This is a genomic window from Lactococcus sp., from assembly GCF_036648155.1.
GTDB lineage: Bacteria > Bacillota > Bacilli > Lactobacillales > Streptococcaceae > Lactococcus > Lactococcus cremoris.
The window spans coordinates 57,672-115,342 of the sequence record NZ_JAVXIY010000007.1; the positions used below are offsets into that span (position 1 = coordinate 57,672).

At 35.2% G+C, this 57,671-nt stretch carries 58 protein-coding genes, 1 tRNA gene and 1 pseudogene (2 of these 60 cut by a window edge); 49 read left to right on the forward strand and 11 right to left on the reverse strand.

What is annotated here, in order from left to right; translation table 11 throughout:
- From RSC39_RS08100 to radA, 9 genes are all read left to right on the forward strand, one after another.
- Positions 1–48, forward strand: partial view of an adenylate kinase gene (locus RSC39_RS08100; protein ID WP_011677149.1) — the 3' end only. 600 nt of this gene lie to the left of the window's left edge; 48 of the gene's 648 nt are visible here — the last part of the coding sequence; its start codon lies off the left edge, out of view; it ends in the stop codon at positions 46–48.
- Between the two features lie 297 nt (positions 49–345).
- Positions 346–564, forward strand: coding sequence for a translation initiation factor IF-1 (infA, locus tag RSC39_RS08105; protein WP_003130554.1), 219 nt, complete (start codon positions 346–348; stop codon positions 562–564).
- A gap of 53 nt (positions 565–617) precedes the next feature.
- Positions 618–734 carry a 50S ribosomal protein L36 gene (rpmJ, locus tag RSC39_RS08110; protein WP_001808836.1) on the forward strand — a complete coding sequence of 39 codons (117 nt, stop codon included), beginning with the start codon at positions 618–620 and terminating at the stop codon, positions 732–734.
- 17 nt (positions 735–751) lie between these two features.
- Positions 752–1,117 (forward strand): 30S ribosomal protein S13, encoded by a 366-nt coding sequence (gene rpsM / locus RSC39_RS08115; RefSeq protein WP_003130555.1) that lies wholly within the window; start codon positions 752–754, stop codon positions 1,115–1,117.
- A 20-nt stretch (positions 1,118–1,137) separates the two neighbouring features.
- Entirely contained in the window at positions 1,138–1,521 is a 384-nt protein-coding gene (gene rpsK, locus RSC39_RS08120) for a 30S ribosomal protein S11 (RefSeq protein ID WP_010906297.1), read from the forward strand.
- Positions 1,522–1,569: 48 nt separating this feature from the next.
- A complete protein-coding gene (locus RSC39_RS08125) occupies positions 1,570–2,508 on the forward strand; it encodes a DNA-directed RNA polymerase subunit alpha (protein ID WP_003130557.1) in 939 nt (312 codons plus the stop codon).
- An 18-nt stretch (positions 2,509–2,526) separates the two neighbouring features.
- Positions 2,527–2,907 (forward strand): 50S ribosomal protein L17, encoded by a 381-nt coding sequence (gene rplQ, locus RSC39_RS08130; protein ID WP_003130558.1) that lies wholly within the window; start codon positions 2,527–2,529, stop codon positions 2,905–2,907.
- Between the two features lie 183 nt (positions 2,908–3,090).
- Positions 3,091–3,163: transfer RNA gene (locus tag RSC39_RS08135), tRNA-Thr, on the forward strand.
- 217 nt (positions 3,164–3,380) lie between these two features.
- Positions 3,381–4,742 (forward strand): DNA repair protein RadA, encoded by a 1,362-nt coding sequence (radA, locus tag RSC39_RS08140; protein ID WP_011677138.1) that lies wholly within the window; start codon positions 3,381–3,383, stop codon positions 4,740–4,742.
- A gap of 45 nt (positions 4,743–4,787) precedes the next feature.
- Here the strand turns inward: radA and RSC39_RS08145 are convergent, their stop codons facing one another.
- Positions 4,788–5,465 (reverse strand): YoaK family protein, encoded by a 678-nt coding sequence (locus RSC39_RS08145; RefSeq protein WP_332536402.1) that lies wholly within the window; start codon positions 5,463–5,465, stop codon positions 4,788–4,790.
- A gap of 266 nt (positions 5,466–5,731) precedes the next feature.
- Between RSC39_RS08145 and RSC39_RS08150 the strand changes: the two genes are divergently transcribed.
- The 5 genes from RSC39_RS08150 (at position 5,732) to RSC39_RS08170 (ending at position 8,632) form a co-directional block, all read left to right on the forward strand.
- Positions 5,732–6,817, forward strand: coding sequence for a PIN/TRAM domain-containing protein (locus RSC39_RS08150; protein WP_332536404.1), 1,086 nt, complete (start codon positions 5,732–5,734; stop codon positions 6,815–6,817).
- 57 nt (positions 6,818–6,874) lie between these two features.
- The gene (locus RSC39_RS08155) at positions 6,875–7,504 is read left to right on the forward strand and encodes a pyridoxamine 5'-phosphate oxidase family protein (RefSeq protein WP_332536569.1); all 630 of its coding nucleotides are present in this window, start codon (positions 6,875–6,877) and stop codon (positions 7,502–7,504) included.
- A 120-nt stretch (positions 7,505–7,624) separates the two neighbouring features.
- Positions 7,625–7,981, forward strand: coding sequence for a PadR family transcriptional regulator (locus RSC39_RS08160; protein ID WP_043736209.1), 357 nt, complete (start codon positions 7,625–7,627; stop codon positions 7,979–7,981).
- Complete coding sequence (locus tag RSC39_RS08165) at positions 7,974–8,312, forward strand: DUF1048 domain-containing protein (protein ID WP_063281236.1); 339 nt, start codon at positions 7,974–7,976, stop codon at positions 8,310–8,312. Before RSC39_RS08160 ends, RSC39_RS08165 begins: the two co-directional genes overlap by 8 nt.
- Positions 8,309–8,632: a DUF1048 domain-containing protein gene (locus tag RSC39_RS08170; RefSeq protein WP_332536407.1), complete on the forward strand. Its 324-nt coding sequence runs from the start codon at positions 8,309–8,311 to the stop codon at positions 8,630–8,632. Before RSC39_RS08165 ends, RSC39_RS08170 begins: the two co-directional genes overlap by 4 nt.
- 90 nt (positions 8,633–8,722) lie before the next feature.
- Here the strand turns inward: RSC39_RS08170 and RSC39_RS08175 are convergent, their stop codons facing one another.
- Positions 8,723–9,217, reverse strand: coding sequence for a GNAT family N-acetyltransferase (locus tag RSC39_RS08175; protein ID WP_041168746.1), 495 nt, complete (start codon positions 9,215–9,217; stop codon positions 8,723–8,725).
- A 196-nt stretch (positions 9,218–9,413) separates the two neighbouring features.
- Here RSC39_RS08175 and RSC39_RS08180 point away from each other — a divergent pair, with 196 nt between their 5' ends.
- The 3 genes from RSC39_RS08180 to gltX all read left to right on the forward strand — a co-directional run bounded on the left by RSC39_RS08180 (position 9,414) and on the right by gltX (position 12,566).
- Positions 9,414–10,337, forward strand: coding sequence for a phosphatase PAP2 family protein (locus RSC39_RS08180; protein ID WP_332536410.1), 924 nt, complete (start codon positions 9,414–9,416; stop codon positions 10,335–10,337).
- A 141-nt stretch (positions 10,338–10,478) separates the two neighbouring features.
- Positions 10,479–10,973 carry a cysteine hydrolase family protein gene (locus tag RSC39_RS08185; RefSeq protein ID WP_332536412.1) on the forward strand — a complete coding sequence of 165 codons (495 nt, stop codon included), beginning with the start codon at positions 10,479–10,481 and terminating at the stop codon, positions 10,971–10,973.
- 141 nt (positions 10,974–11,114) lie between these two features.
- Complete coding sequence (gltX, locus tag RSC39_RS08190; RefSeq protein ID WP_332536414.1) at positions 11,115–12,566, forward strand: glutamate--tRNA ligase; 1,452 nt, start codon at positions 11,115–11,117, stop codon at positions 12,564–12,566.
- 110 nt (positions 12,567–12,676) lie between these two features.
- Here gltX and RSC39_RS08195 read toward each other — a convergent pair whose 3' ends face one another.
- From RSC39_RS08195 to RSC39_RS08205, 3 genes are all read right to left on the reverse strand, one after another.
- Entirely contained in the window at positions 12,677–13,519 is an 843-nt protein-coding gene (locus RSC39_RS08195; RefSeq protein WP_043736223.1) for an amino acid ABC transporter substrate-binding protein, read from the reverse strand.
- A 149-nt stretch (positions 13,520–13,668) separates the two neighbouring features.
- Entirely contained in the window at positions 13,669–14,379 is a 711-nt protein-coding gene (locus tag RSC39_RS08200) for a gamma-glutamyl-gamma-aminobutyrate hydrolase family protein (RefSeq protein ID WP_332536417.1), read from the reverse strand.
- Between the two features lies 1 nt (position 14,380).
- Entirely contained in the window at positions 14,381–16,672 is a 2,292-nt protein-coding gene (locus tag RSC39_RS08205; protein WP_332536419.1) for a Xaa-Pro dipeptidyl-peptidase, read from the reverse strand.
- Positions 16,673–16,843: 171 nt separating this feature from the next.
- Here RSC39_RS08205 and gla point away from each other — a divergent pair, with 171 nt between their 5' ends.
- Positions 16,844–17,713 carry an aquaglyceroporin Gla gene (gla, locus tag RSC39_RS08210; protein WP_011677122.1) on the forward strand — a complete coding sequence of 290 codons (870 nt, stop codon included), beginning with the start codon at positions 16,844–16,846 and terminating at the stop codon, positions 17,711–17,713.
- 35 nt (positions 17,714–17,748) lie between these two features.
- Here the strand turns inward: gla and RSC39_RS08215 are convergent, their stop codons facing one another.
- Complete coding sequence (locus RSC39_RS08215) at positions 17,749–18,531, reverse strand: CPBP family intramembrane glutamic endopeptidase (RefSeq protein WP_332536421.1); 783 nt, start codon at positions 18,529–18,531, stop codon at positions 17,749–17,751.
- A gap of 370 nt (positions 18,532–18,901) precedes the next feature.
- On the opposite strand from RSC39_RS08215, the gene RSC39_RS08220 reads away from it, so the two are divergent.
- The 9 genes from RSC39_RS08220 (at position 18,902) to murC (ending at position 30,605) form a co-directional block, all read left to right on the forward strand.
- Positions 18,902–19,408: a pyridoxamine 5'-phosphate oxidase family protein gene (locus tag RSC39_RS08220; RefSeq protein ID WP_063281228.1), complete on the forward strand. Its 507-nt coding sequence runs from the start codon at positions 18,902–18,904 to the stop codon at positions 19,406–19,408.
- A 34-nt stretch (positions 19,409–19,442) separates the two neighbouring features.
- A complete protein-coding gene (locus RSC39_RS08225) occupies positions 19,443–19,772 on the forward strand; it encodes a DUF1801 domain-containing protein (RefSeq protein ID WP_063281227.1) in 330 nt (109 codons plus the stop codon).
- 398 nt (positions 19,773–20,170) lie between these two features.
- Positions 20,171–20,950, forward strand: coding sequence for a CppA C-terminal domain-containing protein (locus tag RSC39_RS08230; protein ID WP_332536424.1), 780 nt, complete (start codon positions 20,171–20,173; stop codon positions 20,948–20,950).
- A 72-nt stretch (positions 20,951–21,022) separates the two neighbouring features.
- On the forward strand, positions 21,023–21,979 hold the full coding sequence (locus RSC39_RS08235; protein ID WP_332536426.1) for a serine hydrolase domain-containing protein: 957 nt from the start codon (positions 21,023–21,025) through the stop codon (positions 21,977–21,979).
- A gap of 249 nt (positions 21,980–22,228) precedes the next feature.
- Positions 22,229–23,956, forward strand: coding sequence for a pyruvate oxidase (spxB, locus tag RSC39_RS08240; RefSeq protein WP_332536428.1), 1,728 nt, complete (start codon positions 22,229–22,231; stop codon positions 23,954–23,956).
- A gap of 545 nt (positions 23,957–24,501) precedes the next feature.
- Entirely contained in the window at positions 24,502–24,855 is a 354-nt protein-coding gene (locus RSC39_RS08245; RefSeq protein ID WP_063281223.1) for a hypothetical protein, read from the forward strand.
- 323 nt (positions 24,856–25,178) lie between these two features.
- Positions 25,179–28,283, forward strand: a complete 3,105-nt coding sequence (locus tag RSC39_RS08250; RefSeq protein WP_063281222.1) for a DEAD/DEAH box helicase — start codon at positions 25,179–25,181, stop codon at positions 28,281–28,283.
- Positions 28,284–28,477: 194 nt separating this feature from the next.
- Positions 28,478–29,077: a hypothetical protein gene (locus RSC39_RS08255; protein ID WP_063281221.1), complete on the forward strand. Its 600-nt coding sequence runs from the start codon at positions 28,478–28,480 to the stop codon at positions 29,075–29,077.
- Positions 29,078–29,273: 196 nt separating this feature from the next.
- The gene (murC, locus tag RSC39_RS08260; protein ID WP_011835988.1) at positions 29,274–30,605 is read left to right on the forward strand and encodes a UDP-N-acetylmuramate--L-alanine ligase; all 1,332 of its coding nucleotides are present in this window, start codon (positions 29,274–29,276) and stop codon (positions 30,603–30,605) included.
- 160 nt (positions 30,606–30,765) lie between these two features.
- Here the strand turns inward: murC and argR are convergent, their stop codons facing one another.
- Complete coding sequence (argR, locus tag RSC39_RS08265) at positions 30,766–31,224, reverse strand: arginine repressor (protein WP_004254487.1); 459 nt, start codon at positions 31,222–31,224, stop codon at positions 30,766–30,768.
- A gap of 67 nt (positions 31,225–31,291) precedes the next feature.
- Between argR and argS the strand changes: the two genes are divergently transcribed.
- From argS to dinB, 10 genes are all read left to right on the forward strand, one after another.
- Positions 31,292–32,986 (forward strand): arginine--tRNA ligase, encoded by a 1,695-nt coding sequence (argS, locus tag RSC39_RS08270; protein ID WP_332536431.1) that lies wholly within the window; start codon positions 31,292–31,294, stop codon positions 32,984–32,986.
- Positions 32,987–33,287: 301 nt separating this feature from the next.
- Positions 33,288–34,520: an arginine deiminase gene (gene arcA / locus RSC39_RS08275; RefSeq protein WP_011835985.1), complete on the forward strand. Its 1,233-nt coding sequence runs from the start codon at positions 33,288–33,290 to the stop codon at positions 34,518–34,520.
- Positions 34,521–34,685: 165 nt separating this feature from the next.
- The gene (gene argF / locus RSC39_RS08280; protein WP_011677108.1) at positions 34,686–35,750 is read left to right on the forward strand and encodes an ornithine carbamoyltransferase; all 1,065 of its coding nucleotides are present in this window, start codon (positions 34,686–34,688) and stop codon (positions 35,748–35,750) included.
- A gap of 131 nt (positions 35,751–35,881) precedes the next feature.
- Positions 35,882–37,462: a basic amino acid/polyamine antiporter gene (locus RSC39_RS08285; protein ID WP_021037906.1), complete on the forward strand. Its 1,581-nt coding sequence runs from the start codon at positions 35,882–35,884 to the stop codon at positions 37,460–37,462.
- Positions 37,463–37,479: 17 nt separating this feature from the next.
- Positions 37,480–38,424, forward strand: a complete 945-nt coding sequence (gene arcC / locus RSC39_RS08290) for a carbamate kinase (RefSeq protein ID WP_332536435.1) — start codon at positions 37,480–37,482, stop codon at positions 38,422–38,424.
- A gap of 32 nt (positions 38,425–38,456) precedes the next feature.
- Entirely contained in the window at positions 38,457–39,401 is a 945-nt protein-coding gene (gene arcC, locus RSC39_RS08295) for a carbamate kinase (RefSeq protein ID WP_021037905.1), read from the forward strand.
- 263 nt (positions 39,402–39,664) lie between these two features.
- Entirely contained in the window at positions 39,665–40,795 is a 1,131-nt protein-coding gene (locus RSC39_RS08300; protein ID WP_063281217.1) for an aminotransferase, read from the forward strand.
- 189 nt (positions 40,796–40,984) lie between these two features.
- Positions 40,985–42,478 carry a basic amino acid/polyamine antiporter gene (locus tag RSC39_RS08305; RefSeq protein ID WP_063281216.1) on the forward strand — a complete coding sequence of 498 codons (1,494 nt, stop codon included), beginning with the start codon at positions 40,985–40,987 and terminating at the stop codon, positions 42,476–42,478.
- A 75-nt stretch (positions 42,479–42,553) separates the two neighbouring features.
- Positions 42,554–43,045 carry a YbaK/EbsC family protein gene (locus RSC39_RS08310; protein WP_332536438.1) on the forward strand — a complete coding sequence of 164 codons (492 nt, stop codon included), beginning with the start codon at positions 42,554–42,556 and terminating at the stop codon, positions 43,043–43,045.
- Between the two features lie 75 nt (positions 43,046–43,120).
- On the forward strand, positions 43,121–44,215 hold the full coding sequence (dinB, locus tag RSC39_RS08315) for a DNA polymerase IV (protein ID WP_332536441.1): 1,095 nt from the start codon (positions 43,121–43,123) through the stop codon (positions 44,213–44,215).
- Here the strand turns inward: dinB and RSC39_RS08320 are convergent.
- Positions 44,166–44,831, reverse strand: coding sequence for an A24 family peptidase (locus RSC39_RS08320; RefSeq protein WP_042747660.1), 666 nt, complete (start codon positions 44,829–44,831; stop codon positions 44,166–44,168). The genes dinB and RSC39_RS08320 overlap by 50 nt on opposite strands.
- Before the next feature lie 166 nt (positions 44,832–44,997).
- On the opposite strand from RSC39_RS08320, the gene RSC39_RS08325 reads away from it, so the two are divergent.
- On the forward strand, positions 44,998–45,444 hold the full coding sequence (locus RSC39_RS08325; protein WP_063281213.1) for a Dps family protein: 447 nt from the start codon (positions 44,998–45,000) through the stop codon (positions 45,442–45,444).
- 115 nt (positions 45,445–45,559) lie between these two features.
- On the opposite strand, the gene RSC39_RS08330 is transcribed toward RSC39_RS08325, so the two are convergent.
- The 3 genes from RSC39_RS08330 to RSC39_RS08340 are packed head-to-tail and all read right to left on the reverse strand — an operon-like array spanning position 45,560 to position 47,176.
- Positions 45,560–45,946: a rhodanese-like domain-containing protein gene (locus RSC39_RS08330; protein WP_332536443.1), complete on the reverse strand. Its 387-nt coding sequence runs from the start codon at positions 45,944–45,946 to the stop codon at positions 45,560–45,562.
- 2 nt (positions 45,947–45,948) lie between these two features.
- Entirely contained in the window at positions 45,949–46,920 is a 972-nt protein-coding gene (locus RSC39_RS08335) for an ROK family glucokinase (RefSeq protein ID WP_231722351.1), read from the reverse strand.
- A gap of 34 nt (positions 46,921–46,954) precedes the next feature.
- On the reverse strand, positions 46,955–47,176 hold the full coding sequence (locus RSC39_RS08340) for a YqgQ family protein (protein WP_011677095.1): 222 nt from the start codon (positions 47,174–47,176) through the stop codon (positions 46,955–46,957).
- Between the two features lie 191 nt (positions 47,177–47,367).
- On the opposite strand from RSC39_RS08340, the gene RSC39_RS08345 reads away from it, so the two are divergent.
- From RSC39_RS08345 to RSC39_RS08395, 11 genes and pseudogenes are all read left to right on the forward strand, one after another.
- On the forward strand, positions 47,368–48,096 hold the full coding sequence (locus RSC39_RS08345) for a LytTR family DNA-binding domain-containing protein (RefSeq protein WP_332536448.1): 729 nt from the start codon (positions 47,368–47,370) through the stop codon (positions 48,094–48,096).
- A 298-nt stretch (positions 48,097–48,394) separates the two neighbouring features.
- Complete coding sequence (locus RSC39_RS08350) at positions 48,395–48,724, forward strand: lactococcin 972 family bacteriocin (protein WP_332536450.1); 330 nt, start codon at positions 48,395–48,397, stop codon at positions 48,722–48,724.
- Between the two features lie 5 nt (positions 48,725–48,729).
- Positions 48,730–50,709, forward strand: a complete 1,980-nt coding sequence (locus tag RSC39_RS08355; protein WP_332536452.1) for a bacteriocin-associated integral membrane family protein — start codon at positions 48,730–48,732, stop codon at positions 50,707–50,709.
- Positions 50,710–51,336 (forward strand): ABC transporter ATP-binding protein, encoded by a 627-nt coding sequence (locus RSC39_RS08360; protein WP_332536454.1) that lies wholly within the window; start codon positions 50,710–50,712, stop codon positions 51,334–51,336.
- 14 nt (positions 51,337–51,350) lie between these two features.
- The gene (locus RSC39_RS08365; RefSeq protein WP_332536456.1) at positions 51,351–51,755 is read left to right on the forward strand and encodes a hypothetical protein; all 405 of its coding nucleotides are present in this window, start codon (positions 51,351–51,353) and stop codon (positions 51,753–51,755) included.
- Between the two features lie 28 nt (positions 51,756–51,783).
- A pseudogene (locus RSC39_RS08370) lies at positions 51,784–52,256 on the forward strand (hypothetical protein).
- Between the two features lie 176 nt (positions 52,257–52,432).
- Entirely contained in the window at positions 52,433–54,265 is a 1,833-nt protein-coding gene (gene typA, locus RSC39_RS08375; RefSeq protein WP_031286284.1) for a translational GTPase TypA, read from the forward strand.
- A gap of 100 nt (positions 54,266–54,365) precedes the next feature.
- The gene (locus RSC39_RS08380; RefSeq protein ID WP_011677086.1) at positions 54,366–54,617 is read left to right on the forward strand and encodes a DUF3165 family protein; all 252 of its coding nucleotides are present in this window, start codon (positions 54,366–54,368) and stop codon (positions 54,615–54,617) included.
- 87 nt (positions 54,618–54,704) lie between these two features.
- Positions 54,705–55,643, forward strand: a complete 939-nt coding sequence (locus RSC39_RS08385; protein WP_063281207.1) for a class I SAM-dependent methyltransferase — start codon at positions 54,705–54,707, stop codon at positions 55,641–55,643.
- Between the two features lie 191 nt (positions 55,644–55,834).
- The gene (locus RSC39_RS08390; protein WP_011835968.1) at positions 55,835–57,022 is read left to right on the forward strand and encodes an acetate kinase; all 1,188 of its coding nucleotides are present in this window, start codon (positions 55,835–55,837) and stop codon (positions 57,020–57,022) included.
- Between the two features lie 158 nt (positions 57,023–57,180).
- A protein-coding gene (locus tag RSC39_RS08395; RefSeq protein WP_021037892.1) for an acetate kinase crosses the window boundary here: on the forward strand, positions 57,181–57,671 show its beginning. The gene runs 697 nt beyond the window's last position; the window shows 491 of its 1,188 coding nt (coding positions 1–491); the start codon lies at positions 57,181–57,183; its stop codon lies off the right edge, out of view.

Below are 57,671 nucleotides of genomic sequence, written 5' to 3' on the forward strand. Positions count from 1 at the left end.
CAAGAAATTAGTCAAGTGACAGATGATATTAAAAAAGTTTTAGGCTAATAAATCATAAAACCTCTGTCAGAGGTTTTTTTAATTATGAAAATAAAAGGTAAAATTTACTGACAGAAAAGTCAACAAGCCTAAAAATAAAAAGAAACACCCGAAAGCATTGCCATAAGCACTCTTGTCAGATAATCTGAAAATAAAAATGGACTCAGGCTAGAAAAATAAAGGCTTTTATGAAAGAAAGACTTGCATTTGCTGTTGAAAAATGCTAAAATACATAAGTCCGACTTTTTAGATATATTTAAATTTGTATTTATATCTTTCGGGAAATTTCTAAGGAGGTACTTTTGCTTGGCAAAAGATGATGTAATTGAAGTAGACGGCAAAGTCGTTGACACCATGCCGAATGCGATGTTCACTGTTGAACTCGAAAATGGTCACCAAGTCTTGGCGACGATTTCAGGAAAAATTCGTAAGAATTATATCCGTATCTTGCCTGGAGACAAGGTTCAAGTTGAACTCTCACCATACGATTTGACACGCGGACGAATTACTTACCGATTTAAGTAATCCGGACATTCATTGAGTGCATGATGCACAGTAACCATAGAAAGGAAGACACAATGAAAGTAAGACCATCAGTTAAACCAATCTGCGAATACTGTAAAGTGATTCGTCGTAACGGTCGTGTAATGGTAATTTGCCCTGCCAATCCAAAACACAAACAACGTCAGGGATAGAAAGGAAATAGAAAAATATGGCTCGTTTTGCTGGAGTTGATATTCCAAACGAAAAACGCATTGTTATTTCATTAACATACGTATTCGGTGTTGGACTTCAAACATCTAAAAAAGTACTTGCAGCTGCAGGTGTCTCAGAAGATATCCGTACAAAAGATTTGACATCAGATCAAGAAGATGCAATCCGTCGTGAACTCGATGGCTTGAAACTCGAAGGAGACCTTCGTCGTGAAGTGTCACTTAACATCAAACGTTTGATGGAAATCGGTTCTTACCGTGGTATGCGTCACCGTCGTGGACTTCCTACACGTGGACAAAACACTAAGAACAACGCTCGTACACGTAAAGGTCCTGCTAAATCAATCGCAGGTAAGAAAAAATAATTAAATAGAAAGGAGTTAAAATGGCAAAAATTACACGTAAACGTCGTGTTAAAAAGAATATTGAATCTGGGATTGTTCATATCCAATCAACATTCAACAACACAATCGTTATGATCACAGACGTTCATGGTAACGCCCTTGCATGGTCTTCAGCTGGTGCACTTGGTTTCAAAGGTTCTAAAAAATCTACACCTTTCGCCGCTCAAATGGCTTCAGAAGCTGCTGCTAAAGCTGCTCAAGAGCAAGGTTTGAAAACTGTATCTGTTACAGTTAAAGGTCCTGGTTCAGGTCGCGAATCAGCTATCCGCGCACTCGCTGCAGCTGGTCTTAATGTAACATCTATCAGTGATGTGACTCCTGTACCTCACAATGGTGCACGTCCTCCAAAACGTCGTCGTGTATAATTAGTCACTCTTGTCACTAATCACTTTTCGCTTTAGAGGAGAACATACATGATTGAGTTTGAAAAACCAAAAATTACTAAATTTGACGAATCAGAAAATTACGGTAAATTCGTTGTTGAACCACTTGAACGTGGTTATGGTACAACTTTAGGTAACTCTCTGCGTCGCGTCCTTTTGTCATCACTTCCTGGTGCTGCTGTGACTTCAATTCAAATTGAAGGTGTTCAACATGAATTCGCAACAATCCCTGGCGTACGTGAAGATGTCATCCAAATCGTTCTTGCGGTTAAAGGAATTGCCATCAAATCATACGTTGAATCTGAAAAACAAATCGAACTTGACGTTACTGGTCCTATGGATGTTACTGCTGGTGATATCTTAACTGATAGCGACATTGAAATTGTCAACAAAGACCATTACTTGTTCTCTATTGCTGAAGGTCACTCAATGCGTGCTGTAATGACTGTTAAAAAAGGATACGGCTATGTTCCGGCTGACGAAAATAAAGTCGATGGAGCGCCAATTGGCACAATTGCTGTAGACTCAATTTACACACCAGTAAGTAAAGTAAATTATCAAGTTGAACCTGCCCGTGTTGGTGGAGATTCTAGCTACGATAAATTAACACTTGAAATTACTACAAACGGTACTATCGTTTCTGACGAGGCTTTATCACTCTCAGCTAAAATCTTGACAGACCACTTGAACTTGTTCGTTGATCTTTCAGAAGTTGCAGCTGAAGCTGAAACACTTGTTGTTAAAGATGAAGTTAAAACAGAACGTGTGCTCGATAAAATTATTGAAGAAATGGACTTCTCAGTTCGTGCTTACAATGGTTTGAAACGCGCAGGTATCAACACTGTTGCTGATATTGTTGAAATGAGCGAAGCTGACATGATTAAAGTCAAAAACCTCGGTCACAAATCAGTAGAAGAAGTCAAAGTTAAATTGACTGAATTGGGACTTTCCCTTAAAAAAAGAAAATAATAATATAGGAGGAAACAAATGAGCAATCGTAAACTCGGACGTACATCTTCACAACGTAAAGCTATGCTTCGTGATTTGACTACAGATTTGATCATCAACGAAACTATCGTTACAACTGAAGCTCGCGCTAAAGAAGTTCGTCGTACAGTAGAAAAAATGATTACGCTTGGTAAAAAAGGTGACCTTTCAGCTCGTCGTGCAGCAGCTGCTTACGTACGTAATGAAATCGCAATTAAAGATTTCAACGAAGAAACTGAAACTTTCCCAACTGCCCTTCAAAAATTATTCAACGACCTTGCTAAACGCTACGAAGGACGTAACGGTGGTTACACTCGTATCCTTAAAGTTGAACCACGTCGTGGTGATGCTGCGCCTATGGCAATCATTGAATTGGTTTAATTTTATTAAATCTTGAAGAAATAAAAATACTAAATTGAGTGTTATGATGTTGGCGGGGGTTTCTGTGGGTGCATGTGTTGAGTTGTGATTGACTCTCTTTCGCATCAGCCTTGCTTATAGTCTAGCTCTGTCTGATTAGATTAAATTTCTAATCTGGTCAGACCACTCAATTTATTTATTTTAGCCGTTGTAGCTCAGTCGGTAGAGCAGCACCATGGTAAGGTGAAGGTCGACAGTTCGATTCTGTTCAATGGCATATTTTGTATAATCAAAATGAAAAGTCAATTATTGACTTGTTTATTTTTAAGAAGCCTTGTATTGTGCTAATATAAAATTAATGGTATCTGTCCATTTTTTTATCTAAAATATGATAAAATGGTAGAATGATAATATTCTTTATAAAATAAAACAGCGGATTGTCCGCTTTTTTGTTACATCTGAATAAATTTTACGTATAAATAAGTGGAGGGAAAATGGCGAAGAAAAAATCATCTTTTGTTTGTCAAAATTGTGGTTATAAGTCTGCAAAGTATCTTGGGCGATGCCCAAATTGTGGAGAGTGGTCCTCTTTTGTTGAAGAAGTTGAAGTACAGGAAGTCAAAAATCAGCGAGTGTCGATGTCTGGTGAACGTTCAAAACCAATGAAATTAGATGAAGTTGAGCTTTTTGATACACCACGTATTGAAACAGATCTTGACGAATTTAATCGTGTTTTAGGTGGTGGTGTTGTTCCTGGTTCACTCGTTTTGATTGGTGGAGACCCAGGAATAGGAAAATCTACGTTGCTTTTGCAAGTATCGACTCAGCTTGCATCAAGAGGACGGGTTCTCTATGTGAGTGGTGAAGAATCTGCTCAACAAATTAAGCTTAGAGCGGAACGTTTGGGCGATATTGATCGAGATTTTTATCTTTACGCCGAGACTAACATGCAGTCAATTCGTGCTGAAGTTGAACGTTTGAAGCCAAATTTTTTGATTATTGATTCGATCCAAACGATTATGACACCTGAAATTCAATCAACTCAAGGCTCTGTGAGTCAAGTTCGAGAAGTGACAGGTGAACTCATGCAAATTGCCAAAACGAATGATATTGCTACTTTTATCGTTGGTCATGTGACGAAAGAAGGTCAATTGGCAGGACCAAGAATGCTAGAGCACATGGTTGATACCGTTCTTTATTTTGAAGGAGAAAGAAATAATACTTTTAGAATTCTTCGAGCAGTAAAAAACCGGTTTGGGTCAACCAATGAAATTGGTATATTTGAAATGCAAGGGCATGGTTTAGTTGAAGTAACTAATCCTTCTGAGGTTTTCTTGGAAGAGCGATTAGAGGGTTCAACTGGTTCTGCTATTGTTTGTGCACTCGAAGGGACACGTCCGATATTAGTTGAAATACAGGCTTTAACTACACCAACAATGTTTGGAAATGCTAAGAGAACAACTTCTGGTTTAGATTTTAATCGAGTGAGCCTGATTATGGCAGTTCTTGAAAAACGGACAGGCTTATTGATGCAAAATCAAGATGCTTACCTTAAATCAGCTGGGGGAGTAAAATTAGATGAGCCAGCCATTGACCTTGCGGTTGCTGTCGCTGTAGCCTCAAGTTATAAAGAACTTCCGACGGATGCGCGTGAATGTTTTATTGGTGAAATTGGCTTAACAGGAGAGATTCGCCGTGTGACGCGAATTGAACAAAGACTGAATGAAGCTGCGAAATTAGGATTCAAAAAAGTCTATGCTCCTAAAAATTCAATTGTGGGAATTGATATTCCTGAACAAATAAAAGTAATTGGGGTAACAACCCTAACTGAATGTCTAAAATTAGTATTTGGCTAAAATAAAAAACAAAAGCTATTTGGATAGATAAATAGCTTTTGTTTTTTATGAAAATTTCAGACTATAAGAATACAGTATATAGGCAAATAATATTAGAACACTAGAACCCACTAAGGTAAAATTACCCAACCAGAAGCCGGTCAAAGAAGAAACAAAGGCACCAATAACAAAAGATAGAGCAAGGGATAAAAACATGAACGAATTTCTTAAATATTTTGATTCTTTAGAAACAAGATATTCGCCTAGATTGGTTCCGAAAGCTTTAATATTCCCGGTTGACATGATATTGGCATAAGGAAGTCCTCTCACTTTTGTAAAAGTATCCCCTTGTATTACCATGAAAAAAGAAAGAATTCCAACAAAAAGTGAGGCCGATAAGTGTAAAAAAGTAGCAAATGAAAGAGAAAAGATAAGGATTCCAGTCATTTGAATGAATAGGAGTGGACCAATTTCACTGTGGTTATTCTTGTTCTTATATTTGGTAAATAATGTTTTAAAAAGGGCTCCTAGGGCAAAAAAAAGGATGGGAATGATAAATTGAGAAGCTTTTTCAAAGTTTCCATGTGCTAAATTAATTCCGGTTTGTATTAGATTTCCTGTTTGCAAGCTAGCAAAACGGCCATCAAAATGGAAAAAAGTAAAGGCATCAACAAAGCCAGTGTTCATTGCAAGCAATAAAGCGACGAGCAGACTTTCTTTAGAGTTAGTAGTGGATTTAATCATATTTATTTCCTTCATAATCTATAGAAGATAAAGTCATTATAGCACAATGCTTTTTCAATGTTATTTATTTAAAATGATAAAATTTATTATCAAAAATAAAAATTAAATTGTCGCTATTAAAGTAATTAAGTTATAAAATAATAAATATAGCATGAGAAATCAACTAGATTTCTTGTGTTTGGATAAGCAATATTAAAGGAGCGTGTGGTATAATTGACACAGGGCTTTATTGTAAGCCTATCCATTTTCTAAAAGGAGGAAAAGATATGCGTCGTTGGATTATTCATCTCGTTATGACTGTCATCGGAGCATCGCTAGGTGTTGCTGTTGTACCGTCCATTTTAAAGGTATTTGGTTGGGACAAAGGAATTTTACAAAACGAAGCTGTTGACGGTGTGATTGGTGCAATTATTTTTATTATTCTTTCATTTATATTTGCCGGTTCAATGCTTAATGGGTTGAAAAAAATAGATTCTAGAATTTCAAAAATGAATATGTCAAAAATGGTCTTTAATATTATTGGGATTGTTCTTGGGCTTCTAGTTGGAGTGATTGGAAGTATTCCATTAAGATTTTTAAATGTTCCTATTTTGAGTAATATCATTTCATTTATACTTGTATTGGTCATGATTTACTTAGGTTATGTTTTATTCGACCGTCGTGGAGATGAAATTGCTAAAGTGCTCTTTCGTAAGCGTCGGGAGGTCATGGCAACAGAAGCTGTAGAAGTTGCTGATGAAACGGTTAATGAAGCAAGAGTTGACCACAGTATTTTGTTGGATACAAGTTCAATTATTGATGGTCGAATTTTGGATGTGATAAAAACGGGATTTATTTCAGATAAGATTATTGTTCCTAATTTTGTGATTTTAGAATTACAGTTAATTTCAGATAGTTCAGATCCTTTGAAGAGAGCTAAAGGACGTCGGGGATTAGATTTGGTCAATGAATTGACTAAATTTGATCAAGTTGAAATTTCTCAAGTTGATTTTTCAGATGTTCGAGAAGTTGATACTAAATTACTTAAATATGCAAGTTCTACCGGCTCAAAATTAGTGACAAATGATTTTAATCTTAATAAAGTTGCTGAAATTCAAGGGGTTCAAGTTCTTAATATTAATGATCTTGCTAATGCTGTGAAAACACAACTTGTTGTAGGAGAACATATTAATGTTCAAATTATTCGTGCAGGTTCTGAACGTCAACAAGGAGTAGCCTATCTGCCAGACGGTACGATGATTGTTATTGAAGATACTGCAAAATTGATTGATAAAACAGTGACTGTAGAAGTTGCTAAGGTTTTACAAACAAGTGCTGGTCGAATGATTTTTGCTGATTTGGTTAAAAAATAAAAAGGAAAGCCGATAATTTATCGGCTTTTATCTTAATTGTGTGTTTAGGAGTTAATGATGTATTTAAAAAGGTTTGTTCAGTTATTCGTGATATTTTTTGTTTCTCTTGTGATTTTTGCTTTGATATTAGAAAGGAATTTTGGTAATTTTTGGTTAAGGTTTGCTTTGGGGCTTTTGGTTGCTTATATCTTTCTAACTTTGCCTCTTGTTCTGTTGACTATTTTTAAAAGTAATCGAAAAGCTAAAGTTGTTGGTACAAATGCATCGAAAAATGAATTGGCTTATCTTCTGAAAGATTTTCCAGGTTATCTTGCATTGAGTGTTACTGACGAGAGCTTAAAAAGTTCAACTACCATTATGAGTTTTATTCAAGCCCAAAAAAATGAGAATGTTTTATATATGGTTTCAGATAAAAAAGCATCAAAGATTTATGACTTAAAAAAGAACCCATTAGTAAGTTTTACAACTTGGTTTGACTCCTTAGAAAATGGAGGACGTTTATCTTCGAATCGAGTGAAGTCTGAAGTTCTTGAGGGAGAGGCAGCTCAGAAGCTTATTAAGGAAGAACCTCTAATTGTGTCTCTTCATGAGAACGCTGAGAAGATGTCCATTATTCGTTTGACCATTGAATCGGTGCTCTATGAAAATTTTAAGGGGCAGATGAAAGTAATTGAGTTTGAAAAATAAGAATAGAAAAGCTGCTTTTATGCAGTTTTTTTATTGCCAAAATATTGAAGTGCTTGACAATTTTGCTATGTAGTAGTACTATATAGCTGTAATAAGTAATACAATATAGCTGGAGATAAAATGAAAGAAATAACAGAATTGCTGAAAGGAGTTCTTGAAGGGTGTGTTTTAGAAATCATTGGTCAAGGAGAAACTTATGGTTATGAAATTACTCAAAAATTACGGGAGCTTGGCTTTGAGGATGTTGTAGAAGGAACTGTTTATACAATTACCATGCGTTTAGAAAAAAGAGAATGGCTTGAGGTCACTAAAAAACCCTCAACAATAGGACCACCACGTAAATGGTATCGGTTGAATGAGGCTGGTCAAACCGAACGCCAAAATTTTTGGGAAAAATGGATGTTTATCTCAGAAAAATTAGAGATTTTAAGAGATAAAACAAAATTTACGACAGAGCAAGGAGAAAATGATGACTAAACAAAGAAATATTGTTGATAGAATGATTGGCCTTGAGGAAAAACGAGAATTTCGTGAATTTGAAGAGCGAGCTAAAAATCTTGGCCCAGATTACTATAAGGATTATTGTGAATTAAAGAAATATGTTTGGATTTCTGGAGCAAGCAAATGGAGCGATTTTAAATTTATTTTTAATCAACTTTTGGATTTGCTTGAAGAGGCAAAGGGGCAAAAAAGAAAGCTGACAGATTTAATTGGGACAGATGTTGCGGCCTTTATTGATGAGATGATTGATGATAAGGGTTGGGAAAAGAAGCAAAAAGTGAAACTTAATAGGGCGGTGAAAAAATGATTTTAGAGAAAATTAGTGACGTCTTAAAGGAAAAACGAGAATGGCAAGCGATGGAAAATCGGGCAAAAAATTTACCTAAGGATTTTTATCAAGCTTATAAGGCCATTCAAAAGTATATGTTTAATATGGGGGAAACAGATTGGCATATTTTTACCGATATTATCGAATTGTTTGAGTTGGCTGTCATTGACGGACGGACCCCAGCAGAAGTTTTAGGTGAAGATAGTTCGGCTTTTGCTGATGAATTATTAAGTGAAAATAAACAAGATTGGCGAGAAAAATATCGGCAAGAATTGAATGATTATTTTGCTCGAAAGTAATAAAAAAACTTACTAACAAAACTGTCAGTAAGTTTGAAAGATGCTTATAAAAAAAGTTACTGACAAAATCCTATCAGTAACTTTTTTATTTTAAAATTCCATGACCATGTTGTACCAGGTTTCGCCACCGAATGTTGACTCTGAAAGTCCTTCATCAGTAAAACCATGTTTTTCATAGTAGGGAACTAAGTAATCATGACAAGTTAAGCTAATTCCTAAACGTTTTTTAGCTCTCGCTTCTTTTTCAAGTAAAAGAAGTAAATTTGTTGCAATTCCCAAGCCTTGATAATCGGGGTCAACGGTCAAACTGATGATTTTTTGAAAACCACCTTGTTCAGGGTTGGCGTCAGTCCGTTCAAAAGATTCATCGTCTAAATAGCGGCCTTCTGTAACTGGGCCAGAAACGTAACCGACGACAGTTCCTTCACTATTTCTTGCAGCGATAAAGGTGTCAGGAATTAAGTTAATTCTTTCAAGCATTGACTCAACTGACAGAGCTTCATTTTCTGAGAAAGTGAGTCTTTCAATACGGATGACATCATCTATATCATTTGGCATAATTTGATTATAAGTAATTTCATTCATATATTTAATTCTAACATAGACTATCCAGAAAGAAAATCCAAAACTACCATTTGTCATTAAAAGATTATATAGTTTGGCCTTATAAATAAAAAGAAGTGATTAACAAAGGGTTTACGGAAAATTTACCAAAGATTTACATTGGGAGTTTGAGAATGGGATAAAATAAAAGGGTAGTAATCAACTTATTGGAGGTTTTATGAACACAAGCGGGAAAAAATTCCTAAGCATTTTAATTGGAATTTCAGCTCTTTTATTAATTATTGCATCTTTTGGGGATTTGCAAATTTCAAAAGCGGTCCTGAATCAAAATTCAATTTTTGGTAATATTTTTCAGATTTTTGGAATGTTTCCGTCAGCACTTATCCCTTTTATTTCAGCGGAAATTATCTTTATTTACGGTTTGCGTCAAAAAAATCAAATTAGCAAATGGATTTTGTCATTATCGGCTCTGGGTTTTGCCTATTGGTCAGCTTGGGGTTGGGTTGATGGCTGGATGTTTTATGGTGTGACGACACTCAATAATATCAAAACTCATCAAGCGCTCGGTGCGGCAAATAATAGTATCGGCGCCACAGCGACTTATTCTTTCGGTCTTGAAGCACTTTTTACATTTATTATCTTGGTCATTGGGACGTTTTTAATTTATAGATGGCTAAGCAAAAAAACTTATGAGGAGTTGAGTCAATTGATTATTGTGGCGATTGCTGGAATTGCGGTCGTTTATGTCAGTAACTCGATTGTCAATACCATGAAAGTTAACTGGGGTCGTTTTCGTCCTTACGAGATCAAAGAAATTGTGTCTTCTACTAAAGGAACATTCACTAATTGGTGGCATTTAAATGGTGCAACAGGACATCAGTCATTCCCGTCAGGACATACGATTGCAGCGGCAGCAGCACTCTTTTTACCATTTTTTGCTGACAGAAAAAATCTTAAAGGCCAAAAGATTTTGGCTTATAGTGGCTTGATTTTCACTCTTTTAATGATGGCTGCTCGTGTCCGAATTGGGGCACATTTCTTGTCAGATACAACGATGTCCCTAATAATTGCTGCTTTAGTTACCTTTTTGGCGACAAAAGCCATTGGTTACTCATTTATTGAAGAGGATTCTCTCAACTAGAGAAATAAAAAGATTACTACAAGGATAACATTCTATTGAGTGTTATTTTTTCTTCATAAAGGTTTCACTATGATTTTTCTTTTTAGGAGATTAGAGTTATACTATTCTTGAGAACAAGACCAATTCTTGAAAGGATAAACAATGAAAACAAGTGATGTCTTAATTGTGATTGATATGCAAAAAGGGGTATGTGACGGCATTTATCGGCGAAATGAATTCATTGAGCAAATTAATCAACGCATTCTTACTTATCGAAAGGAGAAAAAGCCAATTATCTTTATCCAACATCATGATGATGAACTGATAAAAGAAAGCGAGGGTTGGCAACTTCTTCCAGAATTACTGACAGAATCTACTGACAGCTATGTGGAAAAAACACATGCTAATGGATTCTATCAAACTGAACTGCAAATGCTTTTGGAAAAGCTGTCAGTAAAAGCGATTGAATTTTGCGGGGCACAAACTGAATTTTGTGTGAATACAACGGTCGTTTTTGCTCATGGTTTGGGCTATCGAAATTTTATGCAAAAAGGGGCAAGTTCAACTTTTGATAATCATTGGCTGACAGCAAGAGCAATGATTGATTATTACGAAAATCATCTTTGGCAGGGACGTTTTCTTCAAATTAAAGATTAGATAAATTTCACTGACGCAAGCTTCTTTAATTTGTGGTAAAATAGATGTGATTGTTAGAGTAGTAATTACTATTTAAAACCAATAAAGATTCATTTCTGATAAAAAAGAAGTGAAGAAATCAATGAGGAGAATTGGATTAAAATGAACAAAAAAATCCGCGTCCGTTACGCACCATCACCAACAGGACTTTTGCATATCGGGAACGCCCGTACAGCCCTTTTTAACTATCTTTTTGCCCGTCATCACGGGGGAGATTTCATCATCCGTATTGAAGATACAGACCGTGAACGCCATGTTGAAGATGGTGAACGTTCACAACTTGAAAACCTTCGTTGGTTGGGAATGGATTGGGATGAAAGCCCTGAAACACACGAAAATTATCGTCAATCAGAACGCTTGCCTTTGTATCAAAAATATATTGACCAATTGTTAGCTGAGGGTAAAGCTTATTATTCTTACAAAACTCCTGAAGAACTAGAAGCTGACCATGCTAAACAAGAAGCAGCAGGAATTCCCCCACATTATATCAATGAATATGCTGGCATGAGCGATGACGAAAAAGCAGCTTATATTGCTGAACGTAAAGCACAAAATATTGAACCTGTCGTTCGTATCTCTGTTGACGAAAAAGCCATTTACAAATGGAATGACATCGTTAAAGGCGAAATTGAATTTGAAGGTGGCAATATCGGTGGTGATTGGGTGATCCAAAAACGTGATGGTTACCCAACTTACAACTTTGCTGTTGTTGTTGATGACCACGATATGCAAATTTCACATGTCATTCGCGGAGACGACCATATTGCCAATACGCCAAAACAATTGGTTGTTTATAATGCTTTAGGTTGGGAAGCTCCACAATTTGGTCACATGACTTTGATTATTAATTCTGAAACAGGGAAAAAATTGTCAAAACGTGACACAAACACACTCCAATTTATCGAAGACTACCGTAAAAAAGGCTATATGTCTGATGCCATTTTCAACTTTATTGCACTTTTGGGTTGGAATCCTGGTGGAGAAAAAGAAATTTTCTCTCGTGAAGAATTGATTGAACTTTTTGACGAAAATCGTTTGTCTAAATCACCAGCAGCCTTTGACCAAAAGAAATTGGACTGGATGGACAATGAATACATTAAAAATGCCGATTTTGCGAAAGTTTTTGAATTGACAAAACCATTCCTCGTTGCCGCTAATCGTTTTGATGAACGTGCTAGAGAATTGGTTAAACTTTATCAACCACAAATGAAATCAGCGGATGAGATTGTTGAATTAACAGACCTTTTCTACGGAGATTTCCCAGAATTGACTGATGAAGCACGCGAAATGTTAGCTGCTGAAACAACACCACTTGCATTGAGCACTTTCCGTGCAAAATTGGCTGAACTTCCTGAAAGTGACTTTACGGTTGAGAATATTTTCCCACTCTTTAAAGCCACTCAAAAAGAAACAGGCGTGAAAGGTAAAATGCTCTGGATGCCAATCCGTATTGCAGCTTCAGGCTCAATGCACGGTCCAGAATTACCAGAAACGATTGCGCTTCTTGGAAAAGAAAAGGTATTGGCTCACTTGGATGCCGCTTTATATAAATAAAAAATTACTGACAGAAAATAGAGCGCCGCTCCGAGATTCTGTCAGTGATTTTTATTTGTGAAAAAGATTTTGTCAGTAAAATAAAAAACTCGTCAATGACGAGTTTTTGTTTATTTGAATTGGTCAGCAGCTGGAATATGGCTGTCATGGAAATATTTTTCTGAGAGTTCTTTCAGCGTTCCGTTTTCATAAAGTTTTTTGAGCTCTGCATTCAAATCTTTTTGTAATTTGGTTTGACTGTTATCAAGGATAAAGTAATCATAAGTTTTAAACTCAGATTGTTTGTTCAAGTCTGTGGGAACAGTATCAACCAAACCTGTAATTGCATGTTGTCTGATTAAATTTTCTGCTGGTGCTTTAGAGGCAAATAAAAAATCAATTTGTCCACTAGCTATTGCAGATAAACGGTCAGCTAAAGGACGTTGGCTATATTTAACATCAATTTTTTTGTCGGGATGGTTTTTATTCCAACTTTCAAACATATCACCATAGTTTGTTCCAGCAGGAATTTCTGTTGTTTTGCCAGCAAGTTGGGAAATTTTAGTGATGTTTTCTTTAGAAGTTGAGAAAATAGCATCAATTCCTTGACGAACAGGATAACTAAAGAGATATTTTTCAGAACGAGCTTTAGTTTTACCAAAATTATTTGCCGCAATTTGTGCGCGACCACCATCTAAAGCAGCCAAAATCGCACTATCTTCGTAGACTTTGAACTCGAATTTATAATCTTTCATGTCCTTATCAGCCGCTTTTAAAATATCATATTCAAAACCAGTCATTTTACCATTTTCGCTGTATTCATAAGGCACAGAAGCGGCAGAAGTTGCAACGGTTACTGTTGTCACTTTATCTGTTGATTTAGAAGATGAACTATCTTTTGACGAGCAAGCAGCAAGTAAGCCAATTGAGGCAATTCCAAGTGTTGCAAGAGTCAATAATTTTATTTTTTTCATATCAATTTCTCCTCAGAAATTTTGTCAGCTGACCTTTATTATTAAATTAGAAATTTGGTTGTTGGTCAGCTGATTTTTAATATAGACATAATATTAACATAAACTTAAAAAAACCACCATAAAAAAGATTTATGATGGTTTTATATCTTTTAGATGTCTCCGTTAGCGAAGATTTCAAAGATTTTCTTATCAAAATTCTCAGTTTCCCAAGTACATTCTGGATGCCATTGAACAGCCAGCACATGTTTTTCTTTATTTTCAATTGCTTCAACTAAGCCATCATTTCCATGAGCAATGGCCTGTAAGCCTTGACCCAAATCCTTAATGACTTGATGGTGGAAAGAATTGACCATGTAATTTTCAGGTAAAAAATCTAAAGAACTTTCTTTTTCGACGCTAATGTGATGTGTCGGAACTTCTTGGGGAGTTGGACTTTGGAGGTGCTTTATCTGACTTGAAGTTAGGCTCAAGTCTTGATAAAGAGTTCCTCCAAAATAAACATTGAGCAATTGTAGGCCACGACATACACCAAGAATAGGTTTATTCGCTTCTAGAGCAGCTTTAATTGCGGCAAGCTCAAAACGGTCACGAATTGGGTCAGTCGTTCCTAATTGAGCATGAGGTTCCTCACCATAGAGATAAGGACTGACATCAGCGCCACCAGTCAGTACAATTTTATCGACCAATGGCAGATAATTTTTTATATTTTCGACTTTGTCAACAGGAAGAATAATCACAGTGTGACCTAATTCCTGGAAAACATCAATAAAAGATTGACGTGTATAGCTTACTTTGTTCCACCAAAAAGGAGAACGTTCAACTGTGTTGTAAGGAGTTCCAAGAATTCCAATAATTGCCATCTTATTTTTTCACACTTTCAATAGGAATAATGAGTTTAGATTGAGATAAATCAATCTCGTAAGTTACTTTACGATTATCACGAACCGTATGTTCAAAGTCAGTACTATAGAGAATGACCCGAAGCTTGTCAGCTTTTTCTAAATGATAAATGGTTGGCTGTAGTTCAAATTTTATTGTAAACCATTCGTCAGCCTTTAAATCACTGACTGTCAGTAAATTTTGATTTTGGAGATTAGTAAAGCCTTTAGTGACTAACTGATAAGGGCTCTCAACAAGTGGGAGTTCAACTAAGTCGTCTAACATGAAGTTTCGGCCACGGTCAAGCACTTTAAAATCTTTCACTCTGGCTTTATCTGCCAAACGTTTTTTCTGACCAAAGTCAAGAATTTGGGCAGACAAGAAGCCTTTCGTGTCATTTAATTTTAGTCTGAGTTCAAGCTCAACTGGGCCATTAATTGTCAGCATTGACGGAAGTTCTAAATCAATGACAGCTTCATTGGCTTTGTTTTCAAATAAGTCTTTTTTAAAGACATTAAAATCTTTAGAATACTTTTTGAAAGTCTCATCGTCATAATGATTCTCAAATTGAGCAAAAGAAACGGCCGTTTTCCCAAGAGGGAGTTTGAGTTGGTCATCGCCCCCAAATTTACTGACAGCTGACCAGACTTGATCTTTAGAATTTTCCTGTAAAATAACGGGTGGGAGATTTAAATTCAATTCTCTATCTAATAATTTAGCAGAGAAATAAGCATTGATTGTTTCAGAAAAATCAATGGACTGCCAAGAATTCATATAAATATGAGCCCCACGGTGTAAAAAGGCATGTTTAGCATGACCTTCTGGCAGAGCTTTCCAGAAATTATAGGCTTGCTCTGGTGTCACATTCCAATCTTGGAGTCCATGAACAATTAAGACATCAGCCTTAACTTTGTCAGTATTTATCAGATAATTTCGGTCATGCCAAAATTGATTGTAATCACCAGATTTGCGATCCAAAGCAGTAGTCATTTCTGCCAATCGTTTTTCGTATTCAGCATTACCTTTTAAGAAATCAGCACCATCAAGATTACGTGAATAAGTGAGCGCAGCAAGAACATCTAGATCTTCACCAGGAAAACCGCCAGGAGAGCGGACAAGGCTATTTTCACGGTAATAATTATACCAAGAAGAAATTCCAGCTTCGGCTAAGATAACCTCTAGACCTTCAACTCCAGTAGTAGCGGCTCCATAAGCCATGGTTCCCAGATAAGATTTTCCAGTCATAGCCACTTTACCATTTGCCCAAGAGGCTTTAATTTCATGGGTCTTTTTACGAGAAGTGTAAGCACGAGCTCGACCGTTCAACCAGTCAATGACAGCTGTCATACTATAAATTTGTTGGTAATCGCCTGAGGTTTGAAAGCCGTCAGAAGAACGAGTCCCAACACCCGCCACATAGATAGAGGCAAATCCTCGAGTTAAGAAATAGTCATTTAAAGAATAAGTCCAACCATGAGTAAAACGATAAGGAGCTTTGTCAACAATCGGAAGTTCCTTTGCTTTCGCTGATAATTTTTGCGGGAGCTTTTGTTCAACATGAATTTCGTGACTGGTTTTTTCTTCAAGTTCTACATTCATATCGTGTAAGGCTAAATCATTTGCTTTATCATTAATTCCTAAATGATAAGGACTCGCCGTCATTACCACTGGAAGTTTTTCGGTACTTTTTGGACGAATGATTTGAATTTTTATCAAATCATTTTCACCCCGTTGTTCACTATCGACTGGACTTTCAACCCAAAGGACTTCACGTTCAAGAAGTGAAGAATCAAAGGTTGCCAACGATTTGTCATTGAAAAAATGATAATGATTATCTAAAGGAAGCAGTCCTTCTGACACCCAATGTTCAACTAAAATCATTCCATTTTTTCTACGCGTACAAAGGAGGTAGTAGAAAGCAGAAATGATATTTTCTGTGGTCATTTCTGCTTCGATTTGAGGGAGGTTGCTATTTTTTGCATAGTCAAAAGCTTTGCCAATCTCAAAATCAAAGTTTGGTACAAAATCAAGAAGTTGCAAAGCAATATTCCAGAAAATTTCCCAATCAAGTTCTATAGAGGATTTTAAAAATTCAATGACATCTAATTCAGCAGTTGCTTGTAGAGCAGTCAGATCACTAGGACTTTGAATGAGAAAATCTTTTAAGATTTTCTTTTCATCCCAAAAAACAGACCAACGAAAACCAAGCTGATCAAGTTCTGCTAATTGTTCATCAAAATTTTTGTCAACAATTGAAAAATGGTTAAAGCGCATTTTAAATCCTCCGTAATAAACATGATAATTCTTTTAATTATAGCAAATTTTCAGTGATTAATCAGACTAAAGGCGCGCTATTTTCAATGAATATTTGAAGCAAACGTGCTTTTCTGGTATAATAGCTGAGGTTATTATATTAAAATCAAATTTTGGAGGGTTCCATAAAAAATGGATGTTACATGGACAGTGAAATATATCACTGAATTTGTTGGAACTGCCCTACTCATTATTATGGGTAATGGTGCGGTTGCTAACGTTGAACTTAAAGGTACAAAAGCTCACGCACAATCTTGGATGATTATTGGTTGGGGTTACGGACTTGGCGTAATGTTGCCAGCAGTTGCTTTTGGTAATATTACTTCACAAATCAACCCAGCTTTCACACTTGGACTTGCAGCCTCAGGACTTTTTCCTTGGGCACACGTTGCTCAATACATTATTGCGCAAGTATTAGGTGCGATGTTTGGACAATTATTAATCGTTATGGTTTATCGTCCATACTATCTTAAAACACAAAATCCAAATGCTATTCTTGGAACTTTCTCAACTATCGACAACGTTGATGATAACAGTGAAAAAACTCGTTTGGGAGCAACCATTAATGGTTTCTTGAATGAGTTCTTAGGTTCATTTGTATTGTTCTTCGGTGCGGTTGCTGCGACAAATATCTTCTTTGGTAGTCAATCAATTACTTGGATGACAAACTACTTGAAAGGTCAAGGAGCAGATGTTTCTTCATCAGACGTTATGAATCAAATTTGGGTTCAAGCCTCAGGAGCTTCAGCTTCTAAAATGATTGCTCACTTGTTCCTAGGATTCCTTGTTATGGGACTCGTAGTTGCACTTGGTGGACCTACAGGTCCTGGTTTGAATCCGGCGCGTGACTTTGGTCCACGTTTGGTTCACAGTCTCTTACCAAAATCAGTTTTGGGTGAAGCTAAAGGTTCATCTAAATGGTGGTATGCATGGGTTCCAGTTTTGGCACCAATTCTTGCATCACTTGCAGCCGTTGCATTATTTAAAATGATTTATCTTTAATAAAAAAATTACTGACAGAGTTGTCAGTAATTTTTTTATTTGACCATAAGTGCAATGACTAGTCCAAAAAGATTCCAAAGGAAATGGACACTCATATTGAGATAAAAATTACGATACTTAGCATAGAGCCCAGTAAGGACAAGACTCATCAGTCCATAAGTTAACCAACTGTAAACGTCCGTTGGTCCATGCATGAATGCAAACAGGAGCATGGCAGTTAAAAAGGCAAAATACTTTTGATTTTTAAAGATAAGTTCAAAAATGCCTACTCGATAAACAAGTTCTTCCAAAAAACTTGCAGCAAGGGTTTGAGTAGCAAAGACAGCTATAGGAATCACTTTTTGTAATTCATTTAGTGATTCTTGGTTAGTTGTTGTTGGGCTTTGATTGAAGATTTGAGCGAAAATTCCTGTCAAAATAGAAACTAAAAAGAGCAAAACAAAACCAAGTATAATTCTTAACGGTGGGAAATATTTCCAACTTATCTTAGGAATGAGCTCAGCTTTGCGAGCAATCAAATAAGAGCTAATTATTGTAAAAATGAAAATGATGAAAAAGATAATCGTATCTAAAGTTGAAAAATGATGCTGAGAAGCAAAAATTGTGCTAACTAACATCGGGAGATTAGATAGGATAAAAAGGACCAGCCAAACAGACTTGTGATAGGCAAAAATGAGTCCAATAACTGACAAAACAAGGGCTGTCATTAAAAATGGTAAATGAAAAATACTGACAGATAGACCTGAAAAAATTAAGGCTAAAATTAGGACGATAATCCAACGATATTTAGCTAAAAACTGAAGCTTTTCTATATTCATGTCAATATTATAGCACAGACTTTCAATAGACCGCAATAGCGCAAGAAGATACCTTTTTCATAAAAAAGTAGCAAGTGGAACTTATAGATTTCAATATGAAACTGATGAAGCTTTTTTTTTAGATAGTTGGTTAAGAAGGATTTTTAATGATAATGATCTCACGGTAAATTGCTGTGATTTTTATTTTATAAATAATTAAATTTAGGAGGTTATTTTGGATAAAATAAAGTGTAAATACTGAATAAAACAGGTTATAAATTCTATATTTCTTATTTTTTTGATATACTTTAAGTGCAATTTTGTCCCAATGAATCAGCCTATAGAGATGATTTTTAATGTTTTATTAACGAAAATAGAGGAAAATAAACAAATGAGAAGAGCTAAAAGACAAGTGACAGATATTGATTTAATCAAAAAATTTGTTGATGAAGTAGAAGTTGTTCGGATAGCTATAAATGGCGAAAAATATCCTTATGTTGTACCAGTAAATTTTGGTTATTCATGGAACGACGAAGCTCTTAGCTTGTATATCCACGGAGCAAGTGAAGGGAAAAAAGTTTCGATGATTGGAGAAAATCCCTTAGTTGCTGTAGAAATGGATCAACCCGATAAACTCATTGAAGGCAATAAAAATGCTTCAACATATTCTTATGCTTATCAAAGCTTAATCGGTTTTGGTGAGGCAAAAATTATTGAAGATTTAGAAGAAAAAAGAAATGCTTTGCATCTTTTGATGGCACATGCGGCTAAAGGAAAAACATTTGACCCTATTCCTGAAAAAGCCTTGGAACGAGTGGGGGTCATAAAAATTATCATAGATTCTTACACAGTAAAACAAAATATTCATCCCGATAAAAAGAGAGAAGAGCATAAATAAGAAGGGCTAGACTAAGAAATAGAGGAGTTTAATGATGGAGTTTGAAGAGTTTTTTATAAATAATCAGCTGATGAAATTGATTCGAGAAACTGTTTTATCAATTTTTCCTGAGGCCCAAGAGCGTATTTCTTATGGAATGCCTGCTTGGTTTAATGGAAAAACGGTACTTATCTATGCTCAGCCTCAAAAGCATCATTTAGGAATTTATCCTAGACCAAATTTTATTGAAAATCATTTAGAAGTACTCAAACAACAATATGAATGCAGCAAAGGAACGATAAAAGTTCCTTATGGAATTGAGCATGGTGAGCTAAAAAAATTAGTGACTGATATTGTAATTTGGAATTTATCACATTTTGGTTAAGGGGACTGAACTTCATCATTTAAGAGTGATTTGACTATTTTAATTTTAAATTTGATATCAGAAAAATAAGTAGGAAAGCCAAGATGATTTACTCAATATTTTATTACTTATAACAAGTACCCATTGATTATTGGATTAAATAAGTCAAAAATATTATGTTTGTTTTTTTTAAAATTATTCTTTAACAAAGACGATAAGACAAGAAAATAATTGATTAACTTGATTACACATGTTAAGAAAACCTCTATTGAACATGCCAGAAGAAGAGCCAAAATTAAGCCGTTGGTAGGAGAAAAGCGTATGGCATACAAAAACTAAAGATATAAATCGTTGATAATTTCTTTGAAATTTGCGAAAATAAGAGTAGCTATTTGTAAATGTAATCAATGGAGGCTAAAATGAGCGAGATTATAAATCATATTACCGCTTTTCAACCTGTCTATCGTGTTCTTCATCGTGAAGAAAATTTAGATTTTTATCGTGGAGTTCTAGGCTTTAAGGTATTGGTAGAAGAAGGGGCAATGGTATGGCTTGGTGGACATGAAGCGAAAAAAGATCGTTTCCAATTAGAAGAATCACCAGGTTTTCGTCCGGTTGAAGGATTAAAAAAACACGGACAGACTGTCATTAAAGCAAATTCATCTGAGATTGAACAATTAATTGTTCGTAACTTAGATAAAATTGCTAAAATTTATCAAGGAAAAAATGGTCTTGCTTTTACGGCTCTTTCTCCTGAAGCAGGTCTTTTTTTGGTAACTTCGGATTCACTGACAGACCTACCAACACTGACAGAAATTAATAAATCAGAAATTAAGCTCAATCTTGATAAAAATTTCAAAGGTTTATCAGACTTTGAAATTACAGCAATGAACTTAAATGTTGCTGACAAGTCAATTATTGAATTTTATGAGTCTGTATTTGATCTTAAAGCGATTGATGGTAAAATTGAATTTCCGTTTGTAACTTTGACCTTAAATGTTGAAGAAAGTGAAGATTTAACTGCAGGGACAGATGAGGTTCTTGACCTTGAATTTTTGATATTCATGATTGATAAAGACTTTGATTTGAAAGCTTTTGCTAATCAATTTTCAGAAGCAAATGGAACTTACATCGATGCGCCAGCAAAAACTTTTTCTTTAGAAGTTCCTGACCATGCTGAACTTTGGTTTGTAAAATAAGAAGTTCGTTTAAAAAATCTGTTAAATTTTGACAGATTTTTTTGCTCAAAAGAAAAAGAAGCAGAGGATAAAATGAAAAATCAACAAGAATTTTTAGCCATGATAGAAGATTATCTTGAGCGTGATGTTTTCCCTGGTGTTAATTTTGCAATTCTTGAGGGAGAAGAAGTTTCTGAGTATTTATTTGGTAAAGCAGCTCTTATTCCTGAACCTATCGCTTTGACTCATGGAAAAAAATGGGATTTGGCCTCACTTACGAAAGTGATTGGGACCGGAACGGCGGTCATTGACCTTGTTCTTGCTGGAAAGTTAGAACTTGATGCGCCGCTTCAAAAATATTATGCCAAATTTACTGACAGCACGGTTAGTCTGCGACAGTTACTGACACATACTTCTGGAATTGATCCCTACATCCCCAATCGGGACAAATTAGGGACTTTTGAACTGACAGAAGCAATTAATCAGATTAGAGTAACTGATGATAAGAGCTTTAAATATACTGATATTAATTTTATTTTATTAGGATTTTTATTGGAAGAATATTATGATGAAAGTCTAGATTATATTTTTAATAAAAATATTTTCAAGAACTGGGGAATGAAGCAAACAAGTTTTGGACCAGTAGAAAATGCTGTACCTACAAGTCAAAATATTTCGCTAGGGACCGTTCATGATCCTAAAGCTCAAGTATTAAAAAATCATTGTGGCTCTGCTGGCTTGTTTTCAACCTTATCTGATATGATTTTATTTAGTCAAGCTTATTTTAGAGAAGAGAAATATTTAGAGCTTTTGAAAAATTATGCTGATGGAGCGAAAAAAAGGAGCTTAGCTTGGGACTTACCAGCTGAAAATAATGATTGGCTCCTTCATACAGGATACACTGGAACTTTTATATTAATTAATCCTCGCATCAAAAAAGCAGTTGTTTTTTTATCAAACCGTGTACATCTCAAGGATAATCGAGAAAAATGGATTGAAGAACGTGACCGATTAATAAAGTTCTTAATCAATCATTTAAGTTTAGACTGATATTTTTGAATGAATCAACAAGTAGAACTGTAACTTTTAGTTTACGGTTCTTTTTTAGTTGTTGCTGATAGACTAAGAAAATAAAGTGGAGGACTCAAATAATTTACAATTAGATTATTTTGACCTATAATTTACTTAGAAAGTATTTTATTTACCTAAAAATGAAAGGGGAATGTTTAATAATTAGTATTTTTTAAAGCAGTGTTAACATCGTTAGTAATTGATAGATTGAACATCAAGGAGAAAATCATGACAAAAATAAATGCAGCAGATGCAATGTTAAAAGTTATTGAAGATTGGGGTGTCAAAAATATTTACGGTTTACCCGGCGGATCAATTGATTCGACAATGAACGCATTATATAATCGAAAAGACACATTGAATTATATTCAAGTTCGCCATGAAGAAGTGGGGGCTTTAGCGGCTGTCGGAGAAGCAAAAGTAACCGGAGAGATTGGTGTAACCTTTGGTTCGGCAGGACCAGGAGCCGTTCATTTATTAAATGGCTTATATGACGCTCAATACGATCATGTTCCAGTCCTTGCCTTAGTTGGACAAGTTCCAACGAGTGCAATGAACACTAATTATTTCCAAGAGTTAAACGAAAATCCAATGTTTGCTGATGTTAGTGTTTATAATCGAACATTAATGACAGCAGAACAAATGCCAGCGGTAGTTGACGAAGCCATTCGTCAAGCCTATGCTAAACGAGGTGTGGCTGTCATTACAATTCCCAAAGATTTGGGTTGGCAAGAAATTGAAGACAACTATATTTCTAGTGCGAACTTATATCAAAAGCCACTACCTTTAGAACCTGATAGTGAAAGAATTCAACAAGCTTGGAAAATACTAAAAGAAGCAAAACACCCCCTGATATATATCGGACAAGGAACAAGAGGAGCACGTGAAGAAGTTTTAGCTCTTTCTAAAATGCTACAAGCTCCAATTTTGAGCTCAGCTCTAGCTAAAGGAATAGTTCCCGATAATGCGCCTGCATATATGGGCTCTGCTGGACGGGTTGCTTCTAAACCGGGGGTAGAGATTGCCTCTAATACTGATGCTGTACTATTCTTAGGCTCAGATATGCCTTTCCAAAGTTTCTTTATCCCTGAAGATGCCAAATATATTCAAGTTGACATTGACGGAACTAAATTTGGACGTCGTCATCAAGTTGATTTGGCCATTTTGGCTGACGCTAAATTGACCATAAAAAAATTAATGGAAATTGGAGAACAACTTCCAGAAACGGCTTGGTATCGTGCAGCCTTAGCAGACAAAGAAAATTGGGTAGAATGGCTTGAAAAACGTTCGCTTATTGATAGTTCACCATTAGAAGTAGAGCCAGTCTTTAAAGCAATCAATGAAATGGCAACTGATGATGCTATTTTCCAAGTTGATGTGGGAAATGTAACAATCGATGGTATGCGACTTCTTGATACAAGTAAAAACCAAAGATTTACGACAAGTGGTTGGTATGCTACGATGGGCTATGCTTTGCCGGCAGCAATTGGGGCCAAGTCTCAATATCCAAACCGACAAGTTTGGTCAATTTCTGGGGATGGAGCTTGGGCGATGGTGATGCCTGATATTTTAACTCAGGTCAAATACCATCTACCAATCATTAATGTTGTTTTAACTAATAAGAGCCTAGGCTTTATTGAAGCAGAACAAGATGATGCCAAACAACCACACTCTGGTATTGATTTGATTGGAGCAAATTTTGGAGCTTCGGCAGCAGCTTTGGGTGCAGTAGGATTTGATGTCAATAACTTGTCAGAACTGAAAGAGGCCTTTGCAAAAGCGAAAGGAACTGATCGACCAGTTGTCATTAATGTCAATATTTTTGACCATCGTCCTTTGCCTGTCGAACAATTAAAACTTGATTCAACGATTTACGGAGAAGAAGCTGTTGAGGCTTTCGAGAAAGAATACCAAACCCAAGGTTTAATTCCTTTCAGTAAACTTATTAAAGAATAAAAATAATTAGAAAAAAAGATACTGGAACTTTCCGGTGTCTTTATTATGTTATGAAACTCACGGTTTCCATATTTTTGAGTCCTTGATTTGGGTGAAAGGTGTGACTCGATGAATTAAATTATTTGATCATTTGTTAAAGGGGTGTAAAGAGAGAAACGGCATCAAACATACTGGCTTAGTAGTTGCCCTTCTTTCGAATGATTTAATATTATTGCTCTATTATTGCTCAATGTTTTCTTACTCGCACTTTTAAAAAACAAGGGAGCATTTGCAAAAATATTGATTTTTTTGTAAAATTAATGTAATTATAAGATAGCCTTTGGTAAAAAAAGGGATAGAGAAGTAGATTAGAAAATTCTTTTTTTTAAAATATTGGTTGGCAGTAGTTGAGTTAAAACATAAAGAATTTTGGAAAGTGACCAAATGCTAATTTAATTTTTAGAAGCTGTTTTTTTGAGGATGAAATAATCATGAGAAGATATTTGAGAGTTTAATCAGATTGTTTATCCCTTTTTGTTCAGTCGATAAGTTTGGAGGTTTTAATTTTGAGAGAGAAAAATAAGGACACTTATTTGGAATTAGACAGAATGATTCATGAGAAAGAAAATCAGGTGATGACCCTCCATCAGAAAAAAAGGGCTCTTCAAAATCAAATTGATACTTATCAAGATAAAATTAATGAAATTTTTTTTCGAGAAGAATCTAATCATATACAGTTAGACCAAGGTGATGAAAAAAAGAAGAATAATAAGATGAAACAAGCAATTAATGAAGTTTCAGTACGGCAAAAGGAACAAGTAGAACGACGGTATCGTATTGAAAATAATCTTATGCAAAATGAAATTCAAAAGCTTGAACGAGAAAAAAATAATTTACTACGAGATCGAGGGGGCAAATAGTAACCAGAAATCAATTTATATTTGATTAGGCTGCTGTTTGGATATGCTATCAGAAGTGGAGTTCTTGTAGAAACTCTCTTTTTTTATGAAAATTATCATAGATGTTCGAGCTATGATTACATTTTTTAAAATATAAATAGGTAAGTAAGAGGGAGAATATTATTTACACATTATATCAGGAATAATTTAGAAGATAATAAAAAGTTCGGTTTGAAGATATATTGATTTTAAAAAATGAGGATGATTCAAGCAAAAAAGCAGTAATTATGGTATAATATACGCAAAATTTTGAAATAATTAATTCGAGGAAAAAATAAAAAAATATGAGTAGAATGATGCCGGCACGAGTGCGGAGTGAGGGAATCGCCCTCTATGCGAAAGGCTTCTTAAATGATCCGATTGAAACTGATTTTAAGTTAACTGCAGAAATTGATGGTGAAGAAGTAAGTTATGATTTAGATGGAGCTCAAGATAGTTGTACTTGTTCGATTTTTCAACAAAATCATCGCTATTGCAAACATATTGCAGCGATTGAAGAGTATTTGAAAAATCAAGACAAGGGCAGTCAAGAGACAAAAGATAAAGAAACTAAAGGAGCCGAACGAGGGCTTTACAATGAAAATATTGCTTTTTTAGATGCAGTAAATGGAGAAACTCAACTAAATTTCAGTACGGATCAATATTCTATTGAAGTTCAAATTGAAGATAACAGTCAGCTTTATGATTATTTTTCAATGGACTACTTTGTATACTTTGATTTAAAGTTGAAAAGTAAAAATTTAGGACGCTCATATGTCATTAAAGATATTCCTTATTTTTTACGAGCACTTAAAAATTACAGTCAATATTCTTTAGGGTCATTACATTATATTGATCTCTTCTTTGATAATTTTGATGAGGCCAGTCAGGAATTTTTGAGTTTTCTTTTAAAAATCGATGGAAAATCAGACGAGATACTCACTAAATCCCTATACATTAAAAATGGACGTTATCTCAATATTCCTTTTTTATTTTTGGAAGAGGCCATGGATTTGGTTTCAGCTTTAGAATTTTATCAACTTAAAATTAGTGGAAGAACAGTGAATTATTTTACATTTATTCCATTGGATAATGATTCAGAAATTTTTAAATTTAAAGTTGAGAGCCAACAAGATTATATTGAATTGAGCTTATTCAGCGAAGATTATCATAATTTTTATGATTATTCGCTTCTTTATGATAACAATGTATTCTATAAACTGAGCCAAGAACAACGTCGCTTACTCCTTGTCTTAGACAAACAATTTGCTCAGAAATCAAAAATAAAATTCTCATATTCGGAAAAAGACAAACTTGCTCAAGCACTTCAACAATTATCAACTTTAGGAAAAATTGAAGCACCAGAACATTTTGTTGTCAAACCATTTGATGCAAAGTTCACTTTTGATTTATTAGATGAAAAAACGCTTAGTTTGGCAATGAAATTTGATTATGGAACTTTTTCTATTGATAGCTTTCATGACTTGGAAACCTTAGAATTTTCAAGGGATTTGCGTAAGGAGCAAAAGATTTTTGCTTTAATGGAGCGACTGCAATTTGCCAAAGCTTTTAATTCAACTTTAGAAATTATGGAACATTTATCAGAGAATTTCTTTTTAAAGATTCTACCTTCTTTTCAAAAGCTTGGTCAAATTGAATTATCACCAACTTTAAGAAATATGAGAATGGATGAAGTCCCAGAAATTCATATTGATAGCCAAGGAGGCTTGTTAGATATCTCCTTTGATATTCCACATGTTGAGGATGGTGAATTTGCAAATGTGATTGCTAAATTGCAAGAAAATGCTGAGTTTTACATTAGTGAAAGTGGGAAATTTTATCATTTCAATGAAAAATTTGATCGCCTAAAAGCGGCATTACATGAACTTGATGACCAATTTGTTATTCAAGGAAGTAGTTTGCATGTTAATATTAATCGTAGTTTCCAAATTTCTAAAATTTTTGAAACTATTAGTGGCGCCTCTTTTTCTGAGAAATTTAAATCACTTTATCAACATTTAACTCACCCTGAAGAATTTCCCTATGAGAAACCTGAGCATATTAAAGCTTCCTTGCGTTCTTATCAAGAAACAGGTGTTCGTTGGATGAGTATGTTATCCCATTACAATCTAGGAGGAATTCTTGCTGATGATATGGGATTGGGGAAAACCGTTCAAGCGATTACTTTTATCCTCTCAAATCTAAAAAAAGACGAAAGTGTATTAATTACTGCCCCAGCCAGTCTTACTTACAACTGGGCAAGTGAGTTTGAAAAATTTACTGACGAAATTGATTTTGTCGTGATTGATGGTAATAAAGCTGACCGGACTAAGGAGATTCAAGAGAATCACCAGATTTATATTACGAGCTATGGTAGCTTTTTGAAAGATTTTGAAGATTATCAGGATAAAAAGTTAAATTACTTACTTTTAGACGAAGCGCAAGTTGTAAAAAATTATAGTAGTAAAACGAATAAATCTCTTTCGGCTCTTAATGTTGAGCATACTTTTGCTCTTTCAGGGACGCCACTTGAAAATCGAATTGAAGAAATTTGGGCAATTTTCCAAGTTGTAATGCCAGGCTTTTTACCAAAGCGTGAAAAATTTAATAAGATGGAGCCTTCGGTCATCTCAAGATTGATTCAACCTTTTATCATGCGTCGTAAAAAAGAGGATGTACTTGAGGAACTTCCAGATAAAATGGAAATTACGGTTTATAATCAATTGGCTGATGACCAAAAAGTGATTTATCTTGCCCAACTTGAATTAATGCAAAAACAATTGTTGGAAATGGATAGTGCAACTTTATCACGTTCGAGAATTGAAATTTTAGCGGGAATTACCAGATTAAGGCAAATTTGTAATACACCAGCTTTATTCATGGATGATTACAAGGGAAGTTCAGGCAAGCTTGAACGCTTAAGAGAACTACTGGCCCAAATTAAAGATTCTGGACATCGTCCTTTGATTTTCTCTCAATTTACAAAAGTTTTTCCACATATTGAAAAATTAATGGAAGAACAAGAAATGACTGCTTATAAATTGACAGGCTCTACTCCGATTAAAGACCGACTTTCCATGGTTCAGGCATTTAATGCTGGAAGCCGTGATGCTTTCTTAGTTTCATTGAAAGCCGGTGGTGTTGGTCTTAATTTGACAAGTGCTGATGTTGTGATTTTAGTCGATTTGTGGTGGAATCCGGCAGTAGAAGAACAGGCAATTGCGCGTGCCCATCGTATGGGTCAAAAAAATACAGTAGAAGTGATTCGTTTGATTACACAAGGGACAATTGAAGAGAAAATTATGGAAATCCAAGAACGTAAAAAAGACCTGATTGCAAATGTTTTGGAGGGCGATACGGTGGATAAAGTTCTTAGTGAAGCAGAAATTCGGGAAATTCTCGGAGTATAGCTTTAAAAAACTTAGAAATTAAGCTATAATGGATATTGAAACGGTTATCTTAAAGAATGGAATGAGTATTTAGTGGCTAAGAGTTAATGACAAAAAGCTATAAAGACTAATAAAATAATTTTTTGATAAACTTTCAGATGATACGAAAAACATAATAAGAAATTAAACAAACTATAAAAAAAGTAGGGCAAAACATGGTAGAAAGAAGAGTGGTATTTCCGGTTATTGGTGATGACGAAGTGCTTCAAAAAGATACTCGGGTGATTTTTACTAATCAGCAATTGCTGACAAGAAATCCCAGCCTTCAGGATGAAGCTTCAATTGAGACGAGTAAGTCAAAAACTGAAGCTAAAAGACCTGAGAGCTTCAAACCTTATAAAGCTAAGACAAGCTTTAGCACGCAACATCGTCCGCTGAATTCTAATCATGCTGGCGTAAGCTCTTATGATAAAATGCCAAAAAAAACAAGTGTGGATGAGTCGAAAGAACGGGCAAAGCGAGCAGCAGCTACACTTCCCAAGCCTCCAAAGCAGTATGTTTCTCCCTTGGAGCGTGACAAAGAGGATTTAACGGTTCGTCGTTCAACATCTGCAATTTTGAATAAACGTCCGTCAACTAATGATAACCCAATTCGGGATATGAAAAAACAAGGAATGAACGTTTCGGATGCAGTTGCAAAAAATAGCTCTGGAATGAAAAAAGCAACACCGCACGGTGGAGCAGCAAATGATACACAAAAGGGAAGTTATTTTGAAAATAAGCGGAAAAACATTTTTGACCGCGGAATCGTATAATTTTCAAATTTGAACAAAAAACTGACAGAGAAAATAAATTTTATTTTGATAAAATTTATTTAAAAAAAACAACTTGTCAGTTATTTTGTGCGTCTTTTAGGGCGTGACTTTTAAATAAAAAATTTTAACTGTAAGAAAAGAAGGGAAATTTCTGTCAGTTGCTGATGAATAAAAGTAGCTGACAGAAAATTTTATCATGGAAAAAACATATCATTTTACCGGTATTAAAGGTTCAGGCATGAGTGCACTTGCATTGATGTTACATCAAATGGGCAAAAACGTTCAAGGTTCAGATTCAACAGACTACTTTTTTACACAACGTGGTCTTGAACAAGCGGGTGTTCCACTTTTGCCGTTTGACGAAAAAAATATTAAACCTGAGTTTGAATTGATTGTTGGGAATGCTTTTCGCGATGATAATAATGTCGAAATTGCTTTCGCGCATAAAAATGGATTCCCATTCAAACGTTATCATGAATTTTTGGGCCATTTCATGGAAGATTTCACTAGTATTGGGGTTGCAGGTGCACACGGTAAGACTTCAACAACTGGAATGTTAGCTCATGTGATGTCGAATATCGTGGACACTTCTTACCTAATTGGTGATGGAACTGGGCGTGGAAATGCTGGAAGTGAATATTTTGTCTTTGAATCTGATGAGTATGAACGTCATTTCATGCCATATCATCCTGAATATACCATTATGACAAATATTGACTTTGACCACCCTGACTATTTTGAAGGAATTGAAGATGTCACTTCAGCTTTTCAAGACTATGCAAATAATATTAAAAAAGGAATCTTTGCTTATGGTGAAGATGTGAATTTGCGTAAATTGTCTGCTAAAGCGCCTATTTATTATTATGGTTTTGAAGCTAATGATGATTACCGTGCAGAAAACTTGATTAGAAGTACACGCGGTTCATCTTTTGATGCCTATTTCCGTGGTGAAAAAATTGGTCATTTTGTTGTTCCTGCCTATGGAAAACATAATGTCTTGAATGCTTTATCTGTTGTGGCCGTTTGCCATAATCTTGGTTTGGATATGACAGATGTTGCTGACCACCTCTTGACTTTCCGAGGAGTAAAACGCCGTTTTACTGAGAAAAAAGTAGGAGAAACAGTAATTATTGATGACTTCGCTCATCATCCAACTGAGATTGAAGCAACATTGGATGCGGCTCGTCAAAAATATCCTGACCGTGAAATCGTTGCGGTATTCCAACCTCATACATTTACCAGAACCATTGCTTTTGCTGATGAGTTTGCAGAAGTTCTTGACCATGCGGATACTGTTTATCTGGCACAAATTTATGGCTCAGCTCGTGAAGTAGACCATCATGAAATTACGGCACAAGATTTAGCTGATAAAGTTCGTAAACCAGCTAAAGTAATTGAGCTTGACAATGTTTCACCATTGTTAGACCACGACCGCGGAGTTTATGTCTTTATGGGAGCAGGGAATATTCAAAAATATGAAATTGCTTTTGAAAAATTACTTAGCCAAACTTCAACAAACTTACAATAAAATTAAAAAAAGCACTGACAGTATTGTTAGTGCTTTTTTATTAATAAAAAATTCAAGTCACGGGAGTGTGACTTGAATCAAAGGGGTTTATGAAGAAATTATTTAGGGAGTAATATGAGTATAAATGTAAACGCTTAAATGAACCTTAATTTCGTTTAAATTAACCTAATAAAATATATTTAATCTCTGCTGTCAAAATATTTGCTGCTTTTTCGGACGCACAAATAACAAGCAAGGTATCAGCACCGGCAATTGTACCTAAAATATCAGTCCGGCTATCGCGTTCGTCATCTAAAGCATTTGCTAAAACGTCCGCTTCACCTAATTTTGTACGAATGACAACTAAAGCACCTACAGACTTTGCTGAAATGACAAAATTATAAAAATACAACTGTAAATCAGAATTAATTTTAGAGTTGCCAGAAGTCAAAAATGAGTAAAAACTCTCTCCTTTGTCCCGTTTTTTTATAATATTTAATTTTCTAATATCTCTGGATAAAGTGGCTTGTGTTACCTCTACACCGCGTTCTAATAATAGAGATTGAAGCTCTTCTTGAGTCGATATTTTATTATTTGTCACAATTTCTTTAATAATTTCTAATCTTTTATCTCTTTTCATAGCATAATTATACCATATAATGGACTATATATTGACAAAATTAGTGTTTTTTCTGTATAATTAGTGAATGGACGAAAAACAACTAGTAAGCCAAGCACTGTCTGCTGCAATCGATGGTGTTCTTGGAGTAGAACAAATCGCAGCTATAATCGAAAAACCTAAATCCTCAGATTTAGGAGATTTAGCATTCCCAGCTTTTCAATTGGCGAAAACTCTCCGAAAATCTCCGCAAATTATTGCTGGAGAAATCGCTGAGAAGATAGATACAAAAGGTTTTGAGAAAGTTATTGCAGTAGGGCCTTACGTTAACTTTTTCCTTGATAAAAATGCCACAGCCTCAGAAGTCATTCGTGAAGTTTTGGCTGAAGGTGAGCACTATGGTGATGCAAATATTGGAGAAGGTGGAAATGTGCCGATTGACATGTCTGCGCCAAATATCGCTAAACCTTTCTCAATTGGACATTTGCGCTCAACTGTTATTGGTGATTCGATTGCCAAAATTTATGAAAAATTGGGTTATCAACCGATTAAAATTAACCACTTGGGCGACTGGGGAAAACAATTTGGTCTATTGATTACTGCATATAAAAAATATGGAGATGAAGCGACCATTACAGCTAATCCGATTGATGAACTTTTGAAACTTTATGTAAAAATTAATGCGGAAGCTAAAGAAGATCCAGAAGTCGATGAAGAAGGACGTCAATGGTTCCTCAAAATGGAACAAGGTGATGAAGAAGCCCTTCGTATTTGGAAATGGTTCTCTGATGTTTCATTGATTGAATTTAACCGTATCTATGGAAAACTCGGAGTAACTTTCGATCACTTTATGGGCGAAAGCTTCTACAGTGACAAGATGGATGCTATTGTGGAAGATTTGGAAAATAAAAATCTTTTACATGAGTCAAAAGGTGCTTTGATTGTTGACCTTGAAAAATATAATCTTAATCCAGCTTTGATTAAGAAAACAGATGGTGCAACACTTTATATCACGCGTGACCTTGCGACTGCTGCTTATCGTAAAAAGACTTTTAATTTTGTAAAATCACTCTACGTGGTAGGTGGCGAACAAACTAACCACTTCAAACAACTGAAAGCTGTTTTGAAAGAAGCTGGCTATGATTGGTCTGATGATATGGTGCATGTACCTTTCGGAATGGTTACTCAAGGTGGGAAAAAATTCTCAACTCGTAAAGGGCACGTTGTTAAATTAGAAATGGCTCTTGATGAAGCGGTGGATCGTGCTGAAAAACAAATTGAAGCAAAAAACCCTAATTTAGAAAATAAAGAAGAAGTTGCTAAGCAAGTTGGAGTTGGTGCTGTTAAATTCTACGACTTGAAGACTGACCGAAACAACGGTTATGACTTTGATTTGGATGAAATGGTTTCATTTGAAGGTGAAACAGGCCCTTATGTGCAATATGCTCACGCTCGTATTCAATCAATTTTGCGTAAAGCAAATCGTAAAGTGAATATTGACAATATTTCTCTTATTGTTTCTGATGCTGAAGCTTGGGAAATTGTCAAGGCTTTGAAAGAATTCCCAAATATTGTGAAACGTGCTGCTGATAATTATGAACCTTCTATTATCGCCAAATATGCAATTTCACTTGCACAAGCCTTTAACAAATACTATGCTCATGTTCGTATTTTAGAAGATGATGCTCAATTGGATGGACGTTTGGCTTTGATTAGTGCGACTTCAATTGTCTTGAAAGAAGCATTGCGCCTTCTTGGGGTTGCTGCTCCTGAAAATATGTAAAACTATACTTAGTTATTTAATCTCTTATCAAAAAGAATTTAATTCTTGCTGATGAGAGATTTTTTTTGTTTCTTTTTTAAAACATTTTGTAAAATAAGTATTTTAATAAAAAGCTAAGAATCCCATGATAAGCAAAGGAGTGCATAAACGTGAAATTGTCAGAATATAAAAAAACATGTATAAATGAATAAACCTTTGTAAAGTGTAGCATTAGTGCTTGACAAAAAATATGCATAGATGTATAATTTCCTTGTAAACGATTCCAATAATACTGAATCGAAATCAGAAAGGATACTCCAAAATGAACAATGGAATTAATGTTAACTCAGAAATTGGGAAATTAAAATCAGTCCTTCTCCACCGCCCAGGTGCAGAGGTAGAGAATATTACCCCAGACACAATGAAACAGCTTTTATTTGATGATATTCCATATCTCAAAATTGCTCAAAAAGAGCATGATTTCTTTGCTCAAACATTGCGTGACAATGGTGCTGAAACTGTTTATATCGAAAATCTTGCAACAGAAGTTTTTGAAAAATCATCTGAAACAAAAGAAGAGTTTTTAAGCCATTTGTTGCATGAAGCAGGTTACCGTCCAGGACGTACTTATGATGGATTGACTGAATATTTAACTTCAATGCCAACAAAAGATATGGTTGAAAAAGTCTATGCCGGTGTTCGTAAAAATGAATTGGATATCAAACGCACAGCACTTAGTGACATGGCAGGTTCTGATGCAGAAAATTATTTCTACCTCAACCCATTACCAAATGCTTACTTCACACGTGACCCACAAGCTTCAATGGGTGTCGGAATGACTATTAATAAAATGACTTTCCCAGCACGTCAACCTGAAAGCTTGATTACCGAATATGTGATGGCTAACCATCCACGTTTCAAAGACACTCCAATCTGGCGTGATCGTAATCATACTACTCGTATTGAAGGTGGTGATGAATTAATTCTTAATAAGACAACTGTAGCAATCGGGGTTTCAGAACGTACTTCATCTAAAACAATTCAAAATCTTGCTAAAGAATTATTTGCAAATCCACTTTCTACATTTGATACAGTGCTTGCGGTTGAAATCCCTCATAACCATGCAATGATGCACTTGGACACAGTATTTACAATGATTAACCATGATCAATTTACAGTTTTCCCAGGAATTATGGATGGTGCAGGTAACATCAACGTCTTCATTCTTCGTCCTGGTCAAGATGGTGAAGTTGAAATTGAACATTTGACAGATCTTAAAGCAGCCCTTAAGAAAGTCTTGAACCTTTCAGAACTTGACTTGATTGAATGTGGTGCAGGTGACCCAATTGCCGCTCCTCGTGAACAATGGAATGATGGTTCAAATACCCTTGCTATTGCTCCAGGAGAAATCGTTACTTATGACCGTAACTATGTAACTGTTGAACTTTTGAAAGAACATGGTATTAAAGTTCATGAAATTCTTTCAAGTGAACTTGGTCGTGGTCGTGGTGGAGCGCGTTGTATGTCACAACCACTTTGGCGTGAAGATTTGTAATCTGAAGACTTTTACATAATGTTCTTGAATTTAACTACTAAATTTAAAAACAAGTGAATTTATAAATTTAGTTTTATAAGTTCGTAAAATTAAAAATGAAAGTAGCTCATTAATGTAATTTAAAAAATTCATTAAATATTTAAAAATAGAAAAAGGAAAAAAATAATGACATCACCACTTATTACAAAAGCAGAAGTAAATTCAGTATTCCAAGGTCGTAGCTTGCTTGCTGAAAAAGATTTTACACCAGCTGAAATTAACTATCTTGTTGATTTTGGTCTTCATTTGAAAGCATTGAAACAACAAAATATTCCTCATCACTATCTTGAAGGTAAAAATATTGCCTTGTTATTTGCAAAAACTTCAACTCGTACACGTGCCGCATTTACAACTGCTGCCATTGACCTTGGTGCTCATCCTGAATATCTTGGTGCAAATGATATCCAACTCGGAATCAAAGAATCAACAGAAGATACAGCACGTGTTCTTGGTTCAATGTTTGATGCTATTGAACGTCGTGGATTTTCTCAAAAAGAAGTTGAAGATTTGGCAAAATACTCTGGTGTTCCAGTTTGGAATGGTTTGACAGATGATTGGCATCCAACACAAATGATTGCTGACTTTATGACAGTAAAAGAAAACTTTGGTTACCTTAAAGGGTTGACATTAGTTTACGTTGGTGATGGTCGTAACAACATGGCAAATTCACTCATTGTAACTGGTTCTATGCTCGGTGTAAATGTTCATATCGTTGCTCCAGATTCACTTCATCCTTCTAAAGAAGTTATGGATATTGCCAATAAATTTGCTGAAAAATCAGGTGCTAAACCTCTTGCAACTTCTAATATTGAAGAAGGAGTTAAAGGTGCTAACATTATTTATTCAGACGTTTGGGTATCTATGGGAGAATCTAACTGGGAAGAACGTGTTAAACTTTTGACACCATATCGCATCACAATGGATATGTTGAAAATGACAGGAAATGCTGACAACGGTAAACTTATCTTTATGCACTGCTTACCAGCCTTCCATGACACTGAAACTGAATATGGTAAAGAAATCAAAGAAAAATATGGTTTGACAGAAATGGAAGTTACTGACGAAGTTTTCCGTTCTAAATATGCTCGCCAATTTGAAGAAGCAGAAAATCGTATGCACTCAATCAAAGCAATTATGGCTGCAACTTTGGGTAATTTATTTATCCCAGCAGTTCCTGAAGATTTTAAATAATTAAAATAGATAATTTGTCAGTTTACTGACAGAGCTGTCAGTAAACTGATAGATTTTGATTTAAGTCGTTGAAAGCAGTCTAAGATAGTTTTTAGACTGTTTTGACGGTTAAAATCATTGAAAGGATTGATATGGACGCAGAAAATAAAAAAGGAATTGGCCTTGCTGCTTTAGTTGCGATTATTGTTTCTGGAGCGATTGGTGGTGGGGTATTCAACCTCTCTAACGATTTAGCAACAAATGCATCACCTGGTGGTGTTGTCATTTCATGGATTGTTATTGGTTTTGGTATATTAATGTTGGTTTTATCACTGAATCATTTGGTGGTAAATAAACCTGAACTTTCAGGTGTATCAGATTATGCACGTGCTGGTTTTGGTAATATGGTTGGTTTCATTTCAGGTTGGGGTTACTGGTTATCTGCCTGGGCAGGTAACATTGCCTTTGCTGTTTTGATGATGACTTCCGTTGACTATTTCTTCCCCGGCGTATTTCAAGCTAAGAATGGTTCTTTGACCATTCTGTCAGTAATTGTTGTTTCAATTGTTTCGTGGGGATTGACCTTACTCGTTATGCGAGGTGTTGAAGGGGCTGCTGCCATTAATGCAATTGTCCTCGTTGCAAAATTGATTCCCTTGTTTGTTTTTGTAATTGCTGGAATAGTAACATTTAAAGCTGGAGTCTTTAGTGCTCACTTTTGGCAAAATTTCGTTGCGAATACAAATGCTGATGGCGTAATTAAGAGTTTAACTTGGTCTAATATGACTGGCGGAGATTTATTCAGTCAAGTCAAAGGTTCACTTATGGTTATGATTTGGGTCTTCGTCGGAATCGAAGGGGCTGCTATGATGGGTGACCGTGCCAAACGCAAATCAGATGCTGGTAAAGCTTCAATTCTCGGTTTGATTGCCTTGTTAGTGATTTATATCTTGCTCTCATTGTTACCATTTGGTTTTATGAGCCAACAAGAACTGGCTAATACTGGTCAACCAGGTTTGGTTCATATTTTGAACGCTATGGTTGGCGGTTGGGGTGGTTCACTGATGGCCATTGGTCTTGTGATTTCACTTCTTGGAGCTTGGTTGTCATGGACAATGCTTCCTGTTGAAGCAACACAACAATTATCAGAACAAAAATTACTTCCTAGTTGGTTTGGTAAACTTAATGACAAAGGTGCACCTAAAAATTCACTTTTGCTGACACAATTGATTGTTCAAATTTTCTTGATTGTCACTTATTTTGTAGCTGATGCTTACAATGTCTTTGTTTACCTTTGTACCGCTGTTATCATGATTTGTTATGCCTTAGTTGGTTTATATCTCTTTAAATTAGGGATTCAAGAGAAGAAAACAAGTAATATCATTATTGGTTTCATCGCGGCTGCCTTCCAAATCTTAGCCTTGTACTATTCAGGATGGCAATTTGTTTGGCTCTCTTTAATTCTTTACGCAGTTGGTTTCATTCTCTATGCTTTAGGCAAAAAAGAATATGGAACTAAAATGTCTACGGCTGAATTAATCGCAACCTTTATCTTGACAGTTTTAGGAATCCTCGCTGTTTTTGGAGTATATGGAAACTGGCTTGGTTTGCAAGATGCACTGGGAATTGATGGAAATACTTTGCTTGTCGCTGTAGTTCCATTGATTGTAGTAACATTTATTGTTTACTTCGTGGTTCGTAGTGATATCAATAAAAAAGGAATTAAAAATTAATCAAAGGGGTATAAAAAATGGTAAGTCGTATTGTTGTAGCCCTTGGTGGGAATGCTATTTTGACAAAGGACCCATCAGCAGCGGCTCAAAAAAAAGCGCTTGAAGTAACAGCTGAACAGTTGATGCCATTAATTAAAGATAATGACAGACAAATGGTTGTGACTCATGGAAATGGACCACAGGTTGGAAATTTACTTTTACAACAATTGGGTTCAGATAGTGAAAAAAACCCAGCTATGCCATTGGATACAGTTGGGGCAATGACTCAAGGTGAGATCGGTTTTTGGACGGTTCAAGCTTTTACAAGAGCAATGGCTAATAATGGCTTGGAACGTTATCCAGTTATTTCGGCAGTGACCCAAACATTGGTTGATGAAAATGATCCAGCTTTTAAAAATACTAGTAAACCCATCGGTCCCTTTTATACAGAAGAACAATTGCCAGAAATTAAGAAGCAATTTCCTGATTGGGAATTGATGGAAGATGCAGGCCGTGGTTATCGTCGAGTAGTTCCAAGTCCTAAACCACTTGAAATCATTGAAGCAAAAGCATTTGGTCCAATCTTGGAATCTGGAAGTTTACTGATTGCTTCTGGCGGAGGTGGAATTCCCGTCATTAAAGATGGTAATGGTTATAAAGGTGTTGAAGCCGTTATTGACAAGGATTTTTCAGCAGCTAAATTAGCTGAAATGGTTGGTGCAGATGAACTTTTGATTTTGACAAGTGGTGGCGATGTTTATTTGAACTATGGAAAAGAAGATCAAGTTCATCTAGAAACGGTCAAAGTTTCTGAAATGCGTAAGTATGTCGATGAAGAACGCTTTGCCAAAGGTTCAATGGGACCTAAGGTAGAAGCTGCGGTCAGCTTTGTTGAGCGAACAGGTAAAGTTGCTACGATTACAAGCCTTGATAATGTTGAAAATTTTGTCAAATCTGGCAGCGGAACAAGAATTGTTCCATAAATAAGTAAAAAAGATAGAGGAGAAATAATTTAATGGTAAGACGTATGGTCGTAGCCCTAGGTGGTAACGCTATTTTAACAGATGACCCAACAGCAAAAGCACAAGAAAGAGCGCTTGAAACAACGGCAGAACAATTAATTCCTCTTATTAGAAATAATGATGTGGAAATGGTTGTCACTCATGGTAATGGGCCGCAAGTGGGGAATCTTTTGTTGCAACAATTAGCGGCAGATAGTCCTAAAAATCCAGCCATGCCAATTGATACAGCCGTTGCAATGACTCAAGGTCAAATTGGATTTTGGATGGGGCAAGCTTTTACAAGAGCTTTGATAAAAAATAAGATGGAGCGCGTTCCAGTTATCTCTGTAGTGACTCGTACAGTTGTTGACAAAGATGACTCGGCTTTTGAAAAACCAACTAAACCAATCGGTCCATTCTATGACGAAAAGGGCTTAGCAGAGATGAAAGCTCAGTATCCTGACTGGACTTTTGTTGAAGACTCAGGTCGTGGCTATCGTCGAGTAGTACCAAGTCCTAAACCAACACGTATCGTTGAAGCCGAAGCAATTAAACCATTGATTTCATCAAGCGTTTTGGTGACTGTATCTGGTGGTGGTGGTATTCCTGTCATTGAAACTCAAGAGGGTTATGAAGGAGTTGAAGCTGTTATTGATAAAGACTTTTCAGCAGCAAAAGTTGCTGAACTTGTTGAAGCAGATAATCTTTTGATTTTAACTGCGGTAGATAATGTTTTTGTTAACTTCAATAAACCTAACCAGAAAAAACTTGAAACAGTAACAATGGCAGAAATGAAAGCTTATATTAAAGAAGGGCAATTTGCCGCAGGTTCAATGTTACCAAAAGTAGAAGCAGCAATGGAATTTGTTACTCGTACTGGTCGTCCTGCAACAATTACCTCTTTGGAAAATCTTGAAGACTTCCTCAACAATGATTCAGGAACAAAGATTATTCCTTAACGTTAAAAATGCTACATTTCTGATGTAGCATTTTTTTATAAATGTAGTTTAAAAATCGATAAACTTTCCGATATTTTATCAATAATTATTGTACAATTAACATGTAAACGATTTATATTGATAAAATTACTGACAGAATCCTAATACGATTCAGGAATATTATGCTAATCAAGCTAATAAATCTGTCAGTAAAAAAATAAAGAGAGGAAGACAAGTTCGGATGATTTCTCGAAAAAAATCATTTAAACTTGCAAATAAAACTTATGGAACTTGTACAATTTGGTTGCGAAGATTGGCTCAATGTTTGGGAAAAATCAGCAACAATTGATATTGCTCAGTCAACCATTGATTCACTATCTTTAGAAGAGGTCTTGGCTTTTGAAGAAGATAAAGGTGAAGCTTTTATGTCTCAGATGATGAAAGAAAAATTTAGTTATGGATGGATTGAAGGATCACCAGCCTTCAAATCAGAAGTTGCTAAACTTTATAAAAGAGTATCAGAAGACAATATTTTATCTACTAATGGAGCGACAGGAGCAAATTTTCTTACAATTTTAGGCTTGATTGGTCAAGGAGATCATGTAATCGCTCAGTATCCTTCTTATCAACAATTATATGATTGGCCAAAAACATTAGGTGCACAAGTTGATTACTGGAAGATAAAAGAAGAAAATCACTGGTTGCCGCAAATTGAAGACTTGCGTCGACTCGTTAAACCTAACACAAAATTGATTTGTTTAAATAATGCAGCTCAACCAACGGGTGCGATTATGAGTCCAGATTTCTTAGCAGAAGTAGTTGAGATTGCCCGGAGTGTCGATGCTTATATTCTTTGTGATGAGGTTTATCTGCCTCTTGATGAAGAAACCTCTTATGCACCAATTGCTGATTTATACGAAAAAGGAATTTCAACAAATTCAATTTCTAAAACTTATTCGGTTCCAGGAATTCGTGTAGGTTGGGTCGCCACTCAAGATCGTGACCTTTGTAATGAATTCCGAAAGATTCGAGATTATACTCTAATTTGTACAGGAGTCTTTGATGATGCTTTGGCTTCTTTAGTTTTAAAACATAAGGACAAAGTGTTGGCTCGCGCTCGGGATATTGTTAAAGGAAATCTCTCAATTTTAAAAGAATGGGTCGAAAATGAGCCATTGGTCTCAATGGTTTATCCTAATGCTGTGTCTGTAAGCTTTGTGAAATTCGAACAATTAGACCCAATGAAAACGGAAGATTTTGCCATTCAACTCCTTCGTGAAAAAGGAGTGCTAATAATTCCTGGAAATCGTTTTGACTTACCGGGATATGCCAGAATTGGATATTGTACGGATGAAAAGACTCTACGTCAAGGTTTGCAACTCCTATCTGAATTTTTGAGAGAATATAAAGGTTAATATCTTTTATATAAATACATTACCGTTTTACTAACTTGTATAAAAAGTGTATAATGGGAAAATGTGAGTATAATTATAACTAAAGAATATAAAATAGTCTCTATATTCAAGAGACTGTTTTATATTTACAGTCAGATTATACGAATTTAATTATAGCGAATTTATAATTAAATAATAGAAAGTGAGTAAATGGAAAACAAGAAAACAAAAGGGATTAGCCTTTTTGCACTACTAGCGATTATCATCTCAGGAGCCATTGGTGGTGGAGTGTTCAACCTTGCCAATGACTTGGCAAGAGGCTCAACTCCTGGGGGAGTCGTGATTTCATGGCTTTTTATTGGTTTTGGAATATTAATGTTAGTTTTGAGTTTTAATCGGCTTATTACAATAAAACCTGATCTTTCTGGTGTATCAGATTATGCTCGAGCAGGTTTTGGGGACTTTGTAGGTTTTTTATCGGGCTGGGGTTACTGGATTTCAGCATGGACAGGAACAATTGGTTTTGCTGTTTTAATGATGACTTCTGCTGATTATTTCTTTCCTGGTAAATTTGCAAATTCAAACGGTTCACTAACTATTCTGTCAGTAATTATTGTGTCAATTATTTCATGGATATTGATGCTTCTAGTTGATCGAGGAGTAGAAACGGCTGCGGCTGTAAATGCAATTGTGATGATTGCCAAACTGATTCCATTGGTTGTTTTCTCAATTACAGGAATTATCTTATTTAAGGCCAATGTCTTTACTCAGCATTTTTGGCAAACCTTTACAACGAATTTTGCTGCTGATGGTTCAGTCAAAGATTTTGTTTGGCACGCAATGAATGCAAGTGGACTTTTAAGCCAAATTAAGGGCTCATTGATGGTAATGGTTTGGGTCTTTGTCGGGATTGAGGGTGCTGCGATGATGGGAAATCGCGCGAAGAAGAAATCAGATACAGCAAAAGCAACAGTTATTGGTTTAGCAGTTTTGCTTGTTATTTATGTACTTTTGTCACTCCTTCCTTATGGTTATATGGATCAAGCAAGTTTAGCAAATGTCAAAGCCCCTGGTCTTGTTTACATTCTTAATGAAATGGTCGGTGGCTGGGGTGGTAGCCTTATGGCAGTCGGTCTAATGATTTCATTATTAGGAGCATGGCTTTCATGGACAATGCTACCGGTTGAAGCTACACAACAGTTGGCAGAGCAAAAGCTATTGCCAAGTTGGTTTGGTAAACTCAATAAATACCATGCCCCAAGTAATTCATTGTTGATTACTCAGTTGATGATTCAAATCTTTATTATCATTACATATTTTGTTGCAAATGCTTATAATGTTTTTATTTATATGGCAACAGCCGTAATAATGATTTGCTATGCTTTAGTTGGTGCCTATCTTTTCAAAATTGGTCTTAAAGAAGCGTCAGTAAAAAATATACTGATTGGTTTCTTCACTTTTGCTTTTCAGGCTCTGGCACTCTACCTCTCAGGCTGGCAATATGTTTGGCTGGCTATGATTCTATATACAATTGGATTTCTTTTGTTCATTGGAGCAAAAAAAGAGAGTCATCAATCAATATCAGTCAAAGAATGGTTGGGGATGCTTGTTGTGACAGTACTTGGGGTATTAGCGATTGTGGTCTTGATTTGTGGGGCCAAGGCGGGAACAGCCTTTGACCTTCGAGGATTACTAGGATTTTAGGCATAATTTAATAATGAATCATCTTATAAAGATAATTTTACTGATGTTTTTCTAGGTGAATGGAGGAAATAATTGATGAGAACTTTTGCAGAAGTGGAAAAATTGTTAACTGAACTTTCGATTCCTTACAAAATTGTAGAACACCCAGCTAGTCATTCAACAGAAGAGTCGGATAACTACATTAAAGATTATGCAGGGTGTCGTTCAAAAACTTTGATTTTGGCCAATAAAAAATCAACTCAGTTTTATATGATTATCATGGATGACGCTAAACAAGTTGATATGAATCGTTTGAGTGAAATTCTTGAGGTGAAAAGACTCCACTTTGTATCAGAAGACCGATTGGAAGAAATGTTAGGTTTAAATTCAGGAATTGTTTCCCTTTTTGGTTTAGTCGGAACAAATTATGAAAATATGAATATTTATTTTGATCAACAAATGCTTGATGATTATCAGATTCAAACTTTTCATCCTAATGATAATACTAAGACAATTTTCTTTAAGATGGAGGCTTGTTTTACTATTCTGAAGTCACAAGGTTATGATTATCAAATTATTAATTTATAAATTAAAACTCTTGCTCGTCAAGAGTTTTTTTATTCGCCTATTGAGTCTAAAAACTAATTTTTGTATAATAACAATATGCTAACTTTTCCACTGATCAATGACACTTCACGAAAAATCATTCATATCGATATGGATGCCTTTTTTGCTTCCGTTGAAGTGCGTGATAATCCGAGTCTAAAGGGTAAACCAGTTGTGATTGCTAGGAATCCATTGCAGACTGGTGGACGGGGAGTTGTATCGACTTGTTCTTATGAAGCGCGTGCTTTTGGAATACACTCGGCAATGAGTGCAAAGGAAGCGTATGACCTTTGTCCACAAGCTATTTTTATTTCTGGAAACTATGAGAAATATACAAAAGTTAGTAAACAAGTTCGTGAAATTTTTAAACGCTACACGGATAATATTGAGGCAGCGTCAATTGATGAAGCCTATTTAGATGTAACCGAGAATAAAATAGGATCCCAATCAGCAATAAAAATAGCAAAATTAATTCAACATGATATCTTTGTTGAATTAGGTTTGACTTGTTCAGCAGGAGTTTCTTATAATAAATTTTTGGCAAAGATTGCTTCAGATTATGAAAAGCCGCATGGTTTGACATTAATTATGCCAGATGAAGCATTAGAGTTTTTGGCAAAGTTGCCTGTGGAAAAATTTCATGGAGTGGGGAAAGCAACTGTTCCTAAATTACATGCCTTAGGATTCTTTACTGGAGGAGATTTACAAAAAGCTGATCCGGTTGATTTGGCTGAAAGATTTGGTATTTATGGTTGGGAACTTTTCCAAAAGGCAAATGGAATTCATAACTCTAAGGTCAAAAATCATCGTGAACGAAAATCAGTAGGCAAAGAGCGAACCTACGGGAAATTACTATATCTTCCAGATGATCTCAAAGCTGAATTAATCAAAATATCTAAACAGGTTTCCAAATCCCTAAAAAGGCATCAACTCAAGGGAAACATCATTATTTTGAAATTGAGATATTCGGATTTTACAACACTAACGAAACGAAAATCAATGGTAGAGAATCTGGATAGTCCGGAGGACATTGCAGAAGCCGCACAACAGATATTTGAAGAAATTGATTATGATGAGAGCTTGGGAGTTAGGCTGCTAGGAGTTACCGTATCAGGATTTGGTGTCCAAAAAGCAACATTAGATATGCAATAGTTAGAAAAGGGATGAAGGCAATTTCGTCCCGTTTTTTTATCATTAAATAATAGATAATTCCAAGTAAACAAGCAATTTGAAGAAGTTTCATTTCATCAAAAAAACTTATAGAAAATGAGGCCGTAAAAAACCATAAAAAATCACCACTTCCAATTTTAAAATCGAAAATTTCAGTTAAGAGTGCAAGTACTAACCAGCTATAAAAAATCAAAGAAGAGGGAAATAAAATAATAAAGGAAAGAGCGAAAATAAGCCAAATAATAAAGGGGAAGCTATGATGCCGATAATCAAAAGCAGATAAAATAACTGACAGAATACTCATCAAAAATTGTGGAAGACTAAGATAATTAAGCCATGCCAAACAAAAGAGGAGACCAACAGAAAACTCAAGAATAAAATTCATCAATGGAATTTTACTCTTACAATAGCGACAAAGTGATGCAGAAGATAATTGAGAAAATAAGGGAATTAAGTCACGGAAGCTCAAAATGTGATTACAAGAGTCGCAATGTGAGCGTCCAAAAATAATTGATTCTCCTGCCGGAATACGATCAACCAATAGGCCAAAAAACGACCCGAAAATTGTTCCAATAATAAATAAAAATAATATCTCCATACTAATCTATACGAAAATGGATTTTGAATGTAACTAAAAAATTGGATTAAAGAGAAAATAAGTAAATTATTTGAGAAAAAACTCTCATTGGTTTATAATATATTTATACAAAAGTTAATATTAAGGTCTTTTATGACATTTAATATTTAAAAAATGGAGGTTAGTTATGTCAAATGAACACACACAAGAAGTTTTAAATCAAACGGTTGCCGATTTATCGAAAGCATCTGCTCTTGTTCATCAAATCCACTGGTATTTGCGTGGCCCTGGTTTTCTTTACCTACACCCAAAAATGGATGAATTAAAAGACCAATTGGACGAACATTTGGATGAATTTGCAGAACGTTTAATCACTATTGGTGGTTCTCCAGTTTCAACTTTGGTAGAATTTGATAAAAATTCTAAAATCGAGATGACACCTGCAGCTTGGGGTAAATCTAATTCAGAACGTGTCAAAGAATTGATTGTTGCTTATAAATATTTGACTCAACTCTTCAAAGACGGAATTAAAATTGCTGGGGATGATGGAGATGATGTGACAGTTGATTTATTCACAACTGCTCTTGGGGATATCGAAAAGACACTTTGGATGATTGAAGCTGAAGTGGGATAATAAAATTGTAAATGAAAAGCTCTGTCAGTACTGACAGAGCTTTATTTTACTTTAAAATTTACTGACAGGATTTTTAGCAATCTAAAAGGATAGAAAGATTCTATCCTTTTTATGATTAAATACCCGATTTCGTTTTTCCATTCCATGAATTTAATCCACCTTTAAGGATATAAATTTCAGGAATACCTGCTTTTTTAAGTTTTTTAGCAACTTTTGCTCCGCCAACAGGACGACCAGTTTCATAAATTAGCACTGGTTTATGTTTGCTCAAAGCATTTAAACTTTGATCAATCTGACCAGAAGGAAGATTACGCGCACCAAGAATATGGTTAACTCGGAATTGATTTTCTTCGCGAATATCAATTAATTGAGAAGTTGGTATCAACCGAGCAAATTCAGCTTCCTCAACAAGTTTTGCATTGCGACGAAGATTCCAGCGGGGATAGACAAACATTCCGATAATTACTAAGACAAGAATGATATCAATGATAATAATAATCAAAATTATTCTCCTTTAAATTTAAGAGCAAGACTTGCAGCGCCGATAATTCCGGCATCATTTCCAAGAACAGCAAGTTTAATTTTACTTGAGTTACGAACAGTTGAAAAGGCATATTTATTGAAATAAGCTTCAACTTTTTCACGCAAGAATTCACCAGCTGCTGATACACCACCACCGATAACGATTGAAGCAGGGTTTAAAGTAGAACCCAAATTTGCACAGGCAAATCCAAGATAATAAGCAAATTTATCAACAACAGATAAGCTGAAGTGGTCCCCTTCTTGAGCAGCAAAGAAAATGTCTTTAGAAGTTACTTCATCACCATTGTCAATAGCAGCCTTAATAGTAGAATCTCCTTCGTACTCTTCAGCAAATTTACGAGCTAAGCGAACGATTCCTGTAGCAGAAGTTACTGTTTCCAAACAACCGCGGTTTCCACAAGTACATTCAAAACCATCAGGGTCAACGCAAATGTGGCCGATTTCACCACCAGCTCCAGCAACACCATGAACTAGCTCTCCTGAGGCGATAATTCCACCACCAACACCAGTTCCAAGAGTGATGAATACTACATCAGGATTGTTTTCGCCAGCCCCAACCCAACGTTCACCAAGAGCAGCAACGTTAGCGTCATTGTCCAAGATGAAAGGTAGACCAACACCCTCAGAAATTGGTTTACCAACCTCTTGAGTATCTGCCCAGTTTAAGTTGAAAGCGGCTTTAACAGTACTTTCAGAAATATTTACTGACCCAGGAGTTCCCATTCCAATTCCGAGAAACTCTGATTTATCCAAATTGTAAAGGTTCAAACGGTGGTTGATTGATTGGATAATATCAGGAACGATATGTTTTCCATCTTCTAAAATATTTGTTGGGATAGACCATTTATCTTGAACTTCACCAGTGAGAGTTAAAATCCCAAATTTAATTGAAGTTCCGCCAAGGTCGATACCGATAATTTTACTTGCAGTCATTGTTTTTTTCTCCAATCTGACAATAAAAAAAGCATTATTTTTTATTAGTCGTAGATTTTTTCTTTTCAATTCTCTCTTCACGCGACAAAATCAAGCGAGCAGTCAAGTAATCGTGGTCGCTTTTCTGAAATATTCCTGATTCAAGCATCTTTCCTAATTCAATTTGCATAAAAGCAATCGCATCCAAACGATCTGGAAAAAGATTGATATATCCATATTTTTTCAGCATTTCTTGTACATCGTAGAGAGTTTTCATTACTACATTTTACCGTATTTGATAAAGGCTTTCAAGTGCAAGCTATATGTAAAATATAGAGAATAGCGCAGATTTTGCTTATAAAATGGTATAATACACTATAATTTGAAAACGTAACTAAAAAGATATTTAATGGTAATGATGTTTTTGGAATAAGATTATAGTTAAAATTTACTTGTTGAAGGTAAAAAATGAATAGAATTTTGATTGATGCGGACTTTTATGCAGGAAATCGCTTAGAGCGATTTGTTCTTGAAAATGAAAAAGAACTCGGGATAAAAGACAAGGTTGACGTAACAAGAGTATTCTATAATCATCAAGATGCCTATCAATATCTTCAAATTTACCTTGAAGAAGTTAAGACTTGTTTTATAAAAATTGCACAAAAAGAAGAGTTCGAAATACTGAAAAAAATGCAGAAGTTAGAAAGTAAGGCATTTTTTCTTATCTATACTGATAATCCTGACTTAAAAGATGAATTATTGAGCTTTACTACCCTACCATTATGGTCTCAGATGACTGTGTGTAGCGATTTTGATAGTGAAGTTAGGGAAATGATTGAAAAAGTTTTACTGTACTGTTTTACAAATGAATTAAATATTGTTGAAATGGCTGGCTATCCGATTTCTATGGATTCTCTTTTATATATTGAAGCGGACAAAACACATCGAAATTATCTTAGAGCCATCACAAAAGATAATGAGTGCCTAGTTCGTGGAACAATTTCAGACGCAAAAAAGAAAATGCCCAATCTCCTCTCACTTGGGCGTGGGTTACTCGTTGATTCAAAGAAAATTCGTCGAATTGAAGATGACGGCTTGACCCTGTGTTTTGTACAAAGTTTGAAAAAAGTCAAAGCACCAATGGTTTGCAAAAAAGAGTTAAAGGAACTCAAAAAACATTCAAAACGAATAAAATAATCACTCTTTTTTAGGGTGATTTTTATTTTTGCCTGATACAAACTCAATTTCATCACAGAAAACTCAATTTCGTCACAAAAATTATGAAATTGTGCAAAAAAAGATTGTAAGCAAAATTGAAAGGGATTACAATAGGGGTATAAAATTTAATATTGATTTAAGACTATTAAACAAATGAAATCAACTGAAAACTTATACATAGTCAAAGTGAGGAAAGGAGGTACTAAAAATTTTGTTGCAGTAGAATTTTTAAAAAGTTCTACGAAAGATTAGAAATTTTTAGAAAGGAAGTAGAAAAATGAAAACTAAAAAATTACTTGTTTCAACACTTATCCTTGCGACCCTTGGTGGAACTATTCTTCAAGTAAGTCCTGTATTCGCTGTTAATCGTTCAACTTACTCACAAGGTTCAACCAATGATAAGAAGTACGGTATGGGAGCTTATGCCGCTTATTGGAATAACTATGGAAATCATTGGGCAGAAGTAGCTTTTCAGGGCAAATATGGGGGAACCATAGTAGGAGGAGCTCATGCCAATCAACAGGCCTATGCATGGTTAAATACTCGTTGGGGACAAAGAGTGAATTTCTTTCATGGCAATGGTACAGTTCAAACCAAACACTGGTGATTGAAATGAAAAAAATAAAATATATTTTTTTGACTGTGACCGTTGCTCTAGTCACAGTTTTTTATATTATTAATATAAAAGAAAATGGGCAGCAAATTATCTCAGAAAGACTACCAACTTCTGTTCTTATCGCAAATAATGAGAACCAAAATCCAGAAACTGTTCCTAGTCCTCGTGAAGTTATCAAAGATGTGGATGATTATGCAAGAAAACATGATATCTTTATCATTATGGATGTCGTCATACCAAACGGTTCAGGAGATTTCAAGCCAACTTATATGACTTTTGGGAAAGGAAAACTTGCAAATAATATGAACCTACTTCCAAAAGAGAAAAGAGAGGAGTATGACCCAATTGGTATGTTTGGGACATACAATGTTTTTTCCGGAAAGAAAGAAGCTAAGGAGTTTAGTCAGTATTTAAGTCAAAAATTCCATGTAACAGCAGTTTATGTTCCGAATATGTCTCTTCTAGGGGAATATTACAACATCTATGGTAATCCACAGGCTGTAACGTTATTGATAAGTGTTTTTCTGGCTTTTGTCGGCTTAGCTATTTTTGTAAGAATCTCAGAGTTACGAAAATCAGGAATAGAACTTTTGTCTGGGAAGACATTGTTGAATACTGTGTTTTCAGATAGTATTCGTGATATGAAGTTTATCTCAATTTTGACGATGATTGCTATGATAGGGACTTCTAGTTACTTGCTCATAACTGGTCTAAGCAACTTGTCACTTCACATTTTTGCTTTATTTTCTATCTTCTTATCTTCTTTGATATTTGTGTTACTGTCATGCTTAGTAAGTGCAATAATCATGATTATCCTCTCTCGGAGTCAACTCAATTCACTTATCAAAGGAAAATTGCCGACAACAGCTTTGATGATTCTTGTGGTTTTGATGCAATTTGCTGTGAGCATTGTCCTTGTCACCAGCTTGTCAGGAATTCACTATAATCAAATCGAATTAAAAAAGCAGGAAGCCGACTTAGATAAATGGAAACAGGAAAAAGATTATTATACGTTTCCCTATGCCTCTATTAATCTGCAAGTAAGTAATCAAGAAGCAAAAGCTTGGTGGAACTTTTATAATATTGAGGTAACGAAAGAAGATGCGATATTCGTTAGACATAATTTGTTTGATGGACCAGAAGAAAGTAGCGACGAACAACTCATCGTCACACCAAGTTATCTGAAAGCACAACATATAAATGTTAAAGAAGACTTTTCTAATCTCAAACTTGGAGAATACGCTCTTTTGATACCAAAAAATCAAATGAAAAATCGTCAAAAATTGATTGCTCAGTACAATAAACTTTTGACGGAAACAACACAAAATGGCAAAAAAGAAACCAAGATGAAGGCGAAATACGTTGAAGAAGTACCAAGTGACGAAAATCGTTTTATTTACAATGTGGCTTATGAGAAAATGACAACGCAACAAGAAATATTTGACCCAATTATTATTGTGATAACACCGCAATCATCAGGAGAAGAAACGGGCATATCATGGGCAGGGGATAATGATTATTTCTTTGTGAAAGGTAAAGAACAAACGCTTAATACGCTGAAAAAGTTGGGACTATATGATAAGGTTCATTATTTAGTTAATGCCTATGGACAGTATGAGGCACAGACAAATCTTGTAGAAGAAAGTTTAAATATGGCAATCCTATCAGCCATTATAACAATTATTGTCATTAGCTTTTTCTATATTTTACTTCATCTGCTTTACTTTACTCATTTCAGGAGAACAATCGTAATAAAATTTATTTCTGGAATGCCCAACTTGAGAATTCATCGTCCTTTCATTTTTGTAGAGTTAGGGTTGCTTTTGATTTTATTACCAACACTGACAATAATCAGCAATGAGTTTTTATATTCTCTTTTTGTTGTAAGTACTTTGTGGTTTATTTCGCTCATTATCCTACTTGTTCAAATGAAAAATTTTGAAAATGGACAAATAGATAGTTTGAAGGGAGAATAAATGTTTGAATTAACTAATATTACTAAAGAATTTTTACATAGAAAGATTTTTGATAACTTTAAATTAACCTTTGAAGCTGGGAAAGTTTATGCCATTATCGGTCAATCAGGTTCTGGTAAAACAACCTTACTGAACATGATTGCTAAACTTGAGCCCTACGAGGGAAGTATTCGTTATGAAGGAAAAGAATTATCAAAAATCAAGAAACATTACTATTTTTTAAATGATTTGTCTTATCTTTTTCAAAATTTTGGATTGATTGAGAATGAAACGATTGATAATAATTTGGATTTGGGATTGCTTAATCAAAAGTTATCCAAGAAAACTAAACAAGAAAAAAAGCTTGAAACTTTGGCACAAGTTAATGTGGCCTATTTAAAACTCAATCAAAAAATTTATGAATTATCAGGTGGTGAGGCGCAACGTGTGGCACTTGCTAAAGCGATTTTGAAAGATTCACCGGTTATTTTGGCAGATGAGCCAACAGCAGCACTAGATTCTGAGAATAGTGAAGAAGTGATGAAACTGCTTTTGAGTATGAAAAATGAAAAGCGGATTATCATCATTGCAACACACAACCCAGTCATTTGGGAAATGGCAGATGAAGTTGTTGAATTATCTAGATGAGGGAAATGGTAAGTATGAAAAAATACATTGTTTTTACATTTATTATCAGTTTACTTAGTCTGTCTCTTCCGTTTTTTCCAGCTACAAATAATAGCTTTGAAAGTATTAATCTTTTGGGTTTTCAATATGCTATAAAATATAACGTTGAATTATATTTTATCATCATAATTGTGCTACTGTTCAATTATTTCACGATGGCCAGTCAATATGTGAAATATAAAAGGGTAATTCCGGTTTTAATCACAATTACTGTCCTTTGTGCCTATGGTGCCCTTTTGTTAAATCAAATTTTGATTGGGGGATTTCAAAGAGGAGTGATAGTGTTAGAAACTTATCATTTCGGTTATTTTATCAGTTTCTCCTTGTTTTTAGTTTTTAATATTTTGGTTTATGTGGATGCCTACAAAAAGAAAAAATAGATAATTATAAAATCAAAGGAGAGTAAAAATGAGGATAAATAAGATAAAAATCTGGCAAATGCTAGTTATGTTCATCATCTGGATAGGAGTGATGTTTCTTCCAGCAACAGTAAATCAGAATAAATTGAATACGAACTTTGATTATAAAAAAAGTAGAGAAAATTTCTTTTATTTTCTTTTTCATCAGTTCCCTCTTTATAGTTTTATTTTGGGTTTATTGTTACTTATCTCATTTTTTCTCATTTATTATCAAAAAACAAAGTTTAGTGTCTATTTTTCTTTTGCTAGTCTAATTTTTTACATCAGTTTTTTAATTATAGCTTTTCCATTTATGATTATTTTTAATCATAGTTTATCTGGGGATACTTTTGGGTTCAACTTTCTATCTTTCTAACTTTTTATGGAGCTGGATATATTATTGCTGTCTTACTGGGTTTATTTGCTTTTCTTTTATTATTCCTCTATGCTTTAAAAATGAGGAATTTCCAAAAAGAAGGGTAATTCTTAGCGATTTTATTAATTATAAAAAAATAAAGAACTCCTTAGAAAATTTTCTTTGGAGTTTTCATTTTTCAACTAAAAAAATCTTTGCTAGGCTTGTAAACGTGTGCATTTACAGCTTTTAAAAAAGTGTGCTATAATGGGTTAGATATATACGAAAGTAAGGTATGATAAAATTGACTAAATTACGCGAAGATATTAGAAACGTCGCTATTATTGCCCACGTTGACCATGGTAAAACTACATTGGTTGACGAACTCTTAAAACAATCTCAAACGTTGGATGCTCGTAAAGAATTGGCTGAACGTGCGATGGACTCAAATGCACTTGAGCAAGAACGTGGGATTACTATCCTTGCCAAAAATACAGCAGTTGAATATAACGGAACTCGTATCAACATCTTGGACACACCAGGTCACGCGGACTTCGGTGGAGAAGTTGAACGTATTATGAAAATGGTTGATGGGGTTGTCCTCGTTGTCGATGCTTACGAAGGAACGATGCCTCAAACACGTTTTGTTTTGAAAAAAGCTTTGGAACAAAACTTGACGCCTATCGTTGTTGTTAATAAGATTGACAAACCATCTGCTCGTCCAGCTGAAGTTGTTGATGAAGTTCTTGAACTTTTCATCGAACTTGGTGCTGATGACGAACAATTGGATTTCCCAGTTGTTTATGCTTCAGCAATCAACGGTTCTTCATCAATGTCTGATAATCCAGCTGATCAAGAACACACAATGGCAAATATTTTTGATACAATCATCGACCATATCCCTGGTCCAGTTGATAACTCCGATGAACCTTTGCAATTCCAAGTTTCACTTTTGGACTACAATGACTATGTTGGACGTATCGGTATCGGTCGTGTTTTCCGTGGAACAATCAAAGTTGGAGACAGCGTTACTTTGTCTAAACTTGATGGAACAACTAAAAACTTCCGCGTCACTAAACTTTTTGGTTTCTTCGGTCTTGACCGTCAAGAAATCCAAGAAGCAAAAGCTGGTGATTTGATTGCTTTATCTGGTATGGAAGATATCTTCGTTGGTGAAACTGTTACACCTTCAGACCATGTAGAACCATTGCCAATCTTGCACATTGACGAACCTACTTTGCAAATGACTTTCCTTGCTAATAACTCTCCTTTCGCTGGTCGCGAAGGAAAATGGGTAACATCACGTAAAGTTGAAGAACGTTTGGTTTCTGAATTGCAAACTGACGTTTCACTTCGTGTTGAAAACACTGAATCTCCTGATAAATGGGTTGTTTCTGGTCGTGGTGAATTGCATTTGTCAATCCTTATTGAAACAATGCGTCGTGAAGGATATGAACTTCAAGTTTCACGTCCTGAAGTTATCATCAAAGAAGTTGATGGTGTAGCTTGCGAACCATTTGAACGTGTTCAAATCGATACTCCTGAAGAATACCAAGGTTCAATCATCCAAGCGCTCTCTGAACGTAAAGGGGACATGCTTGATATGCAAGTTACTGGTAATGGTCAAGCACGTTTGATTTTCCTTGTTCCTGCACGTGGTTTGATTGGATTCACAACAGAATTCATGTCAATGACTCGTGGATACGGAATCATGAACCATACTTTCGACCAATATCTTCCAGCTGTTAAGGGAGAAATCGGTGGACGTCACCGTGGTTCTTTGATTTCTATGGACTCTGGTCAAGTAACGCCTTATGCTATGGGTTATGTTCAAGAACGTGGACAACTTTTTGTTGACGCTGGTACTGAAGTTTATGGTGGGATGATTGTTGGTGAACACAGCCGTGATAACGATTTGACTGTAAACATTACTAAAATGAAACAACAAACAAACGTCCGTTCTTCAAATAAAGACTCTACATCTGTTTTGAACACTCCAAAAATCCTTTCACTTGAAGAATCTTTGGAATTCCTCGGTGATGATGATTACTTGGAAGTAACTCCTGAATCAATCCGCTTGCGTAAACAAATCTTGGACAAAGCAATGCGTGAAAAATCAACTAAGAAGAAAAAATAAAGATTTATAAAAAGTACTGAAATTAATTTTTTCGATTATAAAAAAACAAGTGATTTGAGCATTTTTGCTTGAGGACTTGTCTAGTTTGGAAAGGAGAAAGATGTTTTATATTATCCTGTTGATTTTAGGAGCCTTTGCGTATATCTTTATGATGCCCAAAGACGTTCGGCGGAGTATGGACATTTTCTTCTTTGCTGGCGTGGGTGTCTTGATAGTTGCTTTTGCAGTAGCTCAAGCAGCTAGCCATCAAGCATTTCTTTTAGAAGTTTTGGGAATAGTAGTCATGATTGTTGTGACGGTTAGAGCTTGGATGGAACTTGAAAAACTGGACACTCGTCGAAAGAAAAAATAAGTTGTTGATGAAATAAAAATCAATCAGCGAATAAAACTGTCAAAGTTTGGCAGTTTTATTTTGATTTTATGGAAATGGAGAAAAATCATGAACATGGAGAAAGTGGCTCAAGGTTTTGAGCTGGTAGTTGAAAATATTACAAAATTATCTGAGAAATTAGATACAGATTTTTATGATGCTTTTGTGGAACAAAATGCTGCTTTTTTAGATGGTACTGACCAAGGAATTGTTGAGCTGTCAGTAAATAATGACAAACTCCGTCAGTTAAATTTATCAAATAAAGAATGGCAAAAACTTTTTCAATTTGTTTTATTAAAAGGTTCGCAAGTTGCGCCTCTTCAGGCAAATCATGCCATGACTCCTGATGCAATTGGTCTAATTTTCAACTTTATCATTGAACATCTCAATAAAAATTCTGAACTTCGCTTAATTGAGTTTGGTTCTGGTATGGGGAATCTTGCGGAAACATTGCTTGTTAATCTTAATAAAAAAGTAGATTATGTTGGTTTTGAAGTCGATGATTTACTTTTAGATTTGTCAGCTTCAATGGCTGAAATCATGGGAAGCCATGCCGAATTTATGCAAATTGATGCGGTTCAAAAACGTTTGATGGAGCCAGCTGATGTTGTTGTTAGTGATTTGCCAATCGGTTTTTATCCAGATGATGAAGTTGCGAAAAATTTTGAAGTCGCTGCTACTGATGGACACACCTTTGCACATCATTTGTTGATTGAACAATCATTTAATTACTTGAAAGATGGTGCTTTTGCAGTTTTCTTAGCACCGGAGGATTTACTGACAAGTGTACAAGGCCCACTTTTAAAAGAATGGATTAGTCAGCATGGAAGTATTATGGCGGTAATTACTTTACCAAGCTCACTTTTTAATGCTGATGCTAAAGCAATTTATGTCTTGAAAAAAGGGCCTGCTGCTCATGCGACCTTTGCTCATCCTTTGTCATCATTGACAGACAGAGAAAGTTTAGAAGTCTTTATGGAAGAATTTACAAAAACTGTAAAATTATAAGTAAAAATAAAAAATTATTGGCTAGTCTGTCAGTAATTTTTTATTGTATAAAATCATTAAAAATGCAAACGCTTTTTATTTGTAATTGAAATAAAAAAATAACCAAGTGAATCATGGCTGAAAAACACAAAAGAAATTGTAATTGTGTTATAATTTAACCGTATTTCAAATTCAAGGAAGGTTTATTAAACATGACCAAAACATTAGCAGTAAACGCTGGTTCATCATCTATGAAATGGCAAATGTATGAAATGCCAGAAGAAAAAGTTCTTGCCAAAGGATTAATTGAACGGATTGGCTTGAAAGATTCAATCGTCACCGTTAAATTTGGAGAAGAAAAAGAAGAACGAGTTTTTGATATTCCAAATCATACAGAAGCAGTAGAAGTTTTACTTGAAGATTTAAAACGTTTGAAAATAGTAGAGGAATTTACTGAAATTACTGGTGTGGGACACCGCGTGGTTGCTGGGGGTGAAATTTTCCAAAAATCAACAGTAGTTACACCAGAAGTTTTGCAACAAGTTAAAGATTTGTCAGCTCTTGCGCCTTTGCACAATCCAGCAAATGCTGCCGGCATTGAAGCTTTTTTGAATTTGTTGCCTGATGCTACTTCAGTAGTTGTTTTTGATACAGCTTTCCATACAACAATGCCTGAAAAAGCTTTCCGTTATCCATTGCCTAAAAAATATTATACAGATTATGCCGTACGTAAGTATGGGGCTCATGGAACTTCACATATGTATGTTTCGCAAGAAGCCGCAAAATTACTTGGTAAACCAATTGAAGAAACAAAAATTATCACGGCGCATATTGGGAATGGCGCATCAATTACCGCAGTAAAAGGCGGAGAATCTGTTGATACATCAATGGGCTTCACACCTCTTGCTGGAGTGATGATGGGAACTCGCACAGGTGAAATGGATCCTTCTGTTTTTCCTTATTTGATTGAAAATGATTCTGAACTCAAAGATGCTCAAGATGTTGTTGATATGATGAACAAAGAATCTGGTCTCTATGGGGTATCCGGTATTTCATCAGATATGCGCGATATCATTGCTGCTAAAGATACAGATGCTGATGCAAAACTTGCATTTGAGATGTATGTTGATCGCATTCAAAAATTCATCGGTCAATATTTGGCAGTCTTAAATGGAGCCGATGCACTTGTCTTTACTGCTGGAATTGGTGAAAATTCTGTTCCTGTTCGAGAAGCAATTCTTTCTGGATTGACTTGGTTTGGTATTGAAGTAGACCCTGAAAAAAATGTTTTTGGTGTTGAGGGAGAAATTTCAAAACCAAGCTCACGCCTAAAAGTTTTTGTAATTCCAACGGATGAAGAACTTGTGATTGCTCGCGACGTTGAGGCACTTAAAAAATAATAAATCAAAAGATTTTGTCATCAAACAAGATCTTTTTTTATTTTAAAAATGACAGCAAGATACAAAGTTGTAGGAATCATTGATAGAGGAGAAATGAAATCAACTCTAAAGTATGATATAATTTTAAGAATAAAACGCATACATTAAGGAGAGTAAGTATGGAAAAAACGCTCGCTGTCAATGCAGGCTCCTCATCATTAAAATGGCAACTCTATGAAATGCCAGAAGAAACCGTGATTGCTAAGGGGATTTTTGAACGTATTGGTCTATCTGGCTCAATTTCAACAACTAAATTTAACAATGAAGAACACGTTAGAAAACAAGAAATTGTGGACCATCGTCAAGCTGTTTTATTGCTGATGGATGAGTTAATCCATTTTCAATTAATTCATGAGTTCCGTGAAATCACAGGAATTGGGCATCGTGTTGTTGCAGGTGGGGAATTTTTTAAAGACTCTACAATTATTACACCTGAGGTTTTAGCTGAGATAAAAAACCTTTCAACTTTGGCTCCTTTACATAATCCGGCCAACGTTTTAGGGATTGAAGCCTTCCAACGTCTCTTACCCGATGCACTTGCGGTCGCTGTTTTCGATACGGCTTTTCATAGCACTTTACCTGAAAAAGCTTATCGTTATCCTATTCCAAC

What these genes read in the sequence shown, in the direction of transcription:
- RSC39_RS08285 (WP_021037906.1), top strand. Translation starts at nt 35,882, where the DNA reads ATGGACGCAGAAAATAAAAAAGGAATTGGCCTTGCTGCTTTAGTTGCG.
- RSC39_RS08175 (WP_041168746.1), bottom strand. Translation starts at nt 9,217, where the DNA reads ATGAATGAAATTACTTATAATCAAATTATGCCAAATGATATAGATGAT.
- arcA (WP_011835985.1), top strand. Translation starts at nt 33,288, where the DNA reads ATGAACAATGGAATTAATGTTAACTCAGAAATTGGGAAATTAAAATCA.
- RSC39_RS08125 (WP_003130557.1), top strand. Translation starts at nt 1,570, where the DNA reads ATGATTGAGTTTGAAAAACCAAAAATTACTAAATTTGACGAATCAGAA.
- RSC39_RS08345 (WP_332536448.1), top strand. Translation starts at nt 47,368, where the DNA reads ATGAATAGAATTTTGATTGATGCGGACTTTTATGCAGGAAATCGCTTA.
- RSC39_RS08185 (WP_332536412.1), top strand. Translation starts at nt 10,479, where the DNA reads ATGAAAACAAGTGATGTCTTAATTGTGATTGATATGCAAAAAGGGGTA.
- RSC39_RS08195 (WP_043736223.1), bottom strand. Translation starts at nt 13,519, where the DNA reads ATGAAAAAAATAAAATTATTGACTCTTGCAACACTTGGAATTGCCTCA.
- RSC39_RS08255 (WP_063281221.1), top strand. Translation starts at nt 28,478, where the DNA reads ATGGTAGAAAGAAGAGTGGTATTTCCGGTTATTGGTGATGACGAAGTG.
- RSC39_RS08350 (WP_332536450.1), top strand. Translation starts at nt 48,395, where the DNA reads ATGAAAACTAAAAAATTACTTGTTTCAACACTTATCCTTGCGACCCTT.
- RSC39_RS08220 (WP_063281228.1), top strand. Translation starts at nt 18,902, where the DNA reads ATGAGAAGAGCTAAAAGACAAGTGACAGATATTGATTTAATCAAAAAA.
- RSC39_RS08300 (WP_063281217.1), top strand. Translation starts at nt 39,665, where the DNA reads ATGGAACTTGTACAATTTGGTTGCGAAGATTGGCTCAATGTTTGGGAA.
- spxB (WP_332536428.1), top strand. Translation starts at nt 22,229, where the DNA reads ATGACAAAAATAAATGCAGCAGATGCAATGTTAAAAGTTATTGAAGAT.
- argF (WP_011677108.1), top strand. Translation starts at nt 34,686, where the DNA reads ATGACATCACCACTTATTACAAAAGCAGAAGTAAATTCAGTATTCCAA.
- gla (WP_011677122.1), top strand. Translation starts at nt 16,844, where the DNA reads ATGGATGTTACATGGACAGTGAAATATATCACTGAATTTGTTGGAACT.
- RSC39_RS08165 (WP_063281236.1), top strand. Translation starts at nt 7,974, where the DNA reads ATGACTAAACAAAGAAATATTGTTGATAGAATGATTGGCCTTGAGGAA.
- RSC39_RS08340 (WP_011677095.1), bottom strand. Translation starts at nt 47,176, where the DNA reads ATGAAAACTCTCTACGATGTACAAGAAATGCTGAAAAAATATGGATAT.
- RSC39_RS08200 (WP_332536417.1), bottom strand. Translation starts at nt 14,379, where the DNA reads ATGGCAATTATTGGAATTCTTGGAACTCCTTACAACACAGTTGAACGT.
- RSC39_RS08335 (WP_231722351.1), bottom strand. Translation starts at nt 46,920, where the DNA reads ATGACTGCAAGTAAAATTATCGGTATCGACCTTGGCGGAACTTCAATT.
- RSC39_RS08205 (WP_332536419.1), bottom strand. Translation starts at nt 16,672, where the DNA reads ATGCGCTTTAACCATTTTTCAATTGTTGACAAAAATTTTGATGAACAA.
- murC (WP_011835988.1), top strand. Translation starts at nt 29,274, where the DNA reads ATGGAAAAAACATATCATTTTACCGGTATTAAAGGTTCAGGCATGAGT.
- RSC39_RS08365 (WP_332536456.1), top strand. Translation starts at nt 51,351, where the DNA reads ATGAAAAAATACATTGTTTTTACATTTATTATCAGTTTACTTAGTCTG.
- argR (WP_004254487.1), bottom strand. Translation starts at nt 31,224, where the DNA reads ATGAAAAGAGATAAAAGATTAGAAATTATTAAAGAAATTGTGACAAAT.
- argS (WP_332536431.1), top strand. Translation starts at nt 31,292, where the DNA reads ATGGACGAAAAACAACTAGTAAGCCAAGCACTGTCTGCTGCAATCGAT.
- rpsK (WP_010906297.1), top strand. Translation starts at nt 1,138, where the DNA reads ATGGCAAAAATTACACGTAAACGTCGTGTTAAAAAGAATATTGAATCT.
- RSC39_RS08170 (WP_332536407.1), top strand. Translation starts at nt 8,309, where the DNA reads ATGATTTTAGAGAAAATTAGTGACGTCTTAAAGGAAAAACGAGAATGG.
- RSC39_RS08225 (WP_063281227.1), top strand. Translation starts at nt 19,443, where the DNA reads ATGGAGTTTGAAGAGTTTTTTATAAATAATCAGCTGATGAAATTGATT.
- RSC39_RS08160 (WP_043736209.1), top strand. Translation starts at nt 7,625, where the DNA reads ATGAAAGAAATAACAGAATTGCTGAAAGGAGTTCTTGAAGGGTGTGTT.
- rplQ (WP_003130558.1), top strand. Translation starts at nt 2,527, where the DNA reads ATGAGCAATCGTAAACTCGGACGTACATCTTCACAACGTAAAGCTATG.
- dinB (WP_332536441.1), top strand. Translation starts at nt 43,121, where the DNA reads ATGCTAACTTTTCCACTGATCAATGACACTTCACGAAAAATCATTCAT.
- RSC39_RS08325 (WP_063281213.1), top strand. Translation starts at nt 44,998, where the DNA reads ATGTCAAATGAACACACACAAGAAGTTTTAAATCAAACGGTTGCCGAT.
- RSC39_RS08155 (WP_332536569.1), top strand. Translation starts at nt 6,875, where the DNA reads ATGTATTTAAAAAGGTTTGTTCAGTTATTCGTGATATTTTTTGTTTCT.
- RSC39_RS08320 (WP_042747660.1), bottom strand. Translation starts at nt 44,831, where the DNA reads ATGGAGATATTATTTTTATTTATTATTGGAACAATTTTCGGGTCGTTT.
- RSC39_RS08305 (WP_063281216.1), top strand. Translation starts at nt 40,985, where the DNA reads ATGGAAAACAAGAAAACAAAAGGGATTAGCCTTTTTGCACTACTAGCG.
- RSC39_RS08215 (WP_332536421.1), bottom strand. Translation starts at nt 18,531, where the DNA reads ATGAATATAGAAAAGCTTCAGTTTTTAGCTAAATATCGTTGGATTATC.
- arcC (WP_021037905.1), top strand. Translation starts at nt 38,457, where the DNA reads ATGGTAAGACGTATGGTCGTAGCCCTAGGTGGTAACGCTATTTTAACA.
- RSC39_RS08385 (WP_063281207.1), top strand. Translation starts at nt 54,705, where the DNA reads ATGAACATGGAGAAAGTGGCTCAAGGTTTTGAGCTGGTAGTTGAAAAT.
- rpmJ (WP_001808836.1), top strand. Translation starts at nt 618, where the DNA reads ATGAAAGTAAGACCATCAGTTAAACCAATCTGCGAATACTGTAAAGTG.
- RSC39_RS08235 (WP_332536426.1), top strand. Translation starts at nt 21,023, where the DNA reads ATGAAAAATCAACAAGAATTTTTAGCCATGATAGAAGATTATCTTGAG.
- arcC (WP_332536435.1), top strand. Translation starts at nt 37,480, where the DNA reads ATGGTAAGTCGTATTGTTGTAGCCCTTGGTGGGAATGCTATTTTGACA.
- RSC39_RS08380 (WP_011677086.1), top strand. Translation starts at nt 54,366, where the DNA reads ATGTTTTATATTATCCTGTTGATTTTAGGAGCCTTTGCGTATATCTTT.
- gltX (WP_332536414.1), top strand. Translation starts at nt 11,115, where the DNA reads ATGAACAAAAAAATCCGCGTCCGTTACGCACCATCACCAACAGGACTT.
- RSC39_RS08390 (WP_011835968.1), top strand. Translation starts at nt 55,835, where the DNA reads ATGACCAAAACATTAGCAGTAAACGCTGGTTCATCATCTATGAAATGG.
- rpsM (WP_003130555.1), top strand. Translation starts at nt 752, where the DNA reads ATGGCTCGTTTTGCTGGAGTTGATATTCCAAACGAAAAACGCATTGTT.
- RSC39_RS08180 (WP_332536410.1), top strand. Translation starts at nt 9,414, where the DNA reads ATGAACACAAGCGGGAAAAAATTCCTAAGCATTTTAATTGGAATTTCA.
- RSC39_RS08360 (WP_332536454.1), top strand. Translation starts at nt 50,710, where the DNA reads ATGTTTGAATTAACTAATATTACTAAAGAATTTTTACATAGAAAGATT.
- RSC39_RS08230 (WP_332536424.1), top strand. Translation starts at nt 20,171, where the DNA reads ATGAGCGAGATTATAAATCATATTACCGCTTTTCAACCTGTCTATCGT.
- radA (WP_011677138.1), top strand. Translation starts at nt 3,381, where the DNA reads ATGGCGAAGAAAAAATCATCTTTTGTTTGTCAAAATTGTGGTTATAAG.
- RSC39_RS08145 (WP_332536402.1), bottom strand. Translation starts at nt 5,465, where the DNA reads ATGATTAAATCCACTACTAACTCTAAAGAAAGTCTGCTCGTCGCTTTA.
- RSC39_RS08150 (WP_332536404.1), top strand. Translation starts at nt 5,732, where the DNA reads ATGCGTCGTTGGATTATTCATCTCGTTATGACTGTCATCGGAGCATCG.
- RSC39_RS08310 (WP_332536438.1), top strand. Translation starts at nt 42,554, where the DNA reads ATGAGAACTTTTGCAGAAGTGGAAAAATTGTTAACTGAACTTTCGATT.
- RSC39_RS08250 (WP_063281222.1), top strand. Translation starts at nt 25,179, where the DNA reads ATGAGTAGAATGATGCCGGCACGAGTGCGGAGTGAGGGAATCGCCCTC.
- RSC39_RS08355 (WP_332536452.1), top strand. Translation starts at nt 48,730, where the DNA reads ATGAAAAAAATAAAATATATTTTTTTGACTGTGACCGTTGCTCTAGTC.